Source organism: Streptomyces sp. NPDC037242, from assembly GCF_055604165.1.
The window spans coordinates 1-56,046 of the sequence record NZ_JBVJUY010000024.1; the positions used below are offsets into that span (position 1 = coordinate 1).

The 56,046-nt window shown below is 72.7% G+C and carries 51 protein-coding genes (1 of these 51 only partly in view); 37 read left to right on the top strand and 14 right to left on the bottom strand.

What is annotated here, in order from left to right; genetic code table 11:
• Nucleotides 1-1,648 precede the first annotated feature (1,648 nt).
• From ACZ7GJ_RS25850 to ACZ7GJ_RS25860, 3 genes are all read left to right on the top strand, one after another.
• Nucleotides 1,649-2,287: a hypothetical protein gene (locus tag ACZ7GJ_RS25850; RefSeq protein ID WP_365928756.1), complete on the top strand. Its 639-nt coding sequence runs from the start codon at nt 1,649-1,651 to the stop codon at nt 2,285-2,287.
• Nucleotides 2,284-2,757, top strand: a complete 474-nt coding sequence (locus ACZ7GJ_RS25855; RefSeq protein ID WP_365928758.1) for a MarR family transcriptional regulator — start codon at nt 2,284-2,286, stop codon at nt 2,755-2,757. Before ACZ7GJ_RS25850 ends, ACZ7GJ_RS25855 begins: the two co-directional genes overlap by 4 nt.
• A gap of 306 nt (nt 2,758-3,063) precedes the next feature.
• On the top strand, nt 3,064-3,705 hold the full coding sequence (locus ACZ7GJ_RS25860; protein ID WP_470755133.1) for a ScbR family autoregulator-binding transcription factor: 642 nt from the start codon (nt 3,064-3,066) through the stop codon (nt 3,703-3,705).
• 17 nt (nt 3,706-3,722) lie between these two features.
• On the opposite strand, the gene ACZ7GJ_RS25865 is transcribed toward ACZ7GJ_RS25860, so the two are convergent.
• The 8 genes from ACZ7GJ_RS25865 to ACZ7GJ_RS25900 form a co-directional block, all read right to left on the bottom strand.
• Nucleotides 3,723-4,349 (bottom strand): carboxymuconolactone decarboxylase family protein, encoded by a 627-nt coding sequence (locus ACZ7GJ_RS25865; protein WP_470755135.1) that lies wholly within the window; start codon nt 4,347-4,349, stop codon nt 3,723-3,725.
• Nucleotides 4,350-4,547: 198 nt separating this feature from the next.
• Nucleotides 4,548-5,333 (bottom strand): response regulator transcription factor, encoded by a 786-nt coding sequence (locus tag ACZ7GJ_RS25870; RefSeq protein ID WP_365923128.1) that lies wholly within the window; start codon nt 5,331-5,333, stop codon nt 4,548-4,550.
• 154 nt (nt 5,334-5,487) lie between these two features.
• Complete coding sequence (locus ACZ7GJ_RS25875) at nt 5,488-5,889, bottom strand: GNAT family N-acetyltransferase (RefSeq protein ID WP_470755136.1); 402 nt, start codon at nt 5,887-5,889, stop codon at nt 5,488-5,490.
• Entirely contained in the window at nt 5,873-7,159 is a 1,287-nt protein-coding gene (purB, locus tag ACZ7GJ_RS25880; protein ID WP_470755138.1) for an adenylosuccinate lyase, read from the bottom strand. The genes ACZ7GJ_RS25875 and purB overlap by 17 nt, the downstream gene beginning before the upstream one ends.
• A gap of 37 nt (nt 7,160-7,196) precedes the next feature.
• The gene (locus tag ACZ7GJ_RS25885) at nt 7,197-8,717 is read right to left on the bottom strand and encodes a glutamine synthetase family protein (RefSeq protein WP_470755140.1); all 1,521 of its coding nucleotides are present in this window, start codon (nt 8,715-8,717) and stop codon (nt 7,197-7,199) included.
• Between the two features lie 17 nt (nt 8,718-8,734).
• Nucleotides 8,735-10,108 carry an amidase gene (locus ACZ7GJ_RS25890; RefSeq protein ID WP_470755142.1) on the bottom strand — a complete coding sequence of 458 codons (1,374 nt, stop codon included), beginning with the start codon at nt 10,106-10,108 and terminating at the stop codon, nt 8,735-8,737.
• Nucleotides 10,109-10,173: 65 nt separating this feature from the next.
• Nucleotides 10,174-12,111 (bottom strand): hypothetical protein, encoded by a 1,938-nt coding sequence (locus ACZ7GJ_RS25895; protein WP_470755145.1) that lies wholly within the window; start codon nt 12,109-12,111, stop codon nt 10,174-10,176.
• A complete protein-coding gene (locus tag ACZ7GJ_RS25900) occupies nt 12,108-12,437 on the bottom strand; it encodes a 4Fe-4S dicluster-binding protein (protein WP_365923140.1) in 330 nt (109 codons plus the stop codon). The genes ACZ7GJ_RS25895 and ACZ7GJ_RS25900 overlap by 4 nt, the downstream gene beginning before the upstream one ends.
• A 377-nt stretch (nt 12,438-12,814) precedes the next feature.
• Here ACZ7GJ_RS25900 and ACZ7GJ_RS25905 point away from each other — a divergent pair, with 377 nt between their 5' ends.
• On the top strand, nt 12,815-13,519 hold the full coding sequence (locus ACZ7GJ_RS25905; RefSeq protein ID WP_470755146.1) for a gamma-glutamyl-gamma-aminobutyrate hydrolase family protein: 705 nt from the start codon (nt 12,815-12,817) through the stop codon (nt 13,517-13,519).
• Between the two features lie 265 nt (nt 13,520-13,784).
• Here the strand turns inward: ACZ7GJ_RS25905 and ACZ7GJ_RS25910 are convergent, their stop codons facing one another.
• Together ACZ7GJ_RS25910 and ACZ7GJ_RS25915 are read right to left on the bottom strand one after the other, a co-directional pair.
• A complete protein-coding gene (locus tag ACZ7GJ_RS25910; RefSeq protein WP_470755149.1) occupies nt 13,785-14,879 on the bottom strand; it encodes a ScyD/ScyE family protein in 1,095 nt (364 codons plus the stop codon).
• 526 nt (nt 14,880-15,405) lie between these two features.
• Complete coding sequence (locus ACZ7GJ_RS25915; protein ID WP_470755150.1) at nt 15,406-16,347, bottom strand: sigma-70 family RNA polymerase sigma factor; 942 nt, start codon at nt 16,345-16,347, stop codon at nt 15,406-15,408.
• A 185-nt stretch (nt 16,348-16,532) separates the two neighbouring features.
• Here ACZ7GJ_RS25915 and ACZ7GJ_RS25920 point away from each other — a divergent pair, with 185 nt between their 5' ends.
• From ACZ7GJ_RS25920 to ACZ7GJ_RS25930, 3 genes are all read left to right on the top strand, one after another.
• Nucleotides 16,533-16,664, top strand: a complete 132-nt coding sequence (locus ACZ7GJ_RS25920) for a hypothetical protein (RefSeq protein WP_365923148.1) — start codon at nt 16,533-16,535, stop codon at nt 16,662-16,664.
• A 209-nt stretch (nt 16,665-16,873) separates the two neighbouring features.
• Nucleotides 16,874-18,385 carry an MFS transporter gene (locus ACZ7GJ_RS25925; protein ID WP_470755152.1) on the top strand — a complete coding sequence of 504 codons (1,512 nt, stop codon included), beginning with the start codon at nt 16,874-16,876 and terminating at the stop codon, nt 18,383-18,385.
• A gap of 139 nt (nt 18,386-18,524) precedes the next feature.
• Nucleotides 18,525-18,941, top strand: a complete 417-nt coding sequence (locus ACZ7GJ_RS25930; RefSeq protein ID WP_365923152.1) for a pyridoxamine 5'-phosphate oxidase family protein — start codon at nt 18,525-18,527, stop codon at nt 18,939-18,941.
• 83 nt (nt 18,942-19,024) lie between these two features.
• Here the strand turns inward: ACZ7GJ_RS25930 and ACZ7GJ_RS25935 are convergent, their stop codons facing one another.
• The gene (locus ACZ7GJ_RS25935) at nt 19,025-19,474 is read right to left on the bottom strand and encodes a nuclear transport factor 2 family protein (protein WP_470755155.1); all 450 of its coding nucleotides are present in this window, start codon (nt 19,472-19,474) and stop codon (nt 19,025-19,027) included.
• 144 nt (nt 19,475-19,618) lie between these two features.
• On the opposite strand from ACZ7GJ_RS25935, the gene ACZ7GJ_RS25940 reads away from it, so the two are divergent.
• The 12 genes from ACZ7GJ_RS25940 to ACZ7GJ_RS25995 all read left to right on the top strand — a co-directional run bounded on the left by ACZ7GJ_RS25940 (nt 19,619) and on the right by ACZ7GJ_RS25995 (nt 32,390).
• A complete protein-coding gene (locus ACZ7GJ_RS25940) occupies nt 19,619-21,088 on the top strand; it encodes an FAD-dependent monooxygenase (RefSeq protein ID WP_470755157.1) in 1,470 nt (489 codons plus the stop codon).
• 68 nt (nt 21,089-21,156) lie between these two features.
• Nucleotides 21,157-21,855: an antibiotic biosynthesis monooxygenase family protein gene (locus tag ACZ7GJ_RS25945; protein WP_365923158.1), complete on the top strand. Its 699-nt coding sequence runs from the start codon at nt 21,157-21,159 to the stop codon at nt 21,853-21,855.
• Between the two features lie 179 nt (nt 21,856-22,034).
• Nucleotides 22,035-22,364 (top strand): TcmI family type II polyketide cyclase, encoded by a 330-nt coding sequence (locus ACZ7GJ_RS25950; RefSeq protein WP_365923160.1) that lies wholly within the window; start codon nt 22,035-22,037, stop codon nt 22,362-22,364.
• Nucleotides 22,361-23,632 (top strand): beta-ketoacyl-[acyl-carrier-protein] synthase family protein, encoded by a 1,272-nt coding sequence (locus ACZ7GJ_RS25955; RefSeq protein ID WP_365923162.1) that lies wholly within the window; start codon nt 22,361-22,363, stop codon nt 23,630-23,632. The genes ACZ7GJ_RS25950 and ACZ7GJ_RS25955 overlap by 4 nt, the downstream gene beginning before the upstream one ends.
• Complete coding sequence (locus ACZ7GJ_RS25960; RefSeq protein WP_470755158.1) at nt 23,629-24,840, top strand: ketosynthase chain-length factor; 1,212 nt, start codon at nt 23,629-23,631, stop codon at nt 24,838-24,840. Before ACZ7GJ_RS25955 ends, ACZ7GJ_RS25960 begins: the two co-directional genes overlap by 4 nt.
• Nucleotides 24,841-24,898: 58 nt before the next feature.
• Nucleotides 24,899-25,174: a phosphopantetheine-binding protein gene (locus ACZ7GJ_RS25965; RefSeq protein ID WP_470755160.1), complete on the top strand. Its 276-nt coding sequence runs from the start codon at nt 24,899-24,901 to the stop codon at nt 25,172-25,174.
• A 16-nt stretch (nt 25,175-25,190) separates the two neighbouring features.
• Entirely contained in the window at nt 25,191-25,979 is a 789-nt protein-coding gene (locus ACZ7GJ_RS25970) for an SDR family NAD(P)-dependent oxidoreductase (protein ID WP_470755162.1), read from the top strand.
• A gap of 94 nt (nt 25,980-26,073) precedes the next feature.
• A complete protein-coding gene (locus ACZ7GJ_RS25975; protein ID WP_470755164.1) occupies nt 26,074-27,009 on the top strand; it encodes an aromatase/cyclase in 936 nt (311 codons plus the stop codon).
• A gap of 2 nt (nt 27,010-27,011) precedes the next feature.
• Nucleotides 27,012-28,508 carry an FAD-dependent monooxygenase gene (locus ACZ7GJ_RS25980; protein WP_470755166.1) on the top strand — a complete coding sequence of 499 codons (1,497 nt, stop codon included), beginning with the start codon at nt 27,012-27,014 and terminating at the stop codon, nt 28,506-28,508.
• Between the two features lie 53 nt (nt 28,509-28,561).
• The gene (locus ACZ7GJ_RS25985) at nt 28,562-30,067 is read left to right on the top strand and encodes an FAD-dependent monooxygenase (protein WP_470755168.1); all 1,506 of its coding nucleotides are present in this window, start codon (nt 28,562-28,564) and stop codon (nt 30,065-30,067) included.
• A 57-nt stretch (nt 30,068-30,124) separates the two neighbouring features.
• A complete protein-coding gene (locus tag ACZ7GJ_RS25990) occupies nt 30,125-31,015 on the top strand; it encodes an alpha/beta fold hydrolase (protein ID WP_470755170.1) in 891 nt (296 codons plus the stop codon).
• Nucleotides 31,016-31,025: 10 nt separating this feature from the next.
• A complete protein-coding gene (locus tag ACZ7GJ_RS25995; RefSeq protein WP_470755172.1) occupies nt 31,026-32,390 on the top strand; it encodes an MFS transporter in 1,365 nt (454 codons plus the stop codon).
• 40 nt (nt 32,391-32,430) lie between these two features.
• On the opposite strand, the gene ACZ7GJ_RS26000 is transcribed toward ACZ7GJ_RS25995, so the two are convergent.
• Nucleotides 32,431-33,513, bottom strand: a complete 1,083-nt coding sequence (locus tag ACZ7GJ_RS26000) for a methyltransferase (protein ID WP_470755173.1) — start codon at nt 33,511-33,513, stop codon at nt 32,431-32,433.
• Between the two features lie 221 nt (nt 33,514-33,734).
• Between ACZ7GJ_RS26000 and ACZ7GJ_RS26005 the strand changes: the two genes are divergently transcribed.
• The 15 genes from ACZ7GJ_RS26005 (at nt 33,735) to ACZ7GJ_RS26075 (ending at nt 52,761) form a co-directional block, all read left to right on the top strand.
• Nucleotides 33,735-34,922, top strand: coding sequence for an inositol-3-phosphate synthase (locus ACZ7GJ_RS26005; protein ID WP_470755175.1), 1,188 nt, complete (start codon nt 33,735-33,737; stop codon nt 34,920-34,922).
• Nucleotides 34,919-36,097: an SCO3242 family prenyltransferase gene (locus tag ACZ7GJ_RS26010; RefSeq protein WP_470755177.1), complete on the top strand. Its 1,179-nt coding sequence runs from the start codon at nt 34,919-34,921 to the stop codon at nt 36,095-36,097. Before ACZ7GJ_RS26005 ends, ACZ7GJ_RS26010 begins: the two co-directional genes overlap by 4 nt.
• Nucleotides 36,094-36,936 (top strand): sugar phosphate isomerase/epimerase family protein, encoded by an 843-nt coding sequence (locus ACZ7GJ_RS26015; RefSeq protein ID WP_470755179.1) that lies wholly within the window; start codon nt 36,094-36,096, stop codon nt 36,934-36,936. The genes ACZ7GJ_RS26010 and ACZ7GJ_RS26015 overlap by 4 nt, the downstream gene beginning before the upstream one ends.
• 11 nt (nt 36,937-36,947) lie before the next feature.
• On the top strand, nt 36,948-37,541 hold the full coding sequence (locus ACZ7GJ_RS26020; RefSeq protein WP_470755316.1) for an EboA domain-containing protein: 594 nt from the start codon (nt 36,948-36,950) through the stop codon (nt 37,539-37,541).
• Nucleotides 37,541-38,389, top strand: coding sequence for a TatD family hydrolase (locus tag ACZ7GJ_RS26025; RefSeq protein WP_470755181.1), 849 nt, complete (start codon nt 37,541-37,543; stop codon nt 38,387-38,389). Before ACZ7GJ_RS26020 ends, ACZ7GJ_RS26025 begins: the two co-directional genes overlap by 1 nt.
• Nucleotides 38,390-38,393: 4 nt before the next feature.
• A complete protein-coding gene (eboE, locus tag ACZ7GJ_RS26030; protein WP_470755183.1) occupies nt 38,394-39,572 on the top strand; it encodes a metabolite traffic protein EboE in 1,179 nt (392 codons plus the stop codon).
• Nucleotides 39,569-40,960, top strand: coding sequence for a nucleotide pyrophosphatase/phosphodiesterase family protein (locus ACZ7GJ_RS26035; RefSeq protein ID WP_470755186.1), 1,392 nt, complete (start codon nt 39,569-39,571; stop codon nt 40,958-40,960). Before eboE ends, ACZ7GJ_RS26035 begins: the two co-directional genes overlap by 4 nt.
• Before the next feature lie 55 nt (nt 40,961-41,015).
• Complete coding sequence (locus ACZ7GJ_RS26040; protein ID WP_470755188.1) at nt 41,016-42,536, top strand: FAD-dependent monooxygenase; 1,521 nt, start codon at nt 41,016-41,018, stop codon at nt 42,534-42,536.
• Between the two features lie 230 nt (nt 42,537-42,766).
• Nucleotides 42,767-43,603, top strand: a complete 837-nt coding sequence (locus ACZ7GJ_RS26045; protein ID WP_365923198.1) for an NAD(P)H-binding protein — start codon at nt 42,767-42,769, stop codon at nt 43,601-43,603.
• A gap of 64 nt (nt 43,604-43,667) precedes the next feature.
• Nucleotides 43,668-44,597 (top strand): alpha/beta fold hydrolase, encoded by a 930-nt coding sequence (locus tag ACZ7GJ_RS26050; protein WP_470755190.1) that lies wholly within the window; start codon nt 43,668-43,670, stop codon nt 44,595-44,597.
• Nucleotides 44,598-44,636: 39 nt separating this feature from the next.
• Entirely contained in the window at nt 44,637-46,154 is a 1,518-nt protein-coding gene (locus ACZ7GJ_RS26055; protein WP_470755192.1) for an FAD-dependent monooxygenase, read from the top strand.
• 188 nt (nt 46,155-46,342) lie between these two features.
• The gene (locus ACZ7GJ_RS26060) at nt 46,343-46,975 is read left to right on the top strand and encodes a hemerythrin domain-containing protein (RefSeq protein WP_470755194.1); all 633 of its coding nucleotides are present in this window, start codon (nt 46,343-46,345) and stop codon (nt 46,973-46,975) included.
• Between the two features lie 154 nt (nt 46,976-47,129).
• A complete protein-coding gene (locus ACZ7GJ_RS26065; protein WP_470755196.1) occupies nt 47,130-49,016 on the top strand; it encodes an FAD-dependent monooxygenase in 1,887 nt (628 codons plus the stop codon).
• Between the two features lie 287 nt (nt 49,017-49,303).
• The gene (locus tag ACZ7GJ_RS26070) at nt 49,304-51,262 is read left to right on the top strand and encodes an FAD/NAD(P)-binding protein (protein ID WP_470755198.1); all 1,959 of its coding nucleotides are present in this window, start codon (nt 49,304-49,306) and stop codon (nt 51,260-51,262) included.
• On the top strand, nt 51,259-52,761 hold the full coding sequence (locus ACZ7GJ_RS26075) for a nitrosuccinate lyase (protein WP_470755200.1): 1,503 nt from the start codon (nt 51,259-51,261) through the stop codon (nt 52,759-52,761). Before ACZ7GJ_RS26070 ends, ACZ7GJ_RS26075 begins: the two co-directional genes overlap by 4 nt.
• Before the next feature lie 22 nt (nt 52,762-52,783).
• On the opposite strand, the gene ACZ7GJ_RS26080 is transcribed toward ACZ7GJ_RS26075, so the two are convergent.
• Nucleotides 52,784-53,242, bottom strand: a complete 459-nt coding sequence (locus ACZ7GJ_RS26080) for a carboxymuconolactone decarboxylase family protein (RefSeq protein ID WP_470755202.1) — start codon at nt 53,240-53,242, stop codon at nt 52,784-52,786.
• A gap of 328 nt (nt 53,243-53,570) precedes the next feature.
• On the opposite strand from ACZ7GJ_RS26080, the gene ACZ7GJ_RS26085 reads away from it, so the two are divergent.
• Genes ACZ7GJ_RS26085 through ACZ7GJ_RS26095 form a run of 3 tightly spaced genes read left to right on the top strand, consistent with a single transcriptional unit; the run spans nt 53,571 to nt 55,451 of the window.
• Nucleotides 53,571-54,425 carry an AfsR/SARP family transcriptional regulator gene (locus tag ACZ7GJ_RS26085; protein ID WP_470755204.1) on the top strand — a complete coding sequence of 285 codons (855 nt, stop codon included), beginning with the start codon at nt 53,571-53,573 and terminating at the stop codon, nt 54,423-54,425.
• A gap of 1 nt (nt 54,426) precedes the next feature.
• Nucleotides 54,427-55,125: a ScbR family autoregulator-binding transcription factor gene (locus ACZ7GJ_RS26090; RefSeq protein ID WP_470755206.1), complete on the top strand. Its 699-nt coding sequence runs from the start codon at nt 54,427-54,429 to the stop codon at nt 55,123-55,125.
• A gap of 41 nt (nt 55,126-55,166) precedes the next feature.
• Nucleotides 55,167-55,451 (top strand): acyl carrier protein, encoded by a 285-nt coding sequence (locus ACZ7GJ_RS26095; RefSeq protein WP_470755210.1) that lies wholly within the window; start codon nt 55,167-55,169, stop codon nt 55,449-55,451.
• 12 nt (nt 55,452-55,463) lie between these two features.
• On the opposite strand, the gene ACZ7GJ_RS26100 is transcribed toward ACZ7GJ_RS26095, so the two are convergent.
• Nucleotides 55,464-56,046, bottom strand: partial view of an AfsR/SARP family transcriptional regulator gene (locus ACZ7GJ_RS26100; RefSeq protein WP_470755212.1) — the 3' portion only. Its footprint extends 329 nt past the window's final position; only the last 583 of its 912 coding nucleotides appear in the window; its start codon lies off the right edge, out of view; it ends in the stop codon at nt 55,464-55,466.

The window sequence follows — 56,046 nt, forward strand, 5'->3', positions numbered from 1 at the left end:
CGCGGAGCGGGTCCCTAGGCGCTGCGCGCCTAGGAGCGAACCGCCCCGCTTCGCGGGGCGGTAACGCGGGCCTCCGGCCCGCTAGTGCCACCCCTTCGGGGTGGTTCTTCTCCGCTCCGCTCCGAAGAAGGAAGCGAACCTCGCCGCTCCGCGGCGAGGTAACGCGGGCCTCCGGCCCGCTAAGGCCGGCCCCTTCGGGGCCGATTCCTCTCCGCTTCGCTTCGAGGAGGAAGGGAAGCTCCCCGCTTCGCGGGGAGGTAAGGCCGGCCTTCGGCCTGCTAGGACTGTTCCCTCCGGGAGCGGTTCCTCTCCGCTTCGCTTCGAGGAAGAAGCGAACCCCCCGCTTCGGGGGGAGATTTCGCTTGCCTTTGGCGAGAGGGTGTCGGTGCTTTGCCCGAGTGCTTTCTGCTTCGCCTGGACCAGAGGGGGAAGCTCTTGCTCCGTGAGGACGAGGAGCTCCTTGCTCTGCTCGGAGGTAGAGCCGGCCTTTGGCCTGCCAGGTAGTGCCTTCGGGGCGATTGCCCTCCGTTTTGTTCCGGGCAAGGGAGAGCCCTGGTGCTCCGCCAGGAGGTAGTTCTGGAGACCGGTGGGGTGACTCCTTGGAGGAGCGACCGTTCCCTACCCCCGAGCTCTGCTTGGAGATAAGGCAGGTCTTCGGCCTACCGAGGTCGGATCTTGTGCATATCAGCTTCCGCTTCGTTTCGAGCAGGGAGAGCTGCGGTCTGGGCTTGTTCGGGTCCGAGGTGGGGTGGGTTTGTTGGGTTTTCGTTCGAGAGGACCCCGGTGGGGGCTGCAACTCCCGGTGATTTCAAGGGAGTTGGACGGGGCGATCAGGCCTGGTTTTGGTTGATGGCGCTGGTTTGTGACAGGTCTTGGCGGTTTGTGGTGGCGGAGGGTTTGGGCCAGGGGGTGGGGGGCTGGGTTTGAGGGCCGGCGTTTGGGGGGTGGGGGTGGTGGGTGACGCCGGGGAGTTTGTGCTGGTCAGGGGGTTGTAGAGGGTTCGGTGTTAACGGCGTTAATGGGGGTGGGGGGGGTTGATTCAAAACTGGGTGTGGATAGAGACGGGAATCAGTCAGATTCCACGGGGGTGTAGCCATCGGGTCCAGAGATCCTGTAGCGGCTGCCGGGGGGTGTGGTGACGTCAGGAAGTGGCGTGGTGGAGGGCGTTGGAGACGGCGTTGAGTGCGCGCAGCGGGGCGACCACCGGCCTATAGAAGGTACGGATATGCGTTGTTGCAGGTCAGAGGGGGTTCGGGGGAAAAGATATGTCCCCTCAGAAGGGACATATCTCGGGGGTTGTGTCGCTCGTAGGGGGACACAACGCGTGCAAAACGTCAGTGAGACTGACGTAAAATGGGCTAAAAGGTCGGGGAGGCTGACGTTTTAGGGGAGATGTGTCGGCGAACTGGCGGTGGTGGGGGTGGGGTTGGTCGGTGGGGGTGGAGGGGGGTGCTCCGGAGGGGGTGGCTGAGATGTGTCCCCCCTGGGGGGACACAAGACACGCCGAACGTCAACGAGCGTGACACTTGTGTCACCCTTGTTGACATACTGATCTCCGCAGATCAACGAAGTGGAGAGCAGCCTCGTGTCATCAGAGCCACAGCGCCGACGGGGAAGTCCGGTAGGGACGCCGCGTCCCGATCTGCCGGTGGATGACGCGATCTCCGCGTGGAGTCAGCCGCTGGCTCCGGTCAAGGATCTCGACAGCCTCGCGAAGCGGTACCCGACGCGGAAGCTGACCCTGGACGGGGAACGCAAGCCGCTGGAGTTCTACGGGACCGAGAACCAGCCGAACGCGTTCTCCATGGACAGCCTCGAGTTCTTCCTGGTGATCGCCCAGTACTTCCGGGAAGCCCTGCCGCTGCGGCTGATCCTGCTGCTCATCGCCTGTCAGCGAGCGGGGGGCCGGATTCCGCTCACGCAGGAGGAGATGGCTACCATCCTGGATGTCAGCCGGACGAAGACCTCGGAAGCGCTGCACACGGTGATGTCTCATGGGATCGTCTTCAAGGTGCGGCGGGGTGTGTATCAGTTCAACCCGCCCTACAGTTATCGGGTGGCGGAGTTCATCCCGGGTACTGAGATGACGGGTGAGTTCGTGAAGGTGGAGCAGCACAGCACCATTTCGCAGATTCGTGGTGACACGAACCTGCCGGACCTGGTGCGCTTCCCTTCGTTGGACCACATGCGGCAGGCCATCGCGGAACTGCGGGCAGAACGGGCAAGAGAGCGCGCCTCACGTCGGCTGAGCCGGGTGAAGCGCAGGGAAGAAGGGACAGCTCAGTGAGCACCTTGCGATTCGCTGCGGTCAACGCCGATGGGCTTCTCTCCGACCTCGACCTCCCGCCGGCCGCCTACCGGGTGCTGCTGAAGCTGCGTTCCCTGAGCGAGCCGGGCGGCCGGATCCTGATCGACCAGGCCACGGTCGGCGGGCTGTTGGACCTGAGCCGGCCGAGTGTGAACGCCGCGCTGCGGAGTCTGGAACTGGCCAAGCTGGTGAAGAAGATCCGTAATGGGGTTTATCAGATCAATCCCATGCTGGCCGGGTACAACTCCTTCGAGGACGCCGTCGCGGCCGTGAACGAGATGGCCTCGGACGAGCGGCTGGACGCGCGGGGTTACGTCGACAGCTACCACCGGGCGGTGGCCGCGTACCAGGACCAGCTCGCCGAGCAGCGCAAGAAGCGGGCGGCGCAGGCCGCGGCGAAGAAGGCCGCGGAGTCGAAGCGTCGTAGGGCGTTGCACGCGGTGGGGTGAGTGTGGGCGGTAGGAGGGCTTCTGAGGGGTGCTCAGGGGCTTGGGAGGGCCTCGGGGATCCCCTGGGGCCCTTTGGGTTTTTGCGGGGCTTGGGAGGGCGGCTGGGGGGTTGTCACACTTTCCGGCCGGGCTACGTCATGGGTGGTGTCGGTCATCCGGAAGTGACGTGAGCCAGAGGTGATGGGTCTTGCAGGTGCGGGTCGGGGATCCAGCCGTTCTCCACCGGGCCTGGGGGCGGAGTACAGATCATGGAACCGGAAACATGTGCCCCGTTGGCAAACCGTGTTCGCGGTTTGTGGAGACTCCATGGTGAAGCAGGAGCGTGCTGCCCGCACGCGTGAAACTCTCGTCCGAGCCGCAGCCGAGGTGTTCGCCGAGGAGGGCTTCGTCACCGCCTCCATCGCCTCCATCGCCAGACGGGCCGGTGTCAGTGCGGGCGGACTGCACTTCCACTTCGGGAGCAAGCCGTTGCTCGCCGAGGCCGTGGAGGGCCGGGCGGCGGACGCGGTGCGCCGGATCACCTGGGGCCGCGGACGGGAGGCGGACCGGGACGCGCTGCAGCTGATGGTGGACTCGACGCACGACCTGGCGGCCCTGCTGTCGCAGGATCCGGTCGTACGGGCGGGGTTCGGGCTCTGCGCGGACCTGGCCCGGGACAGCGTCGCGGACCTGCGGGGGCAGTGGCGGCGGTGGATCGAGGAGGTCTTCGCGGCCGCGGCGCGGGAGAACCGGCTGGCCGCCGGGGTCGAACCGGACCGGGCGGCGCACGCGGTGGTCGCGGCGACCGTGGGGTTCGAGGTCCTCGGGGCGGCCGAGCCGGGATGGGTCTCGCGGGGGGTCGTGACGGAGTTCTGGGAGCTGCTGCTGCCGAGGCTGGCCTCGCCGGAGGAGCTGGAGCGGCTCACGGCCGGCGGGGTGGGAACGGACCCGCACATGTGCGGCTCGTAGGGCCGTTCCCGGGGCGGCTACCAGCCGAGTCGCGGCACCTCGCGGCGGGCGGGGCCGGGGCGGGGCTGGGTCCAGGGGGCCGGAACGGCGGCGACGGCCGGGCGCGGGGGGCGGGCCGGGGTCCAACGCGGGGCCGGGGCCCGGGTGGTGGTCTGCTGGTCCGCCTGGTCGGGCCGGCGGGGCGCGGGGGCCGCGGGCCTCGCGGTGGCGGGGTGGAAGCGGTGCCAGGCGTCGCTGGTGGTGACGGTGGCGAAGAGGGCGGTGAGGGCGCGTTCGCCGTAGTGGCGGGAGGCCTCGGCCCACACCTCGTCCGGTACGCGGTCGTGTGCCGTGTCGCCGGCGGCGTGGGTGACGGCCTCGGTCAGGGAGAGGGCGGCGCGTTCGGCGTCGGTGAAGCAGGCCGGGTCGGAGTTGCGCCAATCCGCGACGGAGCCGAGGCGCTCGTTGCTCTCGCCCTTGCGCTTGAGGGCGCGGCCGTGCATCCGGGTGCAGGCGGCGCAGCCGATGAGCTGGCTGGCCCGCAGGTGGACGAGGCACTGCGTGGCGGGTGAGACGCCGGCGATGGCCGCGGACGCGGCGAGTGCTGCGAGTGCCTTGGTCGCACCCGGGGCGATGATTGCCGGACCAACCAGTCGAGTCTGCATGGCTGTCCTCCTCAGAGCCGTACAGAGCGCCGTCGCCGCACGGGGTGAGGGGCGGTCGGTGTCTGTCATCGGTATGACGGAGGGGGCGGGGGAAACGTGACGGGATGGCGGCCGCGAAGTGGAACGGGTTTTGGGCAGGCGGAAAACCCCCGGGCGGTGGGGCGCCCGGGGGCAGGGTCCTGAGGGTGCGCGGGCGGGTCAGGGGTGGCCGAGTTTGAAGCCCACGCCGCGGATGGTGATGATCCAGCTGTTGGCGCCGAGTTTGCCGCGCAGGCTGCTGACATGGGTGTCGACCGTGCGGCGGGACCAGGAGTCGCCCCAGACCTGCTGGAGCAGGCGTTTGCGGGAGACGACCGTCTCGGGGTGGGAGGCCAGCAGGAGCAGGAGGTCGAACTCCTTGCGGGTCAGCCTGACCTCGTCGCCCGCGAGGGTGACCTCGCGGGAGTTGACGTCGATGCGCAGCGGGCCGTGTTCGACGGCTGCCGCGGTGGTGGCCGGTTCCCACTGGGAGCGGCGCATGACGGCTTCGATGCGGGCCATCAGCTCGCGGAAGCCGTAGGGGCGCACCACGTAGTCGTCCGCGCCGGCCTGGAGGCCGAGGACGCAGTCGAGTTCGGAGCCGCGGGAGGTCACGATGATGACCGGGACGCGGCTGGTGGAGCGGATGACGCGGCAGACCTCCAGGCCGTCGAGGTCGGGGAGGTCGAGGTCGAGGAGGACGAGGTCGACGTCCTCGTGGACCCGCAGGGCCGCGGTGCCCTTCTGTGCGCACACGGTTTCGTGGCCGTGCCGGCGCAGTCGTTCTACGAGGGGGTCCGTGCCGTCGGCGGCGCTGTCGACGACAAGGATCCGCAGGTGGCCGCACGGGCCGGCCGCGCGGGGCCCCGGGCCGGTCGGGTGTTCTTCGACCGGGTGGGGCTCCGCGAGGCCGTGCGGCGCCGGTATGTGGGGCTCCAGAAGGGCCCCTGAGGAAATCTGGTTCATTACTCCCCCGCGACTCACGCATCCCACGGCGACACGTCCGTGGGAGCTCGTGCTGGGCTCGCCGGAAAACCTACCGAGCGGTGCCGGTGAACTGAAGTGGACGGGGAGGCCGGTCGAACGGCTCTCCGGCCGCCTGCGAGCCCGCCCCGAGTCGCTACGGGTTGAGGACCCAGGCCGAGCCGTGCTGGGTGAAGCCGATGTGGGGGTAGTACTCGGCCGCGGCCGGCGCCGACAGCAGGACGATCTTGACGCCCGGCGTCTCCTTCTGGGTCGCCTCGATCAGCGCGCGGCCGATGCCGCCGCGCTGGTGGGTGCGGTCGACGGCGATGTCGGAGAGGTACGTGACGTAGCTGAAGTCGGTGATGCTGCGGGCGATGCCGATGAGCTTGTCGCCGTCGCGGGCGACGAGGACGAGGTTGGCGTTGTCGAGCATGGCCCGGAAGCGCTCGGTGTCCTCGACGGGGCGGCGCTCGCCCAGGCCGGAGGCGTGGTACACCCCGAGGACCTCGTCGAGGTCCAGGGAGGCGCCCTCGACGCGCTCAATCTTCCAGTTCACGGAGCTGCTCCAATCGGTTGCGGATGACGTCATGGTTGCGCAGGAAGCGTTCCGGTTCGAGCGCGCCGAGGTCGATGCCCTCCTTGGCGAGCGTGGTGCGGAAGTGCTCGCCGGTGGCGATCGTGTTGTTGGCGGCCGCCTGGACGGCCCGGTAGGCCTTCTCGCGTTCCATGCCGCCTTGCAGGAGGTCGGCGAGGACGGCGGAGCTGTAGACGAGGCCGTCGGTCTGGTCGATGTGCTCGGCCATCCGGTCGGGGAAGACGGCCAGGTTCTCCACGAGCTCGGTCGCCTTCGTCGCCTGGAAGTGGCCGACGGAGAGGCTGTCGGGCAGGATGACCCGCTCGACGGACTGGTGGGCCAGGTCGCGTTCGTGCCAGAGGGCGACGTTCTCCACGGCCGAGTTCGCGTAGCCGCGCAGCAGGCGGGCGAGCCCGTTGAGACGTTCGCTGGTGGTGGGGTTGCGCTTGTGGGGCATGGCGCTGGAGCCCTGGTAGGCGCTGGTGCGGCGTTCCTCGACCTCGCGCACCTCGGTGCGCTGCAGGAGGCGCAGTTCGAGGGCGAGGTGCTCGACGCAGGCGCCGAGGGCGGCGACGGCCTGGAGCAGCTGGGCGTGCCGGTCGCGGGCCACGACCTGGCTGGGCGAGGGTTCGACTCCGAGGCCGAGCGCCTGGCACACGTAGTCCTCGACGTACGGGTCGATGAGCGCGTACGTGCCGACGGATCCGGAGATCGTGCCGACGGCGACCGCTTCGCGGGCGGCCGCGAGGCGGGTCAGGGAGCGGTCGACGGCGAAGGCGAAGCCGGCGAGCTTGTGCCCGAAGGTGGTCGGCTCGGCGTGGACGCCGTGGGTGCGTCCGATGATCGGGGTGTTCCAGTGCTCGGCGGCCCGTTCGGCCAGGACGCGGCGCAGCCGGCGGGCGGCCGCGGTGAGCAGGTCGGTCGCGCGGGCCAGGGTGTGACCGAGCGAGGTGTCGACCAGGTCGTAGCTGGTCATGCCGAGGTGGACCCAGCGGGCGGACTCGTCGGGTATGCCCTCGCAGTACGCCGCGAGGAAGGAGAGGACCTCGTGGTCGCGCTCCTTCTCGATCTCGGCGACGCGCGCTGCGGCCGGCACCTTGGCGCGGCGCATGTCCTCGACGGCCTGATCGGGGACGAGGCCGAGCTTGGCCTGCGCTTCGGAGGCGAGGATCTCGACTCGTACCCAGGTCTCGTAGCGCGACTGGTCCGCCCAGAGGGTGGCCATCTCGGGCAGGGTGTAGCGGGGAATCATCGATGCTCTGCTTTCGCTCGGAGTGGGACGGGCGCGGTCAGAAGTTCTCGAAGTACTCGCGCTGTTCCCATTCCGTGGTGGCCGTGCCGGTCGGCCGGGCGTCGGCGGCCCAGGCGTCGTAGCGGGCGGCCTCGCTCTCCTTGAGCTTGATCAGACAGGCGGCGAGCGGCTTGCCGAGGAGGTCGGCGGCGGGGCCGGCGCGGAACGCCTCCAGGGCCTCGGGCAGCGACTGCGGCAGGGTTTCGGCGCGGGCGTCGGGCTCGGACCCCACGCGGACCGGCTCGGTGGTGCCGGGGAATCCGCTGAGCCCTTCGAGGCCGGCGTGCAGCTGGGCGGCGATGTTGAGGTAGGGGTTGGCGCAGGGCTCGCCGACCCGGTTCTCGATGTGGGTGGAGCTGCCGCCGCCGACGACGCGGATCATCGCGCCGCGGTCCTCGAAGCTCCAGCCGATGCGGGTCGGGGAGAGCGAGTGCTCGGCGCCCAGGCGGCGGTAGCCGTTGACGGTGGGGACCGAGAGCAGGCAGTAGGCGCGGGCGCGGTCCATCAGGCCCTCGGCGTAGGACTTGCCCTCGGTGGAGATGCCGGCCGCGATGCCTTCGGCGGCGAAGATGTTGCGGCCCGTGATGTCGTCGACGACGGACTGGTTCAGGTGCCAGCCGCTGGGGTCGAAGCTGTCGACGCGGGGCAGCGACATGAACGAGGCGTGGTAGCCGCGGCGTGCGCAGGACTGCTTGACGACGGTGCGGAACAGCAGCATCGCGTCGGCGGTGTCCAGCGCGGTCATGGGGCTGAAGGTGGTCTCGACCTGGCCGGGGCCCGATTCGTGTTCCATCGAGCGCAGGGGCAGGCCGAGGGCGACCAGGTCCATGGCGATGGGGTTGGTGATCGCGGCGACGGAGGCGTACGCGTTGTCGCCGTTGAACTGGTAACCGGAGTTGACGGCTTCCACGGCGGGGGCCGGGCCCTGCAGGCCGAAGCCGTTGCCGGAGTTGCCGGGCGCGGCGTCGAGGCGCCGGGTCAGGTACCACTCGGCTTCGAGGCCGACGATGGGGGTGAGGTTGCGCTCGGCGTACCGGGCGGCGATCTTCTTCAGGACGTGTCGGGTGGAGAGCGGGTGCGGGGTGCCGTCGCGCAGGTACTCGTCGCCCAGGATCCAGGCGGTGCGCGGCCCGTCGCCGGGCAGGACCTGGAAGGTGAGGGGATCCGGTACGAGGACGAAGTTGCCCGCGCCGGTGATCTCGGAGACGCCGATGCCCGGGTCGCCGGACTGGAAGTCGACGGCGACGGCATGGCCGGTGTCGAAGATGAACGGGCCGGGGCTGAAGTCCATGCCGTTGCGCAGCACGCCCTGGAACGCCTGGGCGGTCAGGGTCTTGGAGCGGGCGAGCCCGTGGGGGTCGCAGAATGCGACGCGTACGAGGTCGATGTCGCGCAGGCCGGCTTCGATCTGTTCGGCCGCGGCGGTCTGCTCGTCGTTCCAGAGGCCGAATTCGGCGACGAACGACGAGCGGCCGACGCCGCCTTCCCCGTACGGGCGAGACCACGAGCGTGCATACATGGGCTACCGCACTCCTTCTATGACACACGATCCGGTATATCGGGCAGGGGCCCGAGCTCGGCCTCGATCCGCAGGGCGGTGGAAAGTACGAGGTCGTCGGCGCCCACGGGCCCGACGAGCTGCAGGCCCACCGGGAGCCCGGCACGGGTGAGTCCGGCCGGCAGGGACACCGCCGGCTGACCGGTCATATTGAAGGGGTACGAGGCAGGGGCCCAGTCGAGCCACAGTAGATCCCTGGGATCGGATGCCCAGGAAGGTCCGATGGCCTCGGCGGAGAACGGTTCGATGGGGACGGTGGCCATGACGAGTAGGTCGAAGCGGTCCATCACCGACCGCAGGGTGGAGCGCAGTTCGTGGCGCACCCCTTCGGCCCGCATCACGGCGGCGCCGCTGAGGGTGCGGCCGTAGCGGACGATCTCCAGGCGGCCCTGGTCGATCCACTCGTCGTCGTCGGGGTCGGTGCCGGCGGCCTCGGTGGCCGCGACGATGTCGACGAGGGCGGGGTAGATGCCGCCGCAGCGGACCTCGACGCGCTGGACGTGGTGTCCCTGCGCGGTGAGCAGGGGCCAGGCCTGTTCGGTGATGTGGCGGATCTCCTCGGTGGTGCCGGGGTACTCGACCCAGCCGATCCGCAGGGAGCGGCCTTCGCGGCGGGCGTCGAGGGAGCCGAGGCCGGAGTCGGGGTCGAGGCTGTCGGGTCCGGCGAGTACGGCGGCCAGTTCGATGACGTCGGGGACGTTCTTGGCGATGGGCCCGAGGTGGGCGAGGCGCTCGGCGCCGGCGGGGACGTAGGGCACGCGCCCGAAGGAGGGCTTGTAGCCGACGGTGCCGCAGAACGCGGAGGGTATCCGGATGGATCCGGCGCCGTCGGTGCCCAGGGCGCCGGCGCACATGCCGGCCGCGACCGCGGCGGCGGCTCCTCCGCTGGAGCCGCCGGCGGTGAGGCTGAGGTCGCGGGGGTTGCGCGTGGGCGGGGCCACCCGGCAGACGGTGCTGGCGCTCCAGCCGTACTCGGAGGTGGTGGTCTTGCCGACGATGATGGCGCCGGCGGCGCGCAGCCGCGACACGGCCGGGGTGTCGGCCTGGGCGCGGCCGTTGGGCAGCAGGGATCCGCGGGTGGTGGGCAGGTCGGAGGTCTGGATGAGGTCCTTGATGGACACGGTCACCCCCAGCAGGGGGCGGTCCTGCCAGGCCGCCGTGCCGAGCTCGCGGATGCGGGCGTCGGCTGCTTCGGCGGCCTGGAGGGCCTCTTCGCCGGCGACGGAGACGTAGGCTCCGAGCTCGCCGTCGTGCTTGTGGATCCGGCTCAGGACCGACTGGACGTGCTCGAGGACGGAGACGTCTCGCAGGCGGAGGATCTCCTTGGTTTCGCCAACGCCGATAGAGGTCAACGGATCTCCTAGAGGGAACGGCCGGTGGGTCGAGCCGGGTCGGGGCCGGGTCCGGCTCCGGGCCTTTAGGCCACCTGGTCTGACGAGTCGGACTGTTCGGGGGCGTCGGGGGCGGACGCCATGACGTTGTCCCAGTGCCACTGGGAGTCGAAGGAGGTGACTTCGACGTCGGTGCCGGAGGCGGCGAGCGAGGCGGCGAGGCTGGACGCCCTGGCGATGAACGCCGAGGTGCGGTGGGCGGCGAGCATGTCCTGGGTGGTGAAGGGCTCGCCTTCGCAGCGCAGCAGGCGCAGGTCCATGAACCCGTTGAACTTGCGGTCCAGCACCTCGACCGCGTGCGGGCTGCGGACGGTGAAGCGGACCATGTTGTTGACGTGGCCGTGGTGGTGCTGGTCGGAGTAGAACGCGATGTCGGGGATGGTGGGCGGGACGAAGTGGTCGCGCGCCTCGACGTCGGCCGTCCTGGGGAGGTTGCCGGCGATGAAGTGCCAGGAGTTGTACTGCATGCGCGAGGACATGGCCCAGGCGGTGTCGGCGAGCCGGGCGCTGGAGTTCGCGAAGTAGGCGCGGGCCTCGGGGCGCGGGACGACGCAGCAGAAGAACTCGGTGATGCCCCAGTCGACGATCTCGGCCCAGCTCTCCTCGCGCAGCGCGTCGATGAGGCGGGGCAGCGAGCGCAGGCCGCGGCTCATGGAGAAGTCGGCCTCGAAGGCGTCGGTGGCGGCGGCGACGGCCTCGTAGACGAGGGATTCGAGTCCGGTGCCGAACTCGCCGTGCGGCTCTGCCAGCCACTGGGGGGAGGCGGCGAGCGCGTCGCCGAGCTCGTCGAGGTCGGCGCCGGCCAGCGGCAGGCGGTCGGTGAGGTGGGCGGTGACGGCGGCCTCGCGGGCGCGGGCCTGCTCGCCGTACGGCTCGGCGACCCGCTCGATCTTGTGGACGAGCGCGCCGTGGATCTCGCGGTAGAGCTGGGCGTCGGCCAGGACGCCCTTGCGGCGCTCGAACAGGGCGCGGGCCAGGGTGTCGAGGTCCGCGACGCTCGCCGTGGCGGGGCGCGCGACCTCCTCGCCGCCGGGTACGTCGTTGTAGTGGCGGCGGTTCTGCTCCAGCTGGTACGCGACGTGCTCCAGGGACAGCTGCGTGCCGTTGGCCTCCTCGATGCGGGCGTAGCCGGCGGAGCGGATGAGGAGGGTGAGGCAGGTGACCATCACGGCGTCGCTGTCGGGCCACAGTTCCAGGGGCAGGCCCTGGAGGGCGCTCAGGAAGCAGTCGGGGTGGCCGGGCCACAGCGTCTTGCCGGTGACGGTGTTGCCGTCGCGGAAGTTCGTGTACTGGCGGTCCTCCTGGTAGAGCATGAAGGGGGCGGTGCGCTGGGCGGCCTCCTTCAGGGCCTCCAGGGCCTCGTCGCGGCCCTGCGGGCCCAGGGTCCCCAGCCAGTCGCGGCAGTCGGCGACCGACTGCCCGAAGCGGTCCGCGGCGCGGCTGACCTCGGTGTGGTAGTCGGCGACGGCGCGGGCCGACCACGGCACGCGCAGGACGCCGGCGACGAGCTTGGCGGTGACCGACAGCGGGGACTGGCCGGGGACGCGGACGACGATGCGGCCGCTGGTGGTCAGTCCGATCTCGCCGAGGAACACCGGCTCGCCGGCGGCGGACGCCGCGGCGCCCTGGTATTCGTACGGGTCGTCCTCGCGCCAGGTCACGCCGCACAGCACCTTGAGCGCGGCCTCGTCGGCGTTGCGCAGGGCGCGCAGCTGGACGTCGGCGGGGACGAACCCGTCGAGGGAGGCGAGGATGCCGACGGCGGTGGTGAGGTCGGGGGCCTCGGACGCCCGCTGCCAGACCCTCTGGAGGAGGCCGGGGAAGCCGGCGTCCTCCTCTCTGACGTGGTCCGGTTTGGCGGTGGCGCCGGCGGGCAGGCCGAGGCGGCTGGGGCGGCGGCTCTGCCGCTTCTTGGCGTTGAGGGCCCGGCGGGAGGTGCCGGAGCGGTCGGGGAGCGCGCTCACGCGGTGCCTCCGGCGGTCAGCTCGATGTGGTTCCACATCGACTCGTCGGTCGGGGTCCAGTCCTCGTCGACGTAGATGCAGTCGACGGGGCACTCAAGGACGCACACAGGGCAGCCCGAGCACAGTTCGGGGATGATCACGACGTCGATCCCGCGGTCGAAGATCGCTCCGAACTCGGCGGGGCAGGCGCGCAGGCAGGTGTCGCAGGTGATGCACTCCGACTTCTCGATGCGGCGCGGCGGCTTCTTCCATTCGGTGCGCGATCGCGAGGCGATCCGCTCGGCCCGCCCGGACGCCTCCGCCGGGGTTTCGCTTACCTTGAGCATGAGGTGCTCTCCTTTTGGCGTCTTCGCAAGTACCCGCGTATGAGCGTGTGGTCCAGTGCCGATCCGTGGAGATGCCCGCAGGGCATTCGCCGTCCGCTCCCAAGTGGCTCCACAACCCGCCTACATTGCAGCGGGGTGCGGTGCACCGGGAGTCGAGGCGTCCAGGATGGGCGGTCGTGTTCCGCTCGAACTCTGGTGGTGCTTCGGGATTCGCGGGGTTTGTTTCGCTGTGGGCTGCGTGGAGCGGATGACTTTCCGTACTCGCGAGGGGCACCATGTCTGGACCTGGGAGGGCTGTATTCGCGCCCCAATTCCAGAATCGCCCGGCTTCTTGCCCGGTTTTCGGAAGAAGCCGATGAGCAGAAGGACGACTTGCGATGAATCGACCAGTAGTGGCGTTGACCGCCGCCTCGGCTTCGATCCAATGGAGCATCTGGGGTGAGGTGGAGTCCTGCCTGCTGCCCGTGACGTACCAGGAGCGGGTGGCGCGGGCGGGCGGCGCTCCGCTGCTCCTGCCGCCGATGGTGGACGCCGTCCGCCCCGTCATGGAGCGGGTGGACGCGCTGCTGATGACCGGCGGCGAGGACGTGGACCCGGCCCTGTACGGGGAGGAGCCGGGGAAGTTCACCCGTCCCCCGGACAAGGTGCGCGAGGCCGCGGAGCTGGCGGCGCTGGCCGTGGCCCAGGAGCGCGGGATACCCGTGCTGGGCATCTGCCGCGGTCTGCAGCTGATGTCCGTCGTGCGCGGCGGCACCCTGGACCAGCACCTGCCCGAGCACGCGCCGCGGGTGCCCGGCCGGTACGACGAGCGGCCCATCCGGGTGGAGCCCGGTACGGTGCTCGGCTCCACGCTGGGGGCGAGCGCGACCGTGTACTGCCACCACCACCAGGCCATCGACAAGCTCGGCGCCGGGCTGGTGGCCACCGCGTGGTCGGCGGACGGGGTCATCGAGGGGGCGGAGGCGGCGGATCCGCAGGCGCCGTTCCTCGTCGGGCTGCAGGCGCACGGGGAGTTGGGCGAGGACACCGACCCGCTCTTCGAGGCCTTCATCGAGGCGGCGAGGCGCGGTCCGCGGCGCTGACCGGCGGCCGCGGGCCGGGGCCACGGGCCGACGGCCGCGGGCCGGGCGCGCGGGGGCCGGTCGTGGGGGCCGGCCGGGAACCGCGCGGCCGGGAACCGCGCGGGCGGGAGCTGCGCGGGCGGGAGCTGCGCGGGCGGACGGTGTGAGCGAACGGTGTGAGCGAACGGCGTACGGGGACCCGTACGGGAACGGCCGACGGCCCGGCCACCGCGGTTCTGCGCGGTGGCCGGGCCGTCGGTGTGCGGGCGCTGGGTGGCGTCTGCCGCTACGGGCGGACGCGCAGCAGCTTGCTGTCGGTGTTGTTGCCGGCGACCACGTAGATCTGCCCCTGCGGGCCGATGTCCAGGCCGGTCGGCTGGTTCAGCGCTTCGGCGGTGGGGACGTCGGTTATCGCCTTGGTGGAGAGGTTCACCTTGGACAGACGGCCGGGCTTCGGCGGGCCCTGCTGGAACCCGTCCGTGAAGGACAGCGCGTACAGGTTGCCCCGGCCGTCCAGCGCGATGTCGACGAGGTTGGTCAGGCCGGTGACGACGACCTCGGGCTGGCCTCCCGGCGCGATCTTCCAGATGCGGGAGGCGTCCTTGCGGACCCCGCTCATGTCGGAGATGTAGACGGTGCCGTCGCCGCCCCGGACGATGCCGGTGGGCACGGCCTCGGCGAGACCCGTGGAGGTTTCGTTCTTGGGGAAGACGAACCTCGTCGAGGTGGTGCCGACGCAGTTGGAGGCGATCAGGGTGTTGCCGCCCGCGTCGGTGGTCAGGTAACCGCTGCCGTTCTTGATGAAGCGCCACGGGTTGGCGTGCACGTCGCCGCCGTCCGGGTTCAGCCGGGTCTCGATGTCGGCCAGGTCGGCGAGGATCTTCCCGTCCCGGGTCCGGTAGAGGGTGCCGAGCGTGGACGCCGCAGGGCCGAGGGCGGCGCGGGTCTCGGCGGTGCCGCCGAGGCCGCTCAGGACCACGTAGCCGCCGCCGGAGGCGGGCTCCACGCTGGTGGGGCCGCTGACCTCCTGGGCGCCGCCGGTGGCCGTGGAGCCCTTGCCGGCGGAGGCCAGGCCCGTCAGGACGCGGCCCTTCTGGCTGCCCCACACCTGGTAGACGGCGCCGCTCTGGCCGACGCAGTGGGCGTCCGCCGCGCAGTCCGCCTTGCCGTCGCCGGCTTCGGCGACCAGGACCCGTCCGTCCCGCAGGGCGGTGACGTCGCGGGCGTTGACCAGCCCGGTCGCGAGCACCTCCAGGGTGGCGGGGCCCTGGGTCCGGGCCGGGGCCGCCTGGGCGGGGGTCGCGACGAGCGGGGCCGTGACGCCGGCCAGGGCCGCAGCGGTCAGGAAGGCGGTCCTCCAAGACCTGACTGAAGTCGACATTTCTCTCCTAAGTCGTGGACGCCCCCGTCAGAGGAGCGATTCGAAATCCCGTGCCACGATAGGCAGTCGAGTTGGCCGGTATAACCCCTTGCCGGATATGGGGGGTCCGGACTCCAGCGGGTCTCCGGGGAGATTGCAGGGAAGGTGTACGGGAAGTCGTGCCCGGTGGCCGGAGCGGAATCCGGGGCGTCGTTTTCGGGTGTTTTCACAAATCCCTGGAAGGGCCGTTCTTCGAGCCGTACGCGAGGGGTGCGCGAGTTTTCGGCCGAAAAGCGCGAGGGCCCTGCCGGGACAATTCGGCAGGGCCCTCGCGTCGTGCGGGAAATGTGGCTCGTACGTCGATCGGTCCGGGCGGGTGCCGCCGTGGGCGGGGGACCGGGAACCACGGCGGCACGCCGGCGTGCGTCCGTACCGGCGTGCAGGGGGGAGCCGCACGGCTCGGGCGCGGTCCCATCGTGGGCGGTCCGGGAAGAGCGGGGGTGGAGCCGGGACGGCGACCCCCTCGAACCCGCCCGGCGGGACCCTCCTAGTCGACGGCGTCCACGGGGTCGTCCACGGAGTCCATGGTGTCCGCGGACGGGCCCGTCTCGGGGACCAGGATGTCGAGGCGGGCCACCTCGGCCGGGGCCATAACCACCGATACCTGGGTGATCCGGTCCTCCACGATGGTGAACACCATGACGCGGAAGCGGCCGTCGACGCGGGCGACCACGCCCATGCCGCCGCCCACGAGCGCCACCTGGGCGCTCTGCGCGAACTGCGCGAACGTCGCGGCCTGACGGGCCACCAGGGCCGCTCCGCGGACCGCTGACAGGGCGCCGGCCATACCGTTGTCGGAGCGCGCCACCACATCGGGGTCGAGCACCTCCAGCAATGCCTCGAAGTCCCCGCCGCGCGCGGCGCTCAGGAAGGCGTTGACGATCCGGCGCTGGCGGCCGAGGTCCGGCTGGGGCAGGGTCTCCGCGCCCCGGACCCGGCGCCGGGCCCGGCTGGCCAGCTGGCGGGCCGAGGCCGGGGTGCGCTCCGTGATGGCGGCGATGTCCTCGAACGGCACGGCGAACAGGTCGTGCAGGACGAACGCGAGCCGCTCGGCGGGGGTCAGCTTGTCCAGGACCACGAGCATGGCGGCGCCGACCGAGTCGGCGAGCAGGGCCTCGGCCTGGGGGTCGCTGGGGCGCGCCGCCCGCGCTGCGTCGGCGGGGGCCGGCTCCACCGGCCGGACCTCCAGGGGCTCCTCGCGCCGGGAGGCGCGCGTGCGCAGCATGTCCAGGCAGACCCGGCCGACCACGGTCGTCAGCCAGCCGCCCAGGTTCTCGATCTCTTCGGAGTCGGAGCGGCTGAGCCGCAGCCAGGCCTCCTGGACGGCGTCCTCCGCTTCGCTGAGCGAGCCGAGTATCCGGTAGGCCACTGCCCGAAGACGGGTCCGTTCGTCCTCGAAGCGCTTCGCCAGCCAGTCGTGCTCGTCCACTGTCCCGTCCTTGCCTTCCGCGTCCGCCGACAAGCTGACGGACGGTCATCGGTTCTTATGCGGAAGGTAATTGTGTCAGTTCCGTGTCGGGTAGGGCGCGTGCCAAGCGGTTCTCAAGTCTTTCCTGAGCGGCTTTCCAGCAGATCTTGACAGTGTTGCCCGATCGGAAAGCAGAGGAGGAGCTGGTGCACGACATCCAAGAGGAACTCGACTGGCGTTCGTACAACCTCGTCATGGGGGCCCCGCCGCTGTGGCTCGCCGGGGTGGAGGAGGAAGAGGAACGGGCGGACCCGCACATCGTGCGCGGCATCGATTGATAGACGGTCGGTCCGGCGGGACTCAAGGCGGAGTCGAGAGGCCCCGGGCACGCTGCTGAGCAGCGGAACTGCCAAGCGGAAGGTGGGGCGATGAAGCCGAGGACCGGCGCGCGCCGCGGCCCGCGATCGGGGTGGCCCGGTGGCTCAGTCCCGGCATCGTCGGCGACCGCTCTCACACACTCGATTCTGCATAGCTGAGGAGTTACCCAATGACTGCCCCCGACGTGGTCACGAGCGGGAAGGGCACGGGTGCCGGCTACAAGGCCGGCGCGATCCTTGCCTTTGTCTGCATGGCCCAGTTCATGGTCTTCCTCGACGTGTCGATCGTGAATCTTGCACTTCCGTCCATTCAGGACGGGCTCGGCATGTCCGACGTCAGCCTGGAGTACGTGGTCACCGCGTACGCGACCGTACTGGGCGGCTTCCTGCTGCTCGGCGGCCGGCTCGCCGACCGCTACGGCCGCCGCCGGGTCCTGCAGACCGGTCTGACCGTCTTCGCCCTGGCCTCGCTCGTGGCGGCCCTGTCCGAGAGCGGCAACGTGCTGATCAGCGCGCGCGCCGTCCAGGGCCTGGGTTCCGCGATGATCGCGCCCTCGGCGCTGTCGATCCTGACCAACACCTTCCCCGAGGGTCCCGAGCGCAACAAGGCGCTCGGCCTGTGGGGTTCCCTCTCCGGTATCGCCTCGATCGTGGGCGTGATCCTCGGCGGTGTGCTCGCCGACGGTCCCGGCTGGGAGTACATCTTCTACATCAACGTCCCGATCGGCCTGCTCGCTGCCCTGTTCGCGTCGCGCATCGTCCCGGACTCCAAGGCCGACGGCCCGCGTACCCGCTTCGACGTCTTCGGTGCCGCGACGCTCACCAGCGCCCTGCTGCTGCTGATCTTCACCCTGGGTGAGGCCACGCACCGCGGCTGGGGCGACACCCGCACGCTCGTCTCCTTCGGCATCGTGGCGGTTCTGCTCGCGACGTTCCTGGTGATCGAGACCAAGGTCGAGGCGCCCGTGATGCCGCTGCGCGTCTTGCGCCTGAAGTCGGTCAGCACCGCGAACATCGCGGCCGTGTCCGTGTTCGGTGCCTTCTCCGCCCTGTTCTTCTTCGCCAGCATCTTCATGCAGCAGGTGTACGGGTTCTCGCCGATGAAGGCGGGCTTCGCCTACGTGCCCCTCGCCTTCTGCGTCGCGGCCGGTGCGGGCATCGCCTCGGGGATGATCGCCAAGGTCGCGGCCCGCGTCGTGCTCCTGATCGGCCTCGCCGCCACCATCGGCGGTCTGCTGCTCCTGACGCGGTCCCCGGCCGGCGGTTCGTACGCGGTCGACCTGCTGCCCGCCTTCATCCTCCTCGGCATCGGCTGCGGCATGTGCTTCGTGACGCTGCAGATCGCCGCGTTCGCCGGCATCTCCGACTCCGAGGCCGGTGTGGCCGCGGGTCTCATCAACACCAGCCAGGAGGCCGGCGGCGCGCTCGGTCTCGCCGTCATCGTGACCATCGCCTACAACGGTCTCGCCGAGAAGCTGACCAAGGCCGGCGGCGACGCCGCCCAGGTCGTGTCCGTGCAGGAGTCGGCGAACCACACCGCCTTCCTCGCGGCGGCCTGCTTCGCGGCGGTCGCCCTGTTCATCGCGGCCTTCTTCTTCCCGAACGCCAAGCCGCAGGCGCCCGCCGTGGCGGCCGACGGCGAGGCGCCCGTCGAGACCCCGCAGAAGGTGATCGCGCACTGACGGTCCCCCGCCGGGCCCCGGCCCGGTGAAAGAGCTCAGTCAGACGGGGCAGTCCCCGCACGCGGCGCCCCCCGGACCGAACCCGGGGGGCGCCGCGGCGCAAGGGGCCCCTCCCACCGCACCGCAGAAGGACGTACTCGTGTCGCAGCCCACAGCCCGCGCCGCCGAACTCGCCGTGTCGGCGCAGGCCGACGCCTTTCTGACCGAACCGCACATCGCCACGCTGACCACGCTCAGGCCCGACGGATCGCCGCACGTGGCGCCCGTACGGTTCACCTGGGACCGGGAGGCGGGACTGGCCCGGATCATGACCGTCGTCTCCTCGCGCAAGGCCCGCAACCTGCTCGCCGCGCCGGGCAGTCGTGCCGCGCTGTGCCAGGTGTCGGACTTCACCTGGGTCACGCTGGAGGGCACCGCCCGGGTCGTCGACCAGGCCGGCCGGGTGGAGGAGGGGGCGCGGCGCTATGCCAAGCGCTACTGGTCCGCGCCGCCGAACCCGCCGGGGCGGGTCGTCATCGAGATCGTCGTAGACCGTGTCGTGAGCCTCAACGTCTGACGCCCGGCCGGAGCAGAGGCGTGTGCGGTGGTGCCGGACTGCTCCGGCACCACCGCACACGTCGTGGCGGGGTCGGTGGGCGGTCAGTTCGCCCCGGGCGGGTTGCCCTCGGTCCACACGACGCGGAACGACAGCGAGCTGATCCGCCAGCCGTCGGGGGTGCGGCGCGCCGCACCGTTGACGAAGGTGCCGGCCGCGAAGCGCGCCGCGGTCGTGCCCTCGGGGGCTCCGGCCGGCAGGTGGTGGACGTGGGTGGCGATGACGTTGGCCCGCAGCGTCGCCCGGTCGTCCCCGTCGAGCGCGACCACGGCGGGCGAGCCCAGGTGCTGGTGGCGCGCGAAGGCGTCCAGGGACTTCTGGTGGAAGCCCGGGAGGCCGTCGGCCCCCTCGTGCCGGGCGTTGGGGAACTCGATCACCGCGTCGTCGGTGAACAGCCCCTTGGCCCATCCCGCGTCGAGTATTTCGTCGTCGAGGGAGATCAGGTATTTGTCGAGGAGTGCGGCGACTTCGGCGGTCGAATGGCTTGATGTCATGCCTGAGGATGTGCGCGAATCAGGCTGGCGGCCAACCCTTCCTGTAAAGGATATGACGTTCTTGTGGAAGACCTGTACTAGCGGCTATTTACTGTCCTGGTAGCCCCTCGCAATACTGGGAAAACACCAGTCGGAAGAGGGCAGATGGACACCTTTGACGCGGACGTAATCATCGTGGGAGCCGGCCCCACCGGACTCATGCTCGCAGGTGAGCTGGGTCTGAATGGAGTCTCTGCCACTGTCGTCGAGCGGCTCGCGGAGCCGATGAAGCAGTCTCGCGCCCTCGGATTCTCGGCGCGGACGATCGAGGAATTCGACCAGCGTGGGCTCCTTTCCCGTCTGGGTGAGGTCGATGTCATTCCCTTCGGGCATTTCGGTGGAGTCCCCATCGACTATCGCTTGCTCGAGGGTGGCTCGTACGGGGCTCGAGGAATACCCCAGTCCCGCACCGAGGGAATGCTGGCAGGCTGGGCCGCGGAAAAGGGCGCCCAGGTTCGCCGCGGCGTCGAGGTCACCGGCCTGGAGAACGACGAGGACGGCGTGACCCTCCAGGTCACCACCCCCGACGGCCCGGGCACGCTGCGCGCCCGCTACGTGGTGGGCTGTGACGGCAGCCGCAGTGCGGTGCGGCGCCTGGCCGGGATCGCGTTCGAGGGCACCGACGCGGCCATCGAGCTGCGCTTCGCCGACGTGGCCGGCGTGCCGCTGCGGCCCCGGTTCAGCGGCGAGCGGGTGCCCGGCGGCATGGTGATGGTCCTGCCGATCGGTCCCGACCGCAGCCGGGTCATCTACTTCGACCGCTCGGAGCCGCTGCGCAAGAGCACCGAGCCGATCACCTTCGACGAGGTCGCCGAGGCGTTCCTGCGCCTGACCGGCGAGGACATCAGCGGCGGTCAGCCGCTGTGGGTCAGCTCGACCACCGACACCAGCCGCCAGGCCGCCGAGTACCGGCGCGGGCGCGTCTTCCTCGCGGGCGACGCGGCCCACATCCACCTGCCGATCGGAGCCCAGGGCATGAGCTCGGGCGTGCAGGACGCGGTCAACCTCGGCTGGAAGCTCGCCCTGGACATCCAGGGCCGGGCCCCCGAGGGGCTGCTCGACTCCTACGAGAGCGAGCGCCGGCCCGTCGCGGCCCGGATCCTGACCAACACGCTGGCCCAGCGCATCCTCTACCTCGGCGGCGACGAGATCACCCCGATGCTGGAGGTCTTCGCCGAGCTGGTGGACTTCCCCGCGGTCCAGCGCCACCTCATCGGGATGGTGACCGGGCTGGACATCCGCCACGACGTCGGCGAGGGCGAGCACCCGCTGCTCGGCCGGCGCCTGCCCGACCGCGAGGTGCTGGTCGGCGGCGACAAGAAGAGCAGCCTCGAACTCCTGCACGGCGGCCGCGGCGTGCTGCTGGACCTGCACGACAACGCCGCGCTGCGCCAGGCCGCCGAGGGCTGGTCCGACCGGGTCGACATCCTCACCGTCGCCAACTTCGACTGTGACGCGCCGCTGGACGGCCTGCTGATCCGTCCCGACGGCTACGTCGCCTGGGCCCCGCCGCTGGGCGCGCCCACCGAGGGCCTCACGCAGGCGCTCACCCGCTGGTTCGGCGAGCCCGCCTGAGGCTGCTGCCCCGGCCCCGCAAGCCATCTGTCCAGTTCACCTGTTCCCCTTTGAGGAAGCGAAGAGACATGCCCAAGATCTCCACCGAGGACAAGCACCTCACCGTCCTCAACCTGTTCACCACGGATGTCCCGGAGAACCAGGACAAGCTCATCCAGGAGATGCGCAAGATCGTCGACGCCGCCACCTACGAGGGCTGGATGTCCAGCACCGTCCACGCGGGCGTCGACGCGCCGGGCACCGCCAACTTCATCCAGTGGCGCAGCGGCGAGGACCTGGAAGAGCGCTACAAGGGCGACGAGTTCAACCACCGCACCATGCCGGTCTTCGGTGAGATCACCACCTCGATCAAGCTCCTGCAGAACGAGGTGGCCTTCACCCAGGAGCACCCGTCGCTGGGCGGCTCCATCGAGATCGGCCCGCACCGTGACGACTACACCGCCATCGCGGTGTTCCCCGTCCTGAAGGAGAACCAGGAAGAGCTGATCGACGCCCTCGGCCCCGGCCAGGGGTTCTTCCTGGAGACGCCCGGCTTCCGCTCGCACGTGGTGCTGCGCGGCCTGCGCGCCCGCGGCCTCGAGGGCTCCTTCGTCGTCTCCTACTCCCAGTGGGAGAGCAAGGAGGCGTACGACGCCTACAAGGCCGTGCCGCAGGACCAGAAGCCGGCCGGCCGGGTCGCCGCCGAGGGCCGCTGCCGCGCCGTCGTGGCCGGGATCCCGGACATCAACACCTACCGCGTCGTCCACACCCGTTCTGCCGGGGAGTAAGAAGCCCCCCGCTTTCCGTCCCCGGAAGGACACGGAACGCCCGGCTCCCCTCCGGGAGCCGGGCGTTCCCGGGCGCTCCTCGAAGCGCCTTCCGCCGGCACCCGCCCCCCGCCCGGGACGACGCGGGAGCGGCCGCCGGGGAGTACCGCATCAACCGCAACTTCTGAGGAGCGAACCGTATGCACAGCACGCTGATCGTCGCCCGGATGGACCCCGGATCAAGTGCGGACGTGGCCCGGCTGTTCGCCGATTTCGACGCGACGGAGATGCCCCACCTGATGGGAACGCGGCGGCGCCAGCTGTTCTCGTACCGGGGCCTGTACTTCCACCTCCAGGACTTCGACACCGACAACGGCGGCGAGCTCATCGAGGGCGCCAAGAGCGACCCGCGCTTCATCGGGATCAGCGAGGACCTCAAGCCGTTCATCGAGGCCTACGACCCGAAGACGTGGCGCTCCCCCGCGGACGCGATGGCCACCCGCTTCTACAACTGGGAGGGTCGGGCGTGACCGGGCGACGCGTCGTCATCACCGGCATGGAGGTGCTCGCGCCCGGAGGTGTCGGCCGTGAGAACTTCTGGAACCTGCTGAGCGACGGCCGTACGGCCACGCGCGGCATCACCTTCTTCGACCCGGCGCCGTTCCGCTCGCGGGTGGCCGCCGAGGTCGACTTCGACCCGTACGCCCACGGCCTGTCCCCGCAGGAGGTCCGGCGCATGGACCGCGCCGGGCAGTTCGCGGTCGTCGCCTCGCGCGGCGCGGTCGCCGACAGCGGGCTGGACATCTCCTCGCTCGACCCCTACCGGGTCGGCGTGACGGTGGGCAGCGCGGTCGGCGCCACGATGGCGCTCGACGAGGAGTACCGGGTCGTCAGCGACGGCGGGCGGCTCGACAACGTCGACCACCGCTACGCCTCCCCGCACCTGTACAACCACATGGTGCCGAGCTCGTTCGCGGCCGAGGTCGCCTGGGGCATCGGCGCGGAGGGCGCGAGCACGGTGGTCTCCACCGGCTGCACCTCCGGCATCGACTCGGTCGGATACGCGGTGGAGCTGCTGCGCGAGGGCACCGCCGACGTCATGATCGCCGGCTCCTCGGACGCCCCGATCTCCCCGATCACCATGGCCTGTTTCGACGCGATCAAGGCCACGACCCCGCGCTACGACGACCCGGAGCACGCCTCGCGGCCCTTCGACGGCACGCGCAACGGGTTCGTCCTCGGCGAGGGCGCGGCCTTCTTCGTCCTGGAGGAGCTGGAGAGCGCGCAGCGGCGCGGCGCGCACATCTACGCCGAGATCGCCGGCTACTCGTCCCGCAGCAACGCCTACCACATGACCGGACTGCGTCCGGACGGCGTGGAGATGGCCGAGGCGATCCGCCTGGCCCTCGACGAGGCGCGGATGAACGGCGACGAGATCGACTACATCAACGCGCACGGCAGCGGCACCAAGCAGAACGACCGCCACGAGACGGCGGCGTTCAAGCGGAGCCTCGGCGAGCACGCCTACCGCACGCCGGTCAGCTCCATCAAGTCGATGGTGGGGCACTCGCTGGGCGCCATCGGCTCCATCGAGATCGCGGCCTCGGCGCTGGCCATGGAGCACAACGTGGTCCCGCCGACGGCCAACCTGCACACTCCGGACCCGGAGTGCGACCTCGACTACGTCCCCCTCACCGCGCGCGAGCAGCTGACCGACGCGGTCCTGACCGTGGGCAGTGGCTTCGGCGGCTTCCAGAGCGCCATGGTGCTGGCCAATCCCGAGAGGAGCCTCGTATGAGCGCCTCGGTCGTCGTGACCGGCCTCGGTGTGGCAGCCCCCAACGGGCTGGGCGCAGAGGACTACTGGTCGGCCACTTTGGCCGGCAAGAGCGGCATCGGGCGGATCACCCGCTTCGACCCCTCCGACTACCCGGCCAAGCTGGCCGGGCAGATCCCCGGCACGGCCGCGGACGACGCGCTGCCGAGCCGGCTGCTCCCGCAGACGGACCGGGTGACGCGGCTCGCGCTCGTCGCCGCGGACTGGGCGCTGGAGGACGCGGGGATCCGGCCCGCGGAGCTCGAGGGCTTCGACATGGGCGTCGTGACCGCGAGTGCGGCCGGCGGCTTCGAGTTCGGCCAGGGCGAGCTGCAGCGGCTGTGGAGCAAGGGCAGCCAGTACGTGTCGGCGTACCAGTCCTTCGCCTGGTTCTACGCCGTCAACAGCGGCCAGATCTCGATCCGCAACGGCATGAAGGGCCCGGCCGGGGTCGTCGTCAGCGACCAGGCGGGCGGCCTCGACGCCGTGGCGCAGGCCCGCCGGCAGATCCGCAAGGGCACCCGCATCATCGTCTCCGGCGCGATCGACGCCTCGATCTGCCAGTGGGGCTGGGTGGCGCAGCTGGCCAGCGGCCGGCTGAGCACCTCGGAGGAGCCCGGCCAGGCGTACGTGCCGTTCGGCCGTGACTCCCAGGGCTTCGTCCCGGGCGAGGGCGGCGCGATCCTGATCATGGAGTCCGCCGAGTCGGCCCGAGAGCGCGGCGCCGAGATCTACGGCGAGATCTCCGGGTACGGGGCGACCATCGACCCGAAGCCCGGCAGCGAGCGCGGTCCGGCCCTGCGCAAGGCCATCGAGACGGCGCTCGCCGACGCCGGCGCGGCGCCGGGCGAGGTGGACGTGGTCTTCGCCGACGGAGCCGCGGACCCGCGCCTGGACCGTACCGAGGCCGACGCGATCAACGCGGTGTTCGGCGCCCGGGCGGTGCCGGTCACCCTTCCCAAGACGATGACGGGCCGCCTGTACGCGGGCGCGGCCCCGCTCGACCTGGCCGCGGCCTTCCTGGCGATGCGCGACGGGGTCATCCCGCCGACCATCAACGTCGACCCGTGCGCCGAGTACGAGCTCGACCTCGTGCTGGACCAGCCGCGCCCGGCCTCCGTGCGCACCGCGCTGGTGCTGGCCCGGGGCCACGGAGGCTTCAACTCCGCGATGGTCGTCCGCGCCGTCTAGCCGCTCACCACCGCTTGGGCATGCCGTAGCGGCATGCCGTACCGATGAAGGGAACGACATGGCCAGCAAGTCTTTCACCCTCGAGGATCTCAAGCGCATCATCATCGATGCCGCGGGTGTGGCGGAGGGCGTCGACCTCAACGGCGACATCCTGGACATCACCTTCGCCAAGCTCCAGTACGAGTCCCTCGCGCTCCTGGAGGCGGGCAGCCTCATCGAGCGCGAGTACGACATCTCGCTCGACGAGGAGGCGGTGGACGACACCCTCACCCCGCGTGCGCTGATAGACGTCGTCAACGCGCTGATCGACTCCTCCTCCGCCGTGGCCGCGTGAAGGGGCTGATTTCACGATGACGCAGAACACGACGGCACGGGTCGCGCTGGTTTCGGGCGCGACGAGCGGGATCGGGCTGGAGTCGGCCCGGCTGCTGGCTCAGCAGGGGCACCGGGTGTTCATCGGCGCGCGCAGCGCCGAGAACGTGGCCGCCACGGTCAAGGAGCTCCAGGACGAGGGCCTGGAGGTCGACGGCGGTGTCCTCGACGTCCGTGACGGGGCGTCGGTGACGGCGTTCGTCCAGGCCGCGGTGGACCGCTTCGGGACGGTCGACGTCCTGGTCAACAACGCCGGCCGGGCCGGCGGCGGGGTGACCGCGGACATCGCGGACGAGCTGTGGAACGACGTCATCGAGACGAACCTCAACAGCGTCTTCCGGCTGACCCGCGAGGTGCTGACCACCGGCGGGATGCGGCACAAGAGCCGCGGCCGGATCATCTCCATCGCCTCCACCGCCGGCAAGCAGGGCGTCGTCCTCGGCGCCCCGTACTCGGCCTCCAAGCACGGGGTGGTCGGCTTCACCAAGGCGCTCGGCAACGAGCTCGCCCCCACCGGCATCACGGTCAACGCCGTCTGCCCGGGGTACGTCGAGACGCCGATGGCGGCGAAGGTGCGCCAGGGCTACGCGGCCGCCTACGACACCTCCGAGGACGCCATCCTCGAGAAGTTCCAGTCGAAGATCCCGCTCGGGCGCTACTCCACGCCGCAGGAGGTCGCCGGCCTGGTCGGCTACCTGGCCTCGGACACGGCCGCCTCGATCACCGCGCAGGCGCTCAACGTCTGCGGCGGGCTCGGCAACTTCTGATCCGCCGCCAGGCGGGCACATTCGCGGACCCCTCCCAGGGCCTCCGGGCACGCGGGCCCGGAGGCCCTGACCGAAGAACCTTAAGGAATCGAAGATGACGACCCGTGAGGTTGAGCACGAGATCACCATCAGCGCCCCGGCCGGTGCCGTCTACCGGCTGCTGGCCGAGGTGACCAACTGGCCGCGGATCTTCCCGCCCACCATCCACGTCGACCGGGTGGAGGCCGAGGGATCCGAGGAGCGGATCCGGATCTGGGCCACCGCCAACGGCGACGCCAAGAACTGGACCTCGCGCCGCACCCTCGACCCCGAGGGCCTGCGCATCACCTTCCGCCAGGAGATCCCGGCGCCGCCGGTGGCCGCCATGGGCGGGACCTGGATCCTGGAGCCCCTCGGCGAGTCCGAGACCCGGGTGCGGCTGCTGCACGACTACAGCGCGATCGGCGACGACCCGCACGACCTGCTGTGGATCGAGCGGGCGGTGGACAAGAACAGCACCTCCGAGCTGGCCGCCCTCAAGGAGAACGTCGAAGCGGCCCACGCGGCCGAGGACCTGACCTTCTCCTTCACCGACACCGTGGAGATCAACGGGTCGGCGAAGGACGCCTTCGACTTCATCAACGAGGCCGACCGGTGGGCCGAGCGCCTGCCGCACGTGGCCGTGGTACGGCTCACCGAGGACGTCCCGGGCCTGCAGACGCTGGAGATGGACACCCGCGCCAAGGACGGCTCGGTGCACACCACCAAGTCGTACCGGGTCGTCTTCCCCGACCACAAGATCGCCTACAAGCAGGTCACGCTGCCCGCGCTGATGACCCTGCACACCGGTGAGTGGACCTTCGTGGAGAAGGACGGCGTCACCGCCGCCTCCTCGCAGCACACGGTCACCCTCAACACGGCCAACATCGCCAGGATCCTCGGCGACGAGGCCACGGTGGCGGACGCCCGCGAGTACGTCCACACCGCGCTGAGCACCAACAGCACGGCGACGCTCAACCACGCCAAGGCCTACGCCGAGAACAAGAGCTGACCATGGCGGACCTGCTGGACACCCAGGTCGTTGTCGTCGGGGCCGGCCCGGTCGGGCTGATGCTCGCCGCGGAGCTGCGCCTCGGCGGCGCCGACGTGGTCGTGCTGGAGCGGCGGCACGCGGCCAGCAGGGAGTCGAGGGCCTCCACGCTGCACGCCCGCACCATGGAGATCCTCGACATCCGCGGCCAGATCGAGGAGTTCGGCAGCCCGCCGAACGAGCCGCGCGGCCACTTCGGCGGCATCCCGCTGGACCTGACGCTGCCCGGGCCCTACCCGGGCCAGTGGAAGGTCCTGCAGACCAGGACCGAGGCGCTGCTGGAGGAGTGGGCGCTGTTCCTCGGCGTCGACATCCGGTGCGGGCACGAGCTGCTCGCGCTGTCCGGCGGCGGCGAGGACGACAGTTACGTCGAGGCGCAGGCCGTGCGCCGTGACGGCACCGCGGTACGGGTGAGGGCCCGCTACCTCGTGGGCTGTGACGGCGAGGACAGCACGGTACGACGGCTCGTCGGCGCGGCCTTCCCCGGCCACGACGCGGGGCGGGAGCTGATCCGCGCGGACGTCGCGGGGATCGAGGTCCCCAACCGGCGCTTCGAGCGGCTGGAGCATGGCCTGGCCATCGCCGCGCGCCGGCCGGACGGGGTGACCCGGGTGATGGTGCACGAGTTCGGCTCCACCGCGCGACCCCGTACCCGGGACGCCGAGTTCGTGGAGGTCGCCGACGTCTGGAAGCGGGTCACCGGGGAGGACATCAGCGGGGGAACCCCGCTGTGGGTCAACGCCTTCGGGGACGCCAGCCGACAGCTGGAGAGCTACCGCCACGGCCGCGTGCTGTTCGCGGGCGACGCGGCGCACAAGCAGATGCCCATCGGCGGGCAGGCGCTGAACCTGGGCGTGCAGGATGCCTTCAACCTGGGCTGGAAGCTGGCCGCCGAGGTCACCGGCCGGGCCGCCGAGGGGCTGCTGGACAGCTACCACACCGAGCGGCACGCGGTGGGCCGGCGGGTGCTGGCCAACATCGAGGCGCAGGCCGGGCTGCTGCTCGGCGGCCCCGAGGTGGAGCCGCTGCGGTCGGTGCTGACCGAGCTGATGGGCCTCGAACCGGTACGGGCCCACCTGGCCGGAATGATCAGCGGGCTCGACGTCCGCTACGACGTGGGCGGCGAGGCGGAGCCGGAGCGCCATCCGCTGCTCGGCGCCCGGCTGCCGCTGCTGCGGCTGGTGTCCGCCGAGGGCCCGCTCACCACCGCCGAACTGCTGCGCACCGGCCGCGGCCTGCTGCTGGACCTGGGCGGCGGTGAGGTGCCGGCCGCGGTGCGCGGGGCCTGGGCCGACCGGGTCGCGGTCACCGTGGCCCGCCCCGCCGAACCGGGCGGACCGCTGGACGGGGCCGGCTGCGTCCTCGTACGCCCGGACGGCCATGTGGTCTGGGCCGGCCCGGCGGGCCGCGGCGACGGACTGCGGGCCGCCCTGGAGCGCTGGTTCGGCGCGGCGCGCTGAACGCGGCCCCGCGCCCTGAAGACTCAACCGAGAAGCCAGAGAAGAGGACCACCATGGAAGGGACTGCCGTGGACGCGGACGTCATCATCGTCGGCGCCGGCCCGACCGGGCTGATGCTCGCCGGCGAGCTGCGCCTGGGCGGGGCGAGCGTCATCGTCACCGAGCGCCTCAACCAGCCCACCGGCCAGTCCCGGGGCCTCGGCTTCACCGCCCGCGCCATGGAGGTGTTCGACCAGCGGGGGCTGCTCCCGCGGTTCGGCCAGGGCGAGACGCTGGAGACCAGCCCGCTGGGCCACTTCGGCGGTGTGCAGTTCGACTACACGGTGCTGCCCGGCGCCCACTTCGGGGCCCGCGGCATCCCGCAGAACATCACCGAGGGCGTGCTGGAGGACTGGGCCACCGAACTGGGCGCGGACATCCGGCGCGGCTGGGACTTCCTGGACCTGTCCGAGGGCTTCCTGGACGGCGACGGCGTCGAGATCACCGTGTCCACCCCGGACGGGGTGCAGCAGCTGCGGGCCTCCTACCTGGTGGGCTGCGACGGCGGGCAGAGCAGTGTCCGCAAGGCGGCCGGGATAGGTTTCCCCGGCAGCGCGGCCACCCGCGCGATGTTCCTCGCCGACGTCACCGGCTGCTCGCTGCGCCCGCGGTTCCTCGGCGAGCGCCAGCCCAACGGCATGGTCATGGCCGCGCCGCTGGCCCCCGGCGTGGACCGCATCATCGTCTGCCCCGACGGGGTCCCGGCGCGCGGGCGCGACGCCCAGCCGGTGACCTTCGCCGAGGTCGCCGACGCCTGGGAGCACATCACGGGCGAGGACATCCGGGCCGGCGGGGCCGAGTGGGTCAGCTACTTCACCGACGCCGCCCGGCTGGCCACCGACTACCGGCGCGGCCGGGTCCTGCTCGTCGGGGACGCGGCGCACATCCACCTCCCGGCCGGCGGCCAGGGGCTGAGCACCGGTGTGCAGGACGCCGCCAACCTGGGCTGGAAGCTGGCCGCGGTCGTCGCGGGCGGCGCCCCCGAGGACCTGCTCGACACGTACCACGGTGAGCGGCACCCGGTCGGCGAGCGGCTGCTGATGAACACCAGCGCCCAGGGCACGGTGTTCCTCGGCGGCGCCGAGTCCGACCCGCTGCGGGCGCTGTTCGCCGAGCTCATCGGCTACGACGACGTCAAGCGCCACCTGGCCGGCATCGTCTCCGGCCTCGACATCGCCTACGACTTCGGCGAGGGCGGCCACCCGCTCCAGGGCGCCCGGATGCCGCAGCGCTCCCTCATCACCGCCGAGGGCGCGGAGACCACCACCACCCGGCTGCTGCACAGCGGCCGGCCCGTCCTCCTCGACCTCGCCGACAGCCCCGCGCTGCGCGCGGCCGCGGCGGGCCGGGGCCACCAGATCAGCGTCACCACCGCCACGGCCAAGCCGGTCGACGGCGACGATCCGCTGCACGGCACGGCGGCACTGCTCATCCGTCCCGACGGGCACGTCGCCTGGGCCGGGGACAGCGCCGAGGAACTCGACCACGCCCTGAGCCGCTGGTTCGGCGCAGCGCACTGACCACGCCGCCGGGCCCGCACCGCGGGCCCGGCGGCCGGCGCACCACGGGGGTAACCGATGGACACCACAGTGACGGTCCCGGCCACAGCCGAGGGCCTCTCCCCCGGCGTGCGCCGGATCACCCTGGACGCGGCGGGAGTGACCCTGTCCGCGCTGCTCAGCATGCCCGAGCACATCGAGCCGCGGGCCACGGTGATCGCGGTGCACGGCGGCGGGATGAACGCCGGCTACTTCGACGGCCAGGCCCACCCGGAGACCTCCCTGCTCACCCTCGGGGCGAGCCTGGGCTACACCGTCCTCGCCGTGGACCGGCCCGGGTACGGGGACTCCGCCGCGCTGTTCCCCGACGGGCTCGCGCTCGCCGGGCAGGCGGTGCTGCTGCGCGAGGCCCTCGCCGACTTCACCTCCCGCTACCCCGCCGGGGCGGGCCTGTTCCTGCTCGCCCACTCCTACGGCGGCAAGCTGGTCATGTCCACCGCCGCCGGGCTGACCGGGGCGGACGGGCTGCTGGGCCTGGACATCTCCGGCTGCGGCCACCGCTTCGCCCCGGGCGACCCGGTGGAGGGGCTCAAGGACAACCGGCGCCAGTGGGGTCCGCTGCGCCTCTACCCGCCGCGGACCTTCCGCCACAGCTCGAAGGTCGTGGCCCCGATGCCGCCGCGCGAGCAGGGCGAACTCGGTCACTGGACCGAGCTGTTCGCCTCGCTGGCACCGCGCATCCGGGTCCCGATCCGGCTGACCTTCGCCGAGCACGAGGCGTGGTGGCACCACGGCGAGCAGGACCTCGCCGACCTGGCGAGCCGGCTGACGGCCGCGCCCCGGGTCCAGATCGACCGGCAGCCCGACGCCGGGCACAACATCAGCCTCGGCTGGGCGGCCCGCTCGTACCACCTGCGGGCCCTGGCCTTCCTGGAGGACTGCGTGACCCGGACCGGGCGCGGGGCGTGACCGCCCGCCCATGAGCCACAGCCGCATCGCGCACGCGTTCCGCTCGCTGTCCGTACGCAACTTCCGCCTGTTCGCCGGCGGCCAGGTGGTCTCCGCCGCCGGCACCTGGATGATGGTCGTGGCCCAGGACTGGCTGGTCCTGGGCCTGACCGGCGGCTCGGGCACCGCCCTGGGCGTGGTCACCGCGCTGCAGTTCACCCCGCTGCTGTTCACCCTGTACGGGGGCCGGCTCGCCGACCGCCACGACAAGCGGATGCTGCTGACCGCCGCCAACCTGGCGTCCGGGGCGCTGGCCCTGGTGCTGGCCGTCCTCGCGCTCGCGGGCTCCGTACAGCTGTGGCACATCTGGGTGTGCGCCTTCGGCCTCGGCGTGGTCAACGCCGTCGAGATCCCGACCCGGATGGCCTTCGTCAGCGAGCTGGTCGGCCCCGAGCTGCTGCCCAACGCGTCCGCGCTCAGCGGGGCGTACTTCAACATCGCCCGGGTGGCCGGGCCGGCGCTGGCCGGTCTGCTCATCACACTGCTCGGCACCGGCTGGGTGATGGTGGTCAACGCGGCCACCTATCTGGCGACCGTGGCCGCGCTGCGGATGATGCGGCCCGGGGAACTGCTGCGCGGGGAGCGGGCGGCCGGGCCGGTGAAGGTCTCGGACGGGCTGCGCTACGTACGCGGGCGCCCCGACCTGTCGATGCCGGTGCTGCTGGTCGGCGCGATCGGGCTGTTCTCGCTCAACTTCCAGCTGCTGCTGCCGCTGCTGGCCAAGACCGTGTTCGACGCCGGGGTGAACTCCTTCGGGCTGATGACCACGGCGTACGCGGGCGGCGCGCTGCTGTCCGCGCTGGTCACCACCTCCCGGCGCAGCCGCCCCGCGGCCCGTACGGTCATCCTGGCGGCGCTGGGGCTCGGCGTGGCGGAGATCGCCGCGGGACTGGCGCCGAACTTCAACTCGGCGCTGGTGCTGCTGTTCGTGACGGGCTTCGCCGCGCTGTACTTCGCGCAGGCGGCCAACCACCGCATCCAACTGGGCAGCGATCCCGCGTACCGGGGGCGCGTGATGGCCCTGTACACGCTGATCCTCCAGGGCAGTACGCCGCTCGGCAGCCTGCTGGTCGGTGCGCTCGCCGAGCACGCGGGCGCCCGCTCGGGGCTGTTCCTCGGCGGCTTCGCCTCGGTGGCGGCGGCCCTGGTGGCCGCGGCCGCCGCCGCGCGCAGCGTCCGCAACCGGACCGGGGCGCCGGCCGGAGCGAAGGGCGCGCCGGGTGCGGCCGGTGTGGCCGGACCGGTGGGTGTGACGGGACCGGTGGGTGTCACCGGGGCCACCGGGCCGACGGGGCCGGGCGGCGGGTGGGCGCACGAGAGTGCGCGGCGGCCCTGAGGGCCGCCGCGCGGTGGCGGTCGTGGTGTGAGCCGCCCGGTCAGACGGGCCGCGCCTCGATGATGGAGATGGCCGCGGCGGTCTGGTGGACGCCGGTCAGCTCGAATCCGGCGGTGGCCAGCAGCTCCCGGTACTGCTCCTCGGTCCGCTCCTTGCCCCCGACCAGCAGCATCAGCCACAGGTCGATGAGCTTGGCGGAGTGCGCCGAGTTGCCCGGGGTGGGCACCATCTCCATGAGCAGGATCCGCCCGTCGGGGCTGATCGCCTCGCGGACGTTGCGCAGGATCTCCAGGGCCTGGTGCTCGGGCCAGTCGTGGACGATGTGCTTGAGGATGTACGCGTCGCCGCCGGACGGCGGGACGTCGAACAGGCCGCGGTTCTCGACGGTGACGCGGTCGGCGACCCCGGCGCCGGCGAGGAACTCGTGGGCCCCGTTGGTCTCGATGCGGGGGTCGACCAGGATGCCGCGGCTGTTCTTCGCACGTTCCAGGATGCCGGCCAGCAGGCCGCCCTGGCCGCCGCAGAAGTCGACGATGGTGGCGTAGCGCGAGAAGTCGTAGGCGGAGACGATCGGGAGCGTCTCGGTCACGGACATGCCGCCCATGCCGTTGGTGAAGACCTCGCCGTACTCCTTGTCGAACTCCAGGTACTCGAAGGCGCCCATCCCGCGGTGCTTGGGCAGGCTGGCCTCGCCGGTGCGGACGGAGTCCACGAGGAAGGCCCAGTCCTCCCAGTGGGTGGGGTGGCCCATCAGCAGCGCGGTGTCGCGCATGGACATCTCGACGTCCGAGCGCAGCGCGCTGCCCATCGGGGTGAGGGCGAAGCGGCCGTCCTTCTGCTCGGTGAATATCGAGTAGCTGGCGAGCAGGCGCAGCAGCCGGTAGAGGGACTCGGGGTGGGCCTCGACCCGGACGGCGAGCTCGTCGACGGTCAGCGGGCCGTCGGCCAGCGCGTCCGCGACGTTCAGTTCGGCGGCGGCGTAGATGGCCTGTGTGACCATCGAGCCCTGGGCGAGTTCGAGCAGGGCGAACGGGGCGGGCGCGAGCTTCCGGGTCAGTCGCTGAAGACCCGACCGCACCCCTTCTACGGTGCGGACGACGCGCGGGGGCGGCAATGCGGGCATGAGTCTCCTCCGGAGGGCCGGCAATCGATCCTGGAATCCTGGACGACAGAGTGGGGCCGGCCGCACGACAACGACTCGGGCCGGTCTCGACGTCGGCTTGAGAACGCGCCGCTTTCGATGTGGGCTCAAGAGCCCGGGGCTACGTTTTTGTCCGGCAGGTCCAATTCAATTCCAGCCAGGACCTGCGGACGACAAGCGCCGATGTGCTCTGGAGGCCGGCCATGCCGCATCCCACCGACACCGACACCGAAACCGCGCTCGCCGCGGCCCTCGGCACCGATCCGCCCGCGGCCGCCCCCGGTCCCACGACGGGGGTGTGGCTGATCGGTGCGCGCGGCTCCGTGGCCACCACGGTGGTCGCGGGCGGCGCCGCGCTGGCCGCCGGGCTGTGGCCGGCGGCCGGACTGGTCACCGAGAGCGCCGCGTTCGCCGGCAGCGGGGTGCCGCCGCTGGGCTCGCTGGTCTTCGGCGGGCACGACGTGGCCGCCGGGTCGCTGCCCAAGCGGGCCGAGGAACTCGCCGGGGGCGGGGTGCTGCCGTACGGGCTGGCGTCGGCGGTCCACCGCGAACTGGCCGACGCGGAAGCGGAGATACGCACCGGCGGGCCGCTCGCGGGCGACCAGCGCTCCGACGAGGAACTGGTGGCCGCCTTCGCGGCGGACATCGTCGACTTCTCCCGCCGCCGCGGCACGGCCCGTACGGTCGTGGTCAACGTGGCCTCCACCGAGCCGGTCGCGGTGCCCGGCGCGGGGCGGCTGCCGGCCAGCACCCTCTACGCGCGGGCGGCCCTGCGGGCGGGCTGCCCGTACGTCAACTTCACCCCCTCGGCGGGACTGCGCCACCCGGCGGCCGAGGCTGAGGCCGCCGCGTCGGGCCTGCCGTACGCGGGACGGGACGGCAAGACGGGGCAGACGCTGCTGCGCTCGGTGCTGGCGCCGATGTTCGCGCAGCGCGAGCTGGACGTGCTGGCCTGGTCGGGTACGAACCTGCTGGGCGGCGGCGACGGCGCGGCCCTCGGCGGCAACCCGGCCGCGGCCGCCGCAAAGAACGCGGGCAAGGCCCGGGTGCTGCAGGACGCGCTGGGCACGCTGCCCGAGGGCGAGACGCACATCGACGACGTGCCGGCGCTCGGCGACTGGAAGACGGCCTGGGACCACATCGCCTTCGAGGGGTTCCTCGGGACCCGGATGACCCTCCAGACGACCTGGCAGGGCTGCGACTCGGCGCTCGCCGCGCCGCTGGTGCTGGACCTGGCCCGGCTGCTGGCGCGGGCGCACGAGGTGGGGCTGGCCGGGCCGCGGCCGGAGCTGGGCTTCTACTTCAAGGACCCCGACGGCGACGAGGCCGCGCTGTCGCGGCAGTACGACGACCTGCTGGCCTTCGCCGCGCGGCTGGGCGGCTCGAAGTGAGCGGACGCCAGGGGCTCGGGGCCTGGGCGGAACTGCTGCGGATCTCCGCGCTGTTCACCGTCCCGGGGGACGCGCTCGCGGGAGCTGCGGCGGCCGGGGTGCGGCCCGGCCCGCGGACCGCGCTGGCCGTCGGCGCCTCGCTGTGCCTGTACTCGGCGGGCATGGCGCTCAACGACTGGGCCGACCGGGAGGAGGACGCCGTGGAGCGTCCGGGCCGGCCGATCCCGTCGGGGCGGATCCGGCCGGGTGCGGCGCTGGCCGCGGCCGGCGCGCTGACGGCCGCCGGGGTGGCGCTGGCGGCCTGCGCGGGGCGCCGGCCGGCGGCGGTCGCCGGAGCGCTGGCGGGCACGGTGTGGGCGTACGACCTGGGGCTCAAGCACACTCCGGCGGGCCCGGCCGCGATGGCCGCGGCCCGCTCCCTGGACCTGCTGCTGGGCGCGGTGGCCTCCGGTGCGGCGGCCTCCGGCGCGGCGGCGCCCGGCCCGGCGGGTGCGGGGCTGCGGCCCGCGCTCGCCTCCGCGGGGATGCTGGGCGTGCACACGTACGCCGTCACCGCGGTGTCGCGGCGCGAGACGCAGGGCGGGGCGCCGGCGACGGCGCTGGCCGCGCTGGCGGGCACGGCGGTGCTGGCGGTGCTCACCGGCGGCGGTTCGGGCGTGCTCTGCGCGGTGGCGCCGGACGCGTCGCGCCCCCGGCTGCCGGCCGAGCACGGACCGGTGGCGGCCCTGGCCGGCCGCGGTCCGGCGGACGTCCTGTGGGCCCTGGCCGGAGCCGCCCCGGCGGGACCCGGCGCCGACCGGCTGCCGGGCCGGGCGCGGGACACGGGCGGCGGCGCCCTGGCGGCCGGGCTGCGGCTGGTCGCCGCGGGCGGGCTGGCCGGGGGGATCGCGGCCGGGCTGCGGGCGCTCGCCGCGGGTGACCGGGGCGGGCTGCGGGCGGTGGCCGGGGCCACGGTGGCCGGGATGTACGCGGCCACCGCCGGGCGGCCGCTCCTGCACGCCGCGCTGAACCCCTCGCCGCCGCTCACCCAGCGGGCCGTCGGCGGCGGCATCCGGGCCATGATCCCGCTCCAGGCGGCCCTCGCCGCGCGGGCCGGGTCGCCCGGGACCGCCATCGCCCTCGCCGGCCTCGTCCCCGTGGCCCGGCGCCTCGCACGGAAGGTGAGCCCCACATGAGCCTGCGCCTGGGCTACGGCACCAACGGCCTGACCGACCTGCGCCTGGACGACGCCCTCGCCCTGCTGGCCGACCTCGGCTACGACGGCGTCGGCCTGACGCTCGACCACATGCACCTGGACCCGATGGCCCCCGGCCTCGCCGCCCGCACCCGGCACGTGGCCCGCAGCCTCGACCGGCTCGGGCTCGACGTGACCGTGGAGACCGGGGCCCGCTACGTCCTCGACCCGCGCCGCAAGCACGGCCCCTCGCTCCTCGACCCGGACCCCGCCCTGCGGGCGGTCCGCGCGGACCTGCTCGTACGGGCCGTGCGCGTCGCCGCCGACCTCGGCGCGAACGCCGTGCACTGCTTCAGCGGCATCCGGCCCGAGGGGACCGACCCCGACACCGCGTGGAAGACGCTCGCGCACACCCTGGGACCCGTCCTCGACGCGGCCGAGAGCGCCGGCGTGCCGCTCGCCGTCGAGCCCGAGCCGGGACATCTGCTCGCCACCCTCGACGACTTCCACCGGCTGCGCACCGAGCTCGGCAGCCCGCGGTCCCTCGGCATCACCCTCGACATCGGGCACTGCCAGTGCCTGGAGCCGCGCCCGCCCGCCGACTGCGTGCGCGCGGTCGCGCCCTGGCTGCGGCACGTCCAGATCGAGGACATGCGCCGCGGGGTCCACGAGCACCTCCCCTTCGGCGACGGCGAGATCGACTTCCCGCCCGTGCTGGCGGCCCTGGAGGAGGTCGGCTACCGGGGGCTGACCGTCGTCGAGCTGCCCCGCCACTCCCACGCCGGCCCCGAACAGGCCGCCCGGTCCCTGCGATTCCTGCGCAACGGAGGCACCCCGTGACGATCCCCCAGATGGAGTCCAGGATCCCCGCCCCGGGCCGGGCCTGGCTCGTCGCCGCCCTGGACGCCGCCCGCGAGCACCGCGGCGGCGCCGGCCCCGCCGGGCTGCCCGTGTGGGAGCTGCGCTTCGCCGAGGCGGGCCGCCGCTGCGGCACCGACGAGGGGGCCGACCTGGCCCGCGTCCAGCTCCTGGAGGCCGCCCGCCCCGACGCGGCCACCGTCGTACGGCTCTACCGGCAGGGCACCGCGGCCGAGCGGCGCGCCGTGCTCCTCGCGCTGCCGCGGCTGTCCCTGGCCCCCGCCGACGGGCTGCCGCTGGTCGAGGACGCGCTGCGCACCAACGACACCCGCCTGGTGGCGGCCGCCGTCGGCCCGTACGCGGCCGAGCACCTGGACGCGCACGCCTGGCGGCACGCGGTCCTGAAGTGCCTGTTCACCTCGGTGCCCGTGGCCTCGGTCGCCGACCTCGCCCGCCGCGCAGCCGGGGACGGCGAACTCGCCCGCATGCTCCGGGGCCAGGAGGCCGAGCGTACGGCCGCGGGCCGCACCGTCCCCGGCGACCTCAGTCTCGTACTCGACCTGACCCGAGAGGCAGCTTCGCTCTGATGCGCATCTTCGACCCGCACATCCACATGTCCTCGCGCACCACCGACGACTACGAGGCCATGTACGCGGCCGGGGTGCGCGCCCTCGTCGAACCGGCCTTCTGGCTGGGCCAGCCGCGCACCTCGCCGGCCTCCTTCTACGACTACTTCGACGCGCTGCTGGGCTGGGAGCCCTTCCGGGCGGCCCAGTACGGCATCGCGCACCACTGCACCATCGGGCTCAACCCCAAGGAGGCGAACGACCCGCGCTGCACGCCGGTCCTCGCCGAGCTGCCCCGCTACCTCGTCAAGGACAACGTCGTCGCCGTCGGGGAGATCGGCTACGACTCGATGACCCCCGAGGAGGACGCCGCGCTCGCCGCCCAGCTCCAGCTGGCCGCCGAGCACGAGCTGCCGGCGCTGGTGCACACCCCGCACCGCGACAAGCTGGAGGGGCTGCGCCGCACGATCGACGTGGTGCGCGAGTCGGTTCTGGCACCCGACCGGGTGGTGCTCGACCACCTGAACGAGACGACGGTGAAGGAGGCCAAGGACGCCGGCTGCTGGCTCGGCTTCTCCGTCTACCCCGACACCAAGATGGACGAGGACCGCATGGTCGCGCTGCTGCGCGAGTACGGCCCGGAGAAGGTCCTGGTCAACTCGGCCGCCGACTGGGGCAAGAGCGATCCGCTCAAGACCCGCCGCGTCGGCGACGCCATGCTGGCGGCCGGCTTCGACGAGGACACCGTCGACCTGGTGCTGTGGCGCAACCCCGTCGCCTTCTACGGGCTCAGCGGGCGCCTGAACCTGGCGCTCCCGCAGCCCGCGGCCCTGCACGCCGGCAACTCCATACTCCGCGGCGGGGAATGAGCCGATGCGTTTCGCGCACCCGGACGGGTCGACCGTCCACCTCGCCTACTGCACGAACGTGCACCCCGCGGAGACCCTGGAAGGGGTGCTGGCCCAGCTCCGCGACAACTGCGAGCCGGTCCGGCTGCGGCTGGGCCGCGAGCGCCTCGGCATCGGCCTGTGGCTGGCCCGGGACGCCGCCCGCACCCTGACCGCCGACCCGGCGGCGCTCGGCCTGCTGCGCGCCGAACTGGAACGGCGCGGCCTGGAGGTCGTCACCCTCAACGGCTTCCCCTACGAGGGCTTCGGCGCCGAGCACGTCAAGTACCGCGTGTACCGGCCCGACTGGACCGAGCCCGAGCGCCTCGCCTACACCGAGGACCTCGCCGCGGTGCTCGCCGCGCTGCTGCCCGAGGACGCCGGGCACGGGTCGATCTCCACGCTCCCGCTGGCCTGGCGCACCCCGTACGAGGACGACCCGCGGGCCGCGGCCGCCGCCCGGGCGGCGCTGCTGCGGCTCACCGCGCACCTGGACCAGCTCCAGGAGCGGACCGGGCGGTCCATCCGGGTGGGCCTGGAACCCGAGCCCGGCTGCACGGTGGAGACCACCGCCGACGCCGTCGCCGCGCTGGCGTCGGCCGCCGGGGAGCGGATCGGGCTGTGCCTGGACACCTGCCACCTCGCCACCTCCTTCGAGGAGCCCAAGGCCGCGCTCGACGCGCTGGCCGAGGCCGGCATCCCGGTGGTCAAGGCGCAGCTGTCGGCGGCCCTGCACGCCGAGCACCCGCACCTGCCCGAGGTGCGCGCCGCGCTCGCCGCGTACGCCGAGCCCCGCTTCCTGCACCAGACGCGCACCCTGGACCGCGACGGCCGGCTGCACGGCGCCGACGACCTCGGCGAGGCCCTGGCCGGCGGCGCGCTGCCCGAGACCGGGCCCTGGCGGGCCCACTTCCACCTGCCGCTGCACGCGGACCCGCAGCCGCCGCTCACCTCCACCCTGCCCGTGCTGCGCGAGGCACTGGCCGGGCTGCTCGGCCAGGGCGGGGCCCGTACGCACCACCTGGAGGTGGAGACGTACACCTGGCAGGCCCTGCCGGCCGGGCTGCGGCCCGACGGCCCGGCCACCCTCGCCGACGGCATCGCCGCCGAACTCGCCCTTGCCCGCGACCTGCTCACCGACCTGGGACTGACGGAGCTGCCATGACGGACACCACCGGACCCACGCCTCTGCTCGTCGTGGACGTGGTCGGGCTGACCCCCCGGCTGCTGGAGCACATGCCGCGCCTGGCCGAGCTGGCCGCCGCCGGTTCGCGGGCCCCGCTGGGCACCGTGCTGCCCGCGGTGACCTGCTCCGCCCAGGCCACCTTCCTGACCGGCGCGCTCCCCAGCGAGCACGGCATCGTCGGCAACGGCTGGTACTTCCGAGACCTCGGCGAGGTGCTGCTGTGGCGCCAGCACAACGGCCTGGTCGGCGGGGAGAAGATCTGGGACGCGGCCCGCCGCTCCCACCCCGGCTACAGCGTCGCCAACATCTGCTGGTGGTACGCGATGGGCGCCGACACCGACATCACCGTCACCCCCCGCCCCGTCTACTACTCCGACGGCCGCAAGGAACCCGACTGCTACACCCGCCCGGCGCAGCTGCACGACGAGCTCACCGAGCGCCTGGGCACCTTCCCGCTGTTCCACTACTGGGGGCCGGGCGCCGGCCTCGCCTCCTCCCGGTGGATCGTCGACGCCACCCGGCACGTGCTCGCCACCCGCAGCCCCGACCTGGCCCTGTGCTACCTGCCCCACCTCGACTACGACCTCCAGCGCTTCGGCCCCGAGGACCCCCGCTCCCACCGGGCCGCCGCCGACCTCGACCGGACGCTGGCCCCGCTGCTGGACGACGCCCGCCGCTCGGGCCGCACCGTCGTCGTCCTGTCCGAGTACGGAATCACCCCGGTCAGCCGGCCCGTCGACATCAACCGCGCCCTGCGCCGGGCGGGGCTGCTGGAGGTCCACGTACAGGACGGGATGGAGTACCTCGACCCGGGGGCGTCGCGGGCCTTCGCCGTCGCCGACCACCAGATCGCCCACGTCTACGTGGCGCGCCCCGAGGACGTGGACGCCACCCGCGAGGCGCTGCGGGACCTGCCCGGCCTCGGCGAGCTCCTCGACGACCGGGGCAAGAAGGAGCACGGGCTGGACCACCCGCGCTCCGGGGAGCTCGTCGCCGTCGCGGAGCCGGACGCGTGGTTCACGTACTACTACTGGCTCGACGACGCCCGCGCCCCCGACTTCGCCCGGCAGGTGGAGATCCACCGAAAGCCCGGCTACGACCCGGCCGAGCTGTTCATGGACCCCGAGGACCCCTACGTCAAGGTCAAGGCGGCCCGGGCGCTCGCCCGCAAGAAGCTCGGCATGCGCTACCGGATGGCCGTCGTCCCCCTCGACCCCTCCCCCGTGCGCGGCAGCCACGGGCGGCTGCCCGGCAGCGAGGACGACGCCCCGCTGATCCTGTGCTCGCTGCCGGACGGCGTCGGCGGACCGCTGGCGGCGACCGCGGTCAAGCCGCTGCTGCTGCGCCTGGCGGGGCTGCCCGGCTGAGGCGCCCGCAGGTGGGATTCAGCCAGGGCTCCACCAGAACTGACCAGGATTCTGGATGAGCCATTTCACCGAACGCACGAGTCTGCACGAGGAGAGCGAACCCATGGGCAAGGACGTCATAGTCGTCGGCGCGGGTCCGGTCGGACTGATGCTGGCCGGTGAACTCCGGCTCGGTGGCGTGGACGTGGTCCTGTACGACAAGCTTCCCGCGCCCAGCGGCGAGTCCCGCGGGCTGGGCTTCACCGGACGCACGGCCGAGGTGTTCGCGCAGCGCGGGCTGCTCTCGCGGATCGGGGAGTTCCGCTGGGGCCAGCACGGGCACTTCGGCGGAGTGCGGATCAACTTCGACTCGCTGGAGGAGAGCCACTACGGGGTGATGGGCCTGGCCCAGTCCCGTACCGAGTCGATGCTCGGCGAGTGGCTGGAGGAGCTCGGCGTACCCGTCGTACGCGGGCACGAGCTGGTCGGCTACCGCGAGGCGGGCGACTCGGTCGTCGTCGAGTTCGAGGGGCCCGACGGCCGCGTCGAGGAGAGCGCCTCCTACCTGGTGGGCTGTGACGGCGGCAAGAGCACCCTGCGCGAGCTGGCCGGCATCGCCTTCCCCGGCGAGGAGGCCACCCGCGGCATGTACCTGGCCGACGTCGTCGGCGCCAGCATCCGCCCGCGCCCCATCGGCGAGCGCATCCCCGGCGGCGGCATGGTCCTGTCCGTCTCCACCAAGCCGGGCACCGACCGCATCGTCGTCCACGAGCCGGGCGTGCGCCCGCACCACGGCGAGGGCGAGCTGGAGTTCGCCGAGCTCGCCGACGCCTGGCAGCGGGTGACCGGCGAGGACATCCACGGCGCCTCGGCCAGCTGGATGTGCGCGCTCACCAACGCGCAGGGCCAGGCCGAGGTGTACCGGCGCGGCCGGGTCTTCCTCGCCGGCGACGCGGCGCACGACCACGCCCCGATGGGCGCGCAGGGCGTCAGCGTGGGCCTCCAGGACGCCGTCAACCTCGGCTGGAAGCTGGCCGCGACGGTCAAGGGCTGGGCCCCCGAGGGCCTGCTGGACACCTACCAGTCCGAGCGTCACCCCGTGGGCGTCAAGCTGCTGCGCAACACCCTCGCCCAGTCGCTGCTGTACCTGAGCGGCGAGGAGATGGAGCCGCTGCGCGCCGTCATGCGCGAGCTGGTGCAGATCCCCGAGGCCGCGCGCCACCTGGCCGGCGAGGTCAGCGGGCTCGACATCCGCTACGAGGTCGGTGCGACGGGCCACCCGCTGCTGGGCCTGCGCGTGGAGCCGAACCTGGAGCTGGAGCGCGCGGACGGCACCCGTACGACGGTGGCCGAACTGCTGCACCCGGCCCGGGGCGTGCTCGTCACCACCGAGGAGTTCGCGCAGGAGCGCGAGACCGCCGCCGGGTGGGCCGACCGGATCGACATCGTCACCGGCACCTGGACCCGTACGGAGACCGCGGGCGGCGCCCCGGTGCCGGGCGCGGTCCTGATCCGGCCCGACGGGTACGCCGTCTGGGCGGCCCCGGACGGCGGCGACCTGTCGGACGCGCTCAAGGGCTGGTTCGGCCCGGCCTGATCCCCCGACCCCCTACCTCCCTCCGCGCCCGTGCCAGGGCGCGGACACCCCCCGAACACACCCCCCGAACACACCCCCCGAACACACCCCCGAACACACCCCCCCAACACACCATCCCCGTACGCGGCGGACGGGCCCGGTCGAGCGAGGACCGGGTCCGTTCCGCCGTCCCGGCTGCCCCGCAGAGCAGCGCGCCGCCGTCACCCGAGCGTCCCGGAGGGACTCAAGTCATGACCATCCTCGTCACCGGAAGCCGCGGCAAGGTCGGCTCCCACCTCATCGGCCTCCTGCACGCCCGCGGCATCGCCGTCCGGGCCGGCTCCGCCGATCCGTCCAAGCTGACGCTGCCCGAGGGCGTGGAGTCCGTACCGCTGTCCCTGGACGACGCGTCCGGCTTCCGGACCGCCCTGAAGGGCGTCGAGTCGGTCTTCCTGTACTGCGAGCCCAGCCAGATCGACGAGTTCGTCAAGGAGGCCGAGGCCGCCGGGGTCCGGCACGTGGTGATCATGTCCTCGGACGCGTGCCTGCTCCCGGACGCCGCCGACAACTGCATCGCCGCCCCGCACCTGGTCGTGGAGAAGGCCCTGGAGGCCTCCACCATCACGGCGACCGCCTTCCGCTGCGGCGCCCTCGCGGGCAACTGCCTGCCCTGGGCGTGGGCGCTGAAGGGCGCGGGCTTCGTCAGCCTGCCCTTCCCCGACAGCTACGCCGACCCGGTCAACGAGAAGGACATCGCCGAGGCGGCGCTGGCCGCCCTCACCGAACCCCGGTTCCAGGGCCGCTCCTACCACCTCACCGGTCCCCAGGCGCTCACCTTCGCCGAGCAGGTCAAGACCGTGGAGGAGGCCATCGGCCGCTCCGTCCCGGTCCGCGTCGTGACGCCCGCGGAGTGGAAGGCCGGCCGCGCCGGCTACATCCCCTCGGACATCGCCGACGAACTGCTCGTCCTGTGGGCCAAGGACACCGAACCCCTGCCGCTCACCGGCGACATCGAGGAGCTGACCGGTCACCCGGGCCGCACCTTCGCCCTGTGGGCCGAGGAGAACGCGCCGGCCTTCCGCGGCTGAGCGCCGCCGATGGCACCGAACGCCATGGATCAGCAGAGCACGGAACGAGCAGGAAAGGTACGACATGACGACGGTGGACGAGCACGCGGGCTCGGTCGATGACGTGATCGGGCTGGACGGCCCGACCGACGAGGAACTGGCGAGATCGCTTCCGGGCGACTTCAGAAGCATGTACGCGGACCTGGACGGCGTACGGCTGCACTACGTGGCCGGCGGCGAGGGCGAGCCGCTGGTCCTGCTGCCCGGCTGGCCGCAGACGTGGTGGGAATTCCGGAAGATCATGCCCGAGCTCGCCCGCCGCTACCGCGTCATCGCGGTCGACCTGCGCGGGATGGGCGGCTCCAGCCGTCCCGAGGGCGGCTACGACAAGAAGTCGATGGCCGCGGACATCCGCGCCCTCGTCCACCACCTGGGCTACCAGAGCGTCAACCTGGCCGGCCACGACATCGGCGCCATGGTGGCCTTCAGCTTCGCCGTCAACCACCCCGAGGCCGTCCGCAAGCTCGCCCTGCTCGACGTCATGCACCCCGGCGAGAGCAAGTACTCGATGCCGCTGCTGCGCCGCCCGGGCACCGGCGTCTCCATGTGGTGGTGGGCCTTCAACCAGGCGCAGGGCCTGCCGGAGAAGCTGATCGCCGGCCGGATGCGGCACGTCGTCGACTGGCTCTTCGAGAACTCCCTCTTCGACCAGGCCTCGGTCAGCCCGCGCGACCGGGCCATCTTCGCCCGCGCCTACGACACGCCCGAGCAGATCCGGGCGACCAACGGCTGGTACCGGGCCTTCCCGCAGGACATCGAGGACATGGCGACGTACGGCAAGCTCACCGTGCCGGTGCTCGGGATCGCGTCCCCGGTGAGCCACAAGGAGTTCGAGCAGGTGCTCCCCTCGCTGGCCGCCGACGTACGGGTGGTGAAGCTGTACAAGACCCTGCACTGGCTCCCCGAGGAGCAGCCCGAGCCGGTCATCCGGCTGCTGTCGGAATTCTTCGTCTGACCGACCTTCATCCATCTGCTGCACGAGGAGAACGAAGCCATGGGCAAGGACGTAATAGTCGTCGGCGCGGGTCCGGTCGGGCTGATGCTCGCCGGCGAGATCCGGCTCGGCGGCGCGGACGTCGTCGTCTTCGAGAAGCTGCCCGCGCCGAGCGGCGAGTCACGCGGCGTCGGCTTCACCAAGCGTGCGGCCGAGGTGTTCGACCAGCGCGGGCTGCTGGCCCGGTTCGGGGACGTCGAGTACGCGCAGGGCCACTTCGGCGGCGTGCGCATCGACTTCAGCAAGCTCGACGACAACCACTACAGCGTGCGCGGGATCCCGCAGTTCCGCACCGAGTCCCTGCTGGAGGCCTGGGTCACCGAGCTCGGGGTCACCATCCGCCGCGAGCACGAGGTGACCGGCTTCCGGGAGAGCGCGGACGGCGTCGTCGTCGAGTACGAGGGCCCGGACGGGCGGGGCGAGGAGAGCGCCTCGTACCTGGTGGGCTGTGACGGCGCGCGCAGCATCGTGCGCAAGCTGGCCGGCATCGACTTCCCCGGCTGGGAGGCCACCCGCGGGATGTACATGGCCGACCTGGTCGGGGCGAACATCCGCCAGCGGCCGATCGGCGAGCAGGTCCCCGGCGGCATGGTGATGGCCTTCAACCTGGAGGACGGCGTCGACCGCATCGTCATCCACGACGAGAACCTGCGCCCGCACGAGGACAAGAGCAAGCTGACCTTCGCCGAGATCGCCGACGCCTGGCAGCGGATGACGGGCGAGGACGTGCACGGTGCGGACGCCCGGTGGGTGAGCTCCTTCACCGACACCACGCGCCAGGCCTCCGAGTACCGCAGCGGGCGGGTGTTCCTCGTCGGGGACGCCACCCACATCCACATGCCGGCCGGTGCGCAGGGCATGAGCGTGGGCGTCCAGGACGCCGCGAACCTCGGCTGGAAGCTGGCCGCGACGGTCAAGGGCTGGGCCCCCGAGGGCCTGCTGGACACCTTCCAGTCCGAGCGGCACCCGGTGGGCGAGGGCCTGATGCGCAACACCCGCGCCCAGACCCGCCTCTACCTGAGCGGGGAGGAGATGGAGCCGCTGCGCGCCGTCATGCGCGAGCTGGTGGAGATCCCGGAGGTGGCCCGGCACCTGGCGGGCCTGGTCAGCGGGATCGACGTCCGCTACGACATGGGCGCCCCGGGGCACCCGCTGGCCGGGCTGCGGCTGCCCGACCACGAGCTGGAGCGCGCCGACGGCACCCGTACCCGGGTCGCCGAACTGCTGCACGCGGCCCGCGGCGTACTCGTCGTCACCGGCGGCGCCGGGGACGACGGGCTCAAGGAGACCGCCGCGGCCTGGTCGGACCGGGTCGACGTGGTCGAGGGGCGCTGGGACCCGGAGCTGACGCCCGGCGGGCTGCGGCTGCCCGAGGCCGTGCTGCTGCGTCCCGACGGCCACGTCGCGTGGGCCGCGCCGGACGGCGGCAGCCTGCGGGCGGCGCTGGAGGCCTGGTTCGGAACGGCTCGAGAGACGGTGGAGAGCGCCGCCGGGGCCGAGCGGGGCGCCGTACTGTGAAATGCACGGGCCCGCTGGGCGGCGAGGACCGCCGGGGGTCAGGCGTGAGGTACGGCGTGAGGGGGAACTGAGCGCGCGGACACCTCCTTCCCCCGGACTGCCTGGCACTTCCCCCGAGTTGCGCCGCCCGGTGAGCCGGGAGTGCCCGCCGTGCTGCGGCGGGCACGGGGACCTCGGAAGGAAGAGCCATGAGCACCACTTTCAAGCACGACATGACCATGATGTTCGTCATCCACGACGCGCTGAGGCGGGAGCTGGAGCACCTGGCCAAGGTCGCCGCCCGCACCGGCGACGACCCGGTCACCATCCTGCGGACCGCCGCCGGCTGGGAGATGTTCAAGACCTACCTGCACGTGCACCACGGCGCCGAGGACGACGCGCTGTGGCCGGGCATCCGGGAGGCGCTCGCCGGCCGTCCCGACGACCTCGCGGTCGTCGAGGCGCTGGAGGCCGAGCACCTGACCATCGACCCGATGCTGGACGCGATCGATGCCGCGCTGCTCGACCCGGCGCAGCACGGGAGCCTCGGCGACCTGGTCGACGCCCTCGTCACCGGCCTCGGCGGGCACTTCAAGCACGAGGAGGAGGCGGGGCTGCCGGTCATCGACGACGTCGCGACCCCGCCGCTGCTCATGGGCTTCGGACAGGCCCACGCGCAGCGGATCGGCCCCGACAACCCGCGCTACCTGCCGTGGCTGCTCGACGGCGCCTCCGAGTCGGACAGCGCGACCGTGCTGCGGGTGCTGCCGGAGCCGGCCCGCGCCGCGTACGAGAACGCGTGGGTGCCGGCGTACTCCAAGATCAACCGCTGGGGCATCTGACCGGCACCGGGCGCCATCCGAAGGGCGGCCAGATCACCGAGCTCACCGCGGTGACCTGGCCGCCCCTCGGTCTGTCCGGGGCGGATCCGCTCGGGACAGTTCCAGTCCAGCACGCATCCCCTGGTACCCCGAGTACCCGAGTGAGGAGATCCGGATGAGCGATGAGACCCTGCGCGTGGCGGTGGTCGGCGCGGGCATCGGCGGCCTGGCCGCGGCGATGGCGCTGCGCCGGGCGGGCCTGGACGTGGACGTGTACGAGCAGGCCCAGGAGCTCTCGGAGGCAGGGGCCGGAGTGCACCTGGCGCCCAACGGGGCCCGGCTGCTGCACCGGTTCGGGCTCCAGGAGCGGCTGCGGGAGGTCGCGGTGCGCCCGCAGGCCCGGGAGGTCCGGCTCTGGGACAGCGGCCTGGCGGTCGGGCGGCAGCCGATGGGAGCCGCCCTGGAGGCCGAGTACGGCGGCCCGCACTACACCGTCCACCGCGCGGACCTGCACCGGATCCTCGCCGACCAGGTCCCGGGCGAGACGGTGCACCTGGGCCGTCGCCTCGTCGGGTACGAGGAGGACGCGGACGGGGTCCGCCTGGACTTCGAGGACGGCGGCAGCGGGCGGGCCGATCTGCTGGTCGCCGCCGACGGCGTGCACTCCGTGGTGCGCCGCAGGACCGCCGGGGCGGACGCCCCGGTGTGGTCCGGCACCGCCGCGATCCACGGGGTGGTGCCCCTGGAACTGCTGCCCGCGCTGGGCGGGCGGGCCGCCGAGACGGTGTACGCCTGGACCGGCGCGCGGGAGCGGCTGCTCGCGGCCCCGGTGCGCTCCGGGCGCGAGCTGTCCTTCGTCGCCGTGGTGGCCGACGCCGACGACCGCGGGGAGTCCTGGACCCGGCGGGGCGACGGCCGCGGCCTCGCAGAGGCCTTCGCGGGCTGGGAGCCGGCCGTACGGGAACTGGTCGGGGCCGTGGCCGAGACCGGCCACTGGTCGCTGTACGACCGCCGGCCGCCGGCCCGTTGGAGCACCTCGCGCACCACCCTGCTCGGGGACGCGGCCCATCCGATGCCCCCGCACCACGGCCAGAGCGCGAGCCAGGCCATCGAGGACGCGGTGGCGCTGGCGGGCTTCCTGCGGCGCGAGCCGGCCGGCCCCGGCCGGGTCGCCGCCGCCCTGCGCCGGTACGAGGAACTGCGGCGGCCGTACACCGCCGCGGTGGCCGAGGGCGCCCGGGCGGGCGGGTCGCAGCCGCTCGGCAGGGGCGGCGCAGTGCCCGCCGCCGGAGCGCAGGCGGCAGACGTGACGGCGGAGACGACGGAGGCGGCGGACGCGGTCCAGCGCTACGACGTCGTGGCGGCGGTGGCCGAGGCGGCCTCGGCCGAACTCAACGCGGGCGCCCGCATGTTCCAGGAGTTCCTCTCGGCCCACGACGTCCTGCGCCGGGGCACGGAGCTGGTCGCCGACTCCTTCCAGTGCCTGACCGACGGCGCGGCGGTCGACATCCCCGCCCTGGTGTGGACGGCCGGCTGGCTGGTGGAGCTGACCCACCACCACCACACCAGCGAGGACGACCTGTTCTGGCCCGTGCTGCGCGAGCTGTACCCGCAGGCCGACGCGCACTTCGACACCCTCAAGGACGAACACGAGGAACTGAACGCGGAACTGGACGCCCTGCAGGCGGCCGTCGACGAGCTCGCCGCGCTGGGCCCGCTCGCCACCCTCGCCTCCGCCGGCCGGCCGGCCCGCGAGGGCGCCGCGGCCGCGCGCCGCGTGCAGAAGGTGCTCGCCGCCCACCTCGACACCGAGGAACCGGTCGTACGCGACCTCTTCCCGGGCGTCAGCGGCAGCGAGATCGACCGGCTGCGCAAGGCCATCCTCGCGGGCGGCCCCCAGGGCGGCGGGCACATGGTCTTCGGCCTGCTGGAGGACCCCGTCCTCGCCCGCGGCTACGACCTGCTCGTGGAGAACTTCCCGCCGCCCGTCCACGCGGCCCGGCCCCAGCTCATCGAGCAGTACCGGAAGGTGGTCCGGGACCTCGGCCTCGGTGCCCGCTGACCCCCGGCGGCCCCGCCGCCCCTGACGTCCCCGCCGGCCTTCCGCCGCGGCCCGCTCCGCACGAAGCCCCCCAGGTCACGGACCTGGGGGGCTTCGTACGTACGCCGCCCCCCTCCGGCCCGGCTCCTGAGCCGCTCTTGAGCGGCTCCTGAGCGCCTCTAGCAGCCTGATCCAGCCTGGGTTTCGGAACGGAACGGCTCCGACCGGGCCGTTCGGGGGAACTGCTTGCCCCGAGCTCCGACCGACGTGGATGGCACACCGGATACACGGACCAGTGGAGAGTGACCATGACCAGCCGGCAGCTCGACGTCTGCCTCATCGGCGCCGGACCCCGCGGGCTCTCCGTTCTCGAACGGATCTGCGCGCAGGCCGCCGAAGGGGGTGAGGAACCCATCACCGTCCACGTGGTCGACCGCTGCCCGCCCGGCCCCGGACAGGTGTGGCGCACGGACCAGTCGCAGCACCTGCTGATGAACACGGTGGCCAGCCAGGTCACGCTGTTCACCGACGAGAGCGTGACGCTGAAGGGGCCCCTGTCCCCCGGCCCCAGCCTCTACGAATGGGCACGGTTCCTGACGCTCATGGGTCCGGTCGACGACTGGAACCACCCCGAGTCGGTGATGGCCGAGGCGCGCGCCCTGGGCCCCGACTCCTACCCCACCCGCGCCTTCTACGGCCACTACCTGGAATGGGTGTTCAGACGGGTCGTCAAGACGGCCCCGGACCGGGTCCGCACCGTCGTGCACGGCTCCGGAGCGGTAGCTCTCGACGACGACCCGGGCACGGGCACGCAGAGCGTACGGCTCGCCGACGGCACCCGACTCGACGGGCTGCACGCCGTCGTGCTCGCCCAGGGGCACGTGCCGGTACGGGACTCCCGCACCCAGCGCGAGCGCGCCGGCTTCGCCCGCCGCAACGGACTGCACTACGTCACCCCCGTGAACCCGGCGGAGGCGGATCTCACGGCGGTCCGCCCCGGCGAGACGGTGGCGCTGCTGGGCCTGGGCCTCAACTTCTTCGACTACATGGCGCTGTTCACCCACGGCCGCGGCGGCCGCTTCGAACGGCAGGGCGAGCGCCTGGTCTACCTGCCCTCCGGGCGGGAGCCCAAGCTCGTCGCCGGGTCCCGGCGCGGGCTGCCCTTCCACTCGCGCGGCGAGAACCAGAAGGGCGCCCACGGCCGCCACATCCCGCTTGTACTGACGCCGGACACGGTCCGCGCCCTGCAGAGCAGGTCGCGCCGGGAGGGCGGGCTGGACTTCCGCCGGGACCTGTGGCCGCTGGTCGCCCGGGAGACCGAGACGGTCTACTACACCGCGCTGCTGGCCGCCGAGGGCCGGCACACCGAGGCCGGGGCGCTGCGCACCGCCTATCTGGGGGCCTCCCCGGGCAGTTCGCGCGAGGAGGAGATCCTGGACCGGTTCGGCATCGCCGCCGACCGGCGGTGGGACTGGGCCCGCATCGCGAAGCCGTACGAGGGGGAGGTCTTCGGCGCTCCCGAGGACTTCCGGGGCTGGCTCCTGGACCACCTGCGCGAGGACCTGGCCGCGGCCCGCGAGGGCAATGTCGACGGGCCGCTGAAGGCGGCCCTGGACGTACTGCGCGACCTGCGCAACGAGATCCGCGAGATCATCGACCACGCCGGGCTGACGGGCGGTTCGTACCACCGGGACCTGGATGGCTGGTACACCCCGCTCAACGCCTTCCTCTCCATCGGCCCGCCCGCGAGCCGCATCGAGGAGGCCATCGCCCTGATCGAGGCCGGCGTCCTGGACGTGCTCGGCCCCGAGGCCCGACTGCTGCCGCTCAGCGACGCGGAGGGCGCCTTCACCGTGGAATCCGCCCTGGTGCCGGGCTCCCTGGTCCGGGCGGGCACCCTCATCGAGGCGCGTCTGCCGGAGATCGACCTGCGCTCCACCGCCGATCCTCTGCTGCTGCACCTGATCGGCACCGGCCAGTGCCGCCCGTACCGGATCCCCGGACCCGGCGACGAGACGCACGAGACGGGCGGGCTGGACGTGACCCGTGCGCCGTTCCACGTCGTCGACGCGGCGGGCCGACCGCATCCGCGCCGCTACGCCTACGGGGTGCCCACGGAGTGGGTGCACTGGGTCACCGCGGCGGGCATCCGCCCCGGCGTGGACTCCGTGACCCTCCAGGACTCGGACGCCATCGCCGACGCGGTCCTGGGCCTGTTGCAGGACACCGAGAGCGTCCTCGCGCCGGTCAAGGAGCTGGCCCGTTGAGCCTGCCGCCCCCCGGCGCCGACACCGGTCTGCTGAGCCCCGTACGGGCGGGCACGGCGGCCGAGGCGGCGACCGCCGACGAGGCCTGGCTGCAGGCGATGCTCGACGCCGAGGCCGCCCTGGTGCGCTCGCAGGCCGACCTGGGCACCGTGCCGAAGGAAGCCGCCCGGGTCATCTCGGAACTGGCCAGGAGCGAGCACCTGGACCTGGCCGCCGTCGCCCGCGGCAGCCGGGAGACCGCCAACGCGGTGGTGGGGCTGGTGCGGGAGTTCACGGCCGTGGTGGCCGCGCACTCCCCCGAGGCGGCCGAGTTCGTGCACCGCGGCTCCACCAGCCAGGACATCTTCGACACCGCGCTCATGCTGGTTTCCGCGAGGGTCGTGGACCTGATCACGGACGATCTGGACGCGGTGGCCGCCGCCCTGCGGCCGCTCGCCGCGGAGCACCGCGACACGGCGCTGGCCGGCCGCACCCTGGGCCTGCACGCGGTGCCGACCACCTTCGGCCTGAAGGCCGCGGGGTGGCTGGTGCCGGTGGAGCAGGCGGCCGGCCGGCTGCGGCGGTTGCGGGCCGAGGGGCTGTTCGTCCAGCTGGGCGGAGCGGCCGGGACGCTGGCCGGGTACGTCGAGTACGCGCGCAGCGGCCCGTACGCGGTGGCGGACCCGCAGGGCTACGGGCCGCGCCTGGTCGAGCGGTACGCCGCCGAGTGCGGGCTGAGCGCGCCGGCGCTGCCGTGGCACACGGCCCGTACGCCGGTCGCGGCGCTGGCCGCGGAACTGGCCCTGGCCACCGGGGTCCTGGGAAAGATCGCGGTGGACGTCCAGTCGATGGCGCGCACCGAGGTCGGGGAGGTGGCCGAGCCGGCGGTGGCGGGCCGCGGGATCTCCTCGGCGATGCCGCACAAGCGCAATCCCGTACTGGCCACGCTGATCCGCTCGGCGGCCCTGCAGCTGCCCGCGTACGCGAGTGTGATCACGCAGGCCATGCTCTCGGAGGACGAACGGTCCGCGGGGGCCTGGCACGCGGAGTGGCAGCCGCTGCGCGAGTGCCTGAGGCTGGCCGGCGGCGCCGCCGCGACGGCCCGGGAACTGGCCCTGGGGCTGCGGGTCCACCCGGAGCGGATGCGGGCGAACCTGGAGCTGACAGGGGGCCAGATCGTCAGCGAGCGGTTGGCGGCGGTACTGGCGCCGGTGCTGGGCAAGGCCCCGGCCAAGGAGCTGATGAGCGAGGCGTCGGCCGAGGCCGCGGCCTCGGGGCGCCCGCTGGCGGAGGTCCTGGCGGCGTCCGGGGTGCTCGCCCGGCACTACGGCGCCGAGGCGCTCGCGGCCCTGCTGGATCCGGCCGGCTACACGGGCGCGGCCGGGGTGCTGACGGATGCGGTACTGGCGGATGCGGTACTGGAGGGTGCCGTGCCGGCGGATCGGGCGCCGTCGGATCGGGTTGCCGCGGGTCAGGTGCCGTCGGGCTCCGCGCCGGTGCGCGGCGCCGCGGGCGGCTGATCCGCCGTCGGCGCGGTCCGGCTCAGCCCCAGGCCGCGCCGGCCACCTGGCGGGTGGCGACGTTGATGCGGTTCCAGACGTTCACCGTGGAGATGGAGAGGATGAGCGCCGCGAGCTGCTGCTCGTCGTAGTGCTTGGCGGCCTCGTCGTAGACCTCGTCCGGGACCGCGTTGCTGGTGTCCGCGACGCGGGTGACGGCCTCGGCGAGGGCGAGGGCGGCGCGCTCCGCGTCGTCGAAGTAGGGGGTGTCGCGCCAGCCGGCGACCGCGTGGAGGCGCTCGTCGGTCTCGCCGAGCTTCTTGGCGATCTTGGGGTGCATGTCGAGGCAGACCCCGCACGCGTTGATCTGGCTGGCCCGGATGTGGGCCAGTTCCAGGGTGCGCTCGCTGATGCCGGTGGCGACGACCGCCTTGCCCATGGCCTGGAGGGCCTGCATCGCGCCGGGGACGACCATGGCCGGGTTGCCCATGCGTGCGTTCATCGGGGGACTCCTTCGAGGTGGGGGGCTCGGTGCCCCCGTTTCGTTCCGTACCGCTGTGACGGAACGGACCCTTCGGATGTGACAACGCACGGGGAGCGGTTTCGGCACGGTCTCAAAAACAACCGCTTGGACTGTTTCTGGCAGGGGAATGGAGGGGGGAGCGTAGGGAATCTCTGGACCGCGAGGTGGTCTCCGGTCAACTCCCGCTGCTGGTCAGGGTGGTGATGGAGGCTCCAGCTCGAAAACAGTACAACCGGTTTGGTATTGACAAACCGGCCGTGCTGTTTTCTACTGGCGATGGCTTCATCCACGGACAGGGGAGTAGGGCGTGGACATCAAGGTTCTGGGCGCGCTTGAGGTGCGGGTGAACGGGGTCTCGATCACGCCGACCGCTCCCAAGCCCCGTCAGGTTCTGGCACTGCTGGCTCTGCACGCGGACCAGGTGGTCCCGGTCTCGGCCCTCACCGAAGAGCTGTGGGCGGGCAAGCCGCCGCGCAGCGCCCGCACCACCCTGCAGACGTACGTCCTGCAGCTGCGGGCCATGATCTCCACGGCCCTGGGCCAGGGCGACGGCGAGGGCGAGGGCACCGAGGGCGCGGCGCCCGGGCGGACCGCGAAGGACGTGCTGGTCACGCTCCCCGGCGGCTACCTCCTCAACAGCGGCGGCGCGGCCAGCGACATCCGCGAGTTCGACCGGCTCGCGGGCATGGGCTACCGGGCCATGGACGCCGGGGACTTCCCCGGCGCCGCGCGGCTGCTGCGCGAGGCCCTCGCCCTGTGGCAGGGGCCCGCCTTCGCCGACGTACAGGGCGGGGCCCAGCTGGAGATGGAGACCCGGCGGCTGGAGGAGAGCCGGCTGTGCGCGCTCGACCAGCGCATCGACGCCGACATCCGGCTTGGCCGCCACCGCGAGCTGCTCGCCGAGCTGACGGTCCTGGCCAGCCGCTACCGCACCCACGAGAACCTGCACGGGCAGTTCATGCTCGCCCTGCACCGCTCCGGACGCCGCGGCGAGGCCCTGGACGTGTACCAGCGGCTGCGCGCCACCCTCGTACGGGAGCAGGGCCTGGAGCCCTCCACCGCCCTGCGGGCCCTGCAGCGCTCCATCCTCATGGCAGGCCCGGAGCACCCGGTGAAACCCGCCGCCGACCCGTCGGACACCCGACTCGCCCGCGTCGGCTGACGTGGCGCCCGCACGGAGCACCACCGGCCCGGCGGCGGCGCGCGGCCCCAAGTCGGTGCAGGAGCGCTCCGAGCGGACCCGCCGCAGGCTGGTGCGCGCGGGAGCCGAGCTGTTCCAGCGCAACGGCTACGCGAACGCGACGCTCGGCGACATCGCCGGCGCGGCGGGGGTCACCAAGGGCGCGCTGTACTTCCACTTCGCCTCCAAGGACGAACTGGCCGAGGCGGTGCAGGAACGCGGCGGCGCCATGCTCCGCGAGGAGGCGCGTGCGCTGCGCCTGCGCGGGGCCGCGCCGCTCCAGGCCCTGGTGGACCTCACCCACTGGCTGGCCCGGACCCTGCACGAGGACCCGGCCCTGCCCGCGAGCTTCCGGATCACCAAGGAGTGCGCGGGCAGCGAGCCGCCGGTCACCGACTTCCACCGCGCGTGGCTGAGCACGGTGTGCGAACTGCTGCGGGAGGCGCGCGACGCGGGCGAGCTGCGCGCCGACCACTGGGAGGGCATCGAGTCGGCGGTGGCCGCGGCCGCCTGCGGCATCGAGGTGATGGCCGGCATCGGCATGCCGTATGCGGAACTCCGGCGCAGGGTGAGCGCGTTGTGGCTCCTGCTGCTGCCCAGCCTCGTGCCCGCGGGGCGGGAAGCGCAGTACCGTACTTCGGTCGCGGACGTCGAGTCGGCGCTGAGTGCGCCCTGGACGTGAACGTGACCCACCGCACCACCGGTTTGTCGAAGGAGCCACCGATGACGAGTGACCCCCGTGATCCGCAGCAGTCGCCCGCGGCGCCCGACGAGGTGCTCGCCGACCTCCTCGGGGTGCTCGGCGAGGTACTGAGGATCGCTACGGACCGGATCGACCCCGAACAGAGCTTCCGCTCACTGGGCCTGGACTCGCTGCTGACCGCGCAGTTCGTCGCGATGGTCAACCAGCGCTACGGGGCCGGGGTGGAGCCCACCGACCTGTACGAGTACCCGACCCCGGCGGCCTTCGCCGACCTGGTCTCCTGCGAGGCGGTCCACACCCCCTGACCCGGCCGCGGTTCAGTCGGCCCGGGCGCCCGCGGCGCGGGTGAGGCGGACGATCCGGCGGGTCAGCTCCTCCTGGGCCCGCGACAGGCTCTCCACGCGCTCGCGCAGCCGGGCCACCTCACCGCCCAGGTCCTCGGGGCGGTGCAGGACCGTCTCCAGGCGGCCGCGCAGGGCGGGCCCCGGCTCCACGCCCAGCTCCGCCAGCAGGTGCCGGCGGGCCCGCTCGTACACGCCGAGGGCCTCCGTGCGGCGGCCGGACCCGTGCAGGGCGCTCATCAGCAGGTCGTAGAACCGCTCCCGCAGCGGGTGTTCGGCGCTCAGCCGCTCCAGCTCCGCCGCGATCCGCGCGCGGTGCGCCGCGCCGCCGGGGGCGCGCAGGCCCGCCTCGTGGAACGCCTCCAGCGTGTCCAGGCGCACCTCCTCCAGCCGGTCCGCCTCGCGCCCGCAGATCGGGCCGCGGCCGCAGCCCTCCAACGCGGGCCCCCGCCACAGCTCCAGGGCCCGGCGCAGCACCTCGGCGGCGTGCGCGGGATCGGTGTCGGCCGCGGCGCGGCCTTGCGCGCAGAGCCGCAGGAAGTGCTGGGCGTCGGTCGTG

Excerpts from the sequence above, each read along its gene's own strand:
- ACZ7GJ_RS25860 (WP_470755133.1), top strand. The coding sequence starts at position 3,064 with ATGGTGAAGCAGGAGCGTGCTGCCCGCACGCGTGAAACTCTCGTCCGA.
- ACZ7GJ_RS25865 (WP_470755135.1), bottom strand. The coding sequence starts at position 4,349 with ATGCAGACTCGACTGGTTGGTCCGGCAATCATCGCCCCGGGTGCGACC.
- ACZ7GJ_RS25870 (WP_365923128.1), bottom strand. The coding sequence starts at position 5,333 with ATGAACCAGATTTCCTCAGGGGCCCTTCTGGAGCCCCACATACCGGCG.
- purB (WP_470755138.1), bottom strand. The coding sequence starts at position 7,159 with ATGATTCCCCGCTACACCCTGCCCGAGATGGCCACCCTCTGGGCGGAC.
- ACZ7GJ_RS25885 (WP_470755140.1), bottom strand. The coding sequence starts at position 8,717 with ATGTATGCACGCTCGTGGTCTCGCCCGTACGGGGAAGGCGGCGTCGGC.
- ACZ7GJ_RS25900 (WP_365923140.1), bottom strand. The coding sequence starts at position 12,437 with ATGCTCAAGGTAAGCGAAACCCCGGCGGAGGCGTCCGGGCGGGCCGAG.
- ACZ7GJ_RS25905 (WP_470755146.1), top strand. The coding sequence starts at position 12,815 with ATGAATCGACCAGTAGTGGCGTTGACCGCCGCCTCGGCTTCGATCCAA.
- ACZ7GJ_RS25910 (WP_470755149.1), bottom strand. The coding sequence starts at position 14,879 with ATGTCGACTTCAGTCAGGTCTTGGAGGACCGCCTTCCTGACCGCTGCG.
- ACZ7GJ_RS25925 (WP_470755152.1), top strand. The coding sequence starts at position 16,874 with ATGACTGCCCCCGACGTGGTCACGAGCGGGAAGGGCACGGGTGCCGGC.
- ACZ7GJ_RS25935 (WP_470755155.1), bottom strand. The coding sequence starts at position 19,474 with ATGACATCAAGCCATTCGACCGCCGAAGTCGCCGCACTCCTCGACAAA.
- ACZ7GJ_RS25940 (WP_470755157.1), top strand. The coding sequence starts at position 19,619 with ATGGACACCTTTGACGCGGACGTAATCATCGTGGGAGCCGGCCCCACC.
- ACZ7GJ_RS25945 (WP_365923158.1), top strand. The coding sequence starts at position 21,157 with ATGCCCAAGATCTCCACCGAGGACAAGCACCTCACCGTCCTCAACCTG.
- ACZ7GJ_RS25950 (WP_365923160.1), top strand. The coding sequence starts at position 22,035 with ATGCACAGCACGCTGATCGTCGCCCGGATGGACCCCGGATCAAGTGCG.
- ACZ7GJ_RS25960 (WP_470755158.1), top strand. The coding sequence starts at position 23,629 with ATGAGCGCCTCGGTCGTCGTGACCGGCCTCGGTGTGGCAGCCCCCAAC.
- ACZ7GJ_RS25965 (WP_470755160.1), top strand. The coding sequence starts at position 24,899 with ATGGCCAGCAAGTCTTTCACCCTCGAGGATCTCAAGCGCATCATCATC.
- ACZ7GJ_RS25970 (WP_470755162.1), top strand. The coding sequence starts at position 25,191 with ATGACGCAGAACACGACGGCACGGGTCGCGCTGGTTTCGGGCGCGACG.
- ACZ7GJ_RS25975 (WP_470755164.1), top strand. The coding sequence starts at position 26,074 with ATGACGACCCGTGAGGTTGAGCACGAGATCACCATCAGCGCCCCGGCC.
- ACZ7GJ_RS25980 (WP_470755166.1), top strand. The coding sequence starts at position 27,012 with ATGGCGGACCTGCTGGACACCCAGGTCGTTGTCGTCGGGGCCGGCCCG.
- ACZ7GJ_RS25985 (WP_470755168.1), top strand. The coding sequence starts at position 28,562 with ATGGAAGGGACTGCCGTGGACGCGGACGTCATCATCGTCGGCGCCGGC.
- ACZ7GJ_RS25990 (WP_470755170.1), top strand. The coding sequence starts at position 30,125 with ATGGACACCACAGTGACGGTCCCGGCCACAGCCGAGGGCCTCTCCCCC.
- ACZ7GJ_RS25995 (WP_470755172.1), top strand. The coding sequence starts at position 31,026 with ATGAGCCACAGCCGCATCGCGCACGCGTTCCGCTCGCTGTCCGTACGC.
- ACZ7GJ_RS26000 (WP_470755173.1), bottom strand. The coding sequence starts at position 33,513 with ATGCCCGCATTGCCGCCCCCGCGCGTCGTCCGCACCGTAGAAGGGGTG.
- ACZ7GJ_RS26005 (WP_470755175.1), top strand. The coding sequence starts at position 33,735 with ATGCCGCATCCCACCGACACCGACACCGAAACCGCGCTCGCCGCGGCC.
- ACZ7GJ_RS26015 (WP_470755179.1), top strand. The coding sequence starts at position 36,094 with ATGAGCCTGCGCCTGGGCTACGGCACCAACGGCCTGACCGACCTGCGC.
- ACZ7GJ_RS26020 (WP_470755316.1), top strand. The coding sequence starts at position 36,948 with ATGGAGTCCAGGATCCCCGCCCCGGGCCGGGCCTGGCTCGTCGCCGCC.
- ACZ7GJ_RS26025 (WP_470755181.1), top strand. The coding sequence starts at position 37,541 with ATGCGCATCTTCGACCCGCACATCCACATGTCCTCGCGCACCACCGAC.
- eboE (WP_470755183.1), top strand. The coding sequence starts at position 38,394 with ATGCGTTTCGCGCACCCGGACGGGTCGACCGTCCACCTCGCCTACTGC.
- ACZ7GJ_RS26035 (WP_470755186.1), top strand. The coding sequence starts at position 39,569 with ATGACGGACACCACCGGACCCACGCCTCTGCTCGTCGTGGACGTGGTC.
- ACZ7GJ_RS26040 (WP_470755188.1), top strand. The coding sequence starts at position 41,016 with ATGAGCCATTTCACCGAACGCACGAGTCTGCACGAGGAGAGCGAACCC.
- ACZ7GJ_RS26045 (WP_365923198.1), top strand. The coding sequence starts at position 42,767 with ATGACCATCCTCGTCACCGGAAGCCGCGGCAAGGTCGGCTCCCACCTC.
- ACZ7GJ_RS26050 (WP_470755190.1), top strand. The coding sequence starts at position 43,668 with ATGACGACGGTGGACGAGCACGCGGGCTCGGTCGATGACGTGATCGGG.
- ACZ7GJ_RS26055 (WP_470755192.1), top strand. The coding sequence starts at position 44,637 with ATGGGCAAGGACGTAATAGTCGTCGGCGCGGGTCCGGTCGGGCTGATG.
- ACZ7GJ_RS26060 (WP_470755194.1), top strand. The coding sequence starts at position 46,343 with ATGAGCACCACTTTCAAGCACGACATGACCATGATGTTCGTCATCCAC.
- ACZ7GJ_RS26065 (WP_470755196.1), top strand. The coding sequence starts at position 47,130 with ATGAGCGATGAGACCCTGCGCGTGGCGGTGGTCGGCGCGGGCATCGGC.
- ACZ7GJ_RS26070 (WP_470755198.1), top strand. The coding sequence starts at position 49,304 with ATGACCAGCCGGCAGCTCGACGTCTGCCTCATCGGCGCCGGACCCCGC.
- ACZ7GJ_RS26080 (WP_470755202.1), bottom strand. The coding sequence starts at position 53,242 with ATGAACGCACGCATGGGCAACCCGGCCATGGTCGTCCCCGGCGCGATG.
- ACZ7GJ_RS26095 (WP_470755210.1), top strand. The coding sequence starts at position 55,167 with ATGACGAGTGACCCCCGTGATCCGCAGCAGTCGCCCGCGGCGCCCGAC.